Source organism: Streptococcus bovimastitidis (genome assembly GCF_001885095.1).
Taxonomy (GTDB): Bacteria; Bacillota; Bacilli; order Lactobacillales; family Streptococcaceae; genus Streptococcus; species Streptococcus bovimastitidis.
Genome location: NZ_LZDD01000003.1, coordinates 110,845 through 168,515 on the forward strand (window position 1 = coordinate 110,845; position 57,671 = coordinate 168,515).

At 37.7% G+C, this 57,671-nt stretch carries 54 protein-coding genes and 2 pseudogenes (2 of these 56 only partly in view); 44 read left to right on the forward strand and 12 right to left on the reverse strand.

What is annotated here, in order from left to right:
- A protein-coding gene (locus tag A9Q68_RS08965; protein WP_071794365.1) for a DUF4352 domain-containing protein crosses the window boundary here: on the reverse strand, nucleotides 1–896 show its 5' portion. The gene continues 280 nt to the left of window position 1, outside the view; only the first 896 of its 1,176 coding nucleotides appear in the window; the start codon lies at nucleotides 894–896; its stop codon lies beyond the left edge, outside the window.
- Nucleotides 897–1,423: 527 nt separating this feature from the next.
- Between A9Q68_RS08965 and A9Q68_RS08970 the strand changes: the two genes are divergently transcribed.
- The 6 genes from A9Q68_RS08970 (at nucleotide 1,424) to A9Q68_RS10980 (ending at nucleotide 7,428) form a co-directional block, all read left to right on the forward strand.
- Nucleotides 1,424–2,140 carry an ABC transporter ATP-binding protein gene (locus tag A9Q68_RS08970; RefSeq protein ID WP_071794366.1) on the forward strand — a complete coding sequence of 239 codons (717 nt, stop codon included), beginning with the start codon at nucleotides 1,424–1,426 and terminating at the stop codon, nucleotides 2,138–2,140.
- A gap of 1 nt (nucleotide 2,141) precedes the next feature.
- Nucleotides 2,142–3,248, forward strand: a complete 1,107-nt coding sequence (locus A9Q68_RS08975; protein ID WP_071794367.1) for an ABC transporter permease — start codon at nucleotides 2,142–2,144, stop codon at nucleotides 3,246–3,248.
- A gap of 12 nt (nucleotides 3,249–3,260) precedes the next feature.
- Nucleotides 3,261–3,896 carry a TetR/AcrR family transcriptional regulator gene (locus A9Q68_RS08980; RefSeq protein WP_071794368.1) on the forward strand — a complete coding sequence of 212 codons (636 nt, stop codon included), beginning with the start codon at nucleotides 3,261–3,263 and terminating at the stop codon, nucleotides 3,894–3,896.
- A gap of 375 nt (nucleotides 3,897–4,271) precedes the next feature.
- The gene (locus A9Q68_RS08985; protein WP_240494225.1) at nucleotides 4,272–5,993 is read left to right on the forward strand and encodes an alkaline phosphatase; all 1,722 of its coding nucleotides are present in this window, start codon (nucleotides 4,272–4,274) and stop codon (nucleotides 5,991–5,993) included.
- Nucleotides 5,994–6,111: 118 nt separating this feature from the next.
- Entirely contained in the window at nucleotides 6,112–6,996 is an 885-nt protein-coding gene (locus tag A9Q68_RS10975) for a histidine kinase dimerization/phospho-acceptor domain-containing protein (RefSeq protein WP_083426052.1), read from the forward strand.
- 54 nt (nucleotides 6,997–7,050) lie between these two features.
- The gene (locus tag A9Q68_RS10980) at nucleotides 7,051–7,428 is read left to right on the forward strand and encodes a sensor histidine kinase (protein ID WP_276204054.1); all 378 of its coding nucleotides are present in this window, start codon (nucleotides 7,051–7,053) and stop codon (nucleotides 7,426–7,428) included.
- 49 nt (nucleotides 7,429–7,477) lie between these two features.
- Here the strand turns inward: A9Q68_RS10980 and A9Q68_RS09005 are convergent, their stop codons facing one another.
- A complete protein-coding gene (locus A9Q68_RS09005; protein WP_071794371.1) occupies nucleotides 7,478–7,987 on the reverse strand; it encodes a phosphatidylglycerophosphatase A family protein in 510 nt (169 codons plus the stop codon).
- A gap of 318 nt (nucleotides 7,988–8,305) precedes the next feature.
- Here A9Q68_RS09005 and A9Q68_RS09010 point away from each other — a divergent pair, with 318 nt between their 5' ends.
- From A9Q68_RS09010 to A9Q68_RS09030, 5 genes are all read left to right on the forward strand, one after another.
- On the forward strand, nucleotides 8,306–8,647 hold the full coding sequence (locus tag A9Q68_RS09010) for a helix-turn-helix domain-containing protein (RefSeq protein ID WP_071794372.1): 342 nt from the start codon (nucleotides 8,306–8,308) through the stop codon (nucleotides 8,645–8,647).
- A 159-nt stretch (nucleotides 8,648–8,806) separates the two neighbouring features.
- A complete protein-coding gene (locus A9Q68_RS09015) occupies nucleotides 8,807–9,076 on the forward strand; it encodes a zinc ribbon domain-containing protein (protein ID WP_071794373.1) in 270 nt (89 codons plus the stop codon).
- A gap of 62 nt (nucleotides 9,077–9,138) precedes the next feature.
- Nucleotides 9,139–9,939: a MurR/RpiR family transcriptional regulator gene (locus A9Q68_RS09020; protein WP_071794374.1), complete on the forward strand. Its 801-nt coding sequence runs from the start codon at nucleotides 9,139–9,141 to the stop codon at nucleotides 9,937–9,939.
- A gap of 129 nt (nucleotides 9,940–10,068) precedes the next feature.
- The gene (locus A9Q68_RS09025) at nucleotides 10,069–11,055 is read left to right on the forward strand and encodes a Gfo/Idh/MocA family protein (RefSeq protein WP_071794375.1); all 987 of its coding nucleotides are present in this window, start codon (nucleotides 10,069–10,071) and stop codon (nucleotides 11,053–11,055) included.
- A 62-nt stretch (nucleotides 11,056–11,117) separates the two neighbouring features.
- A complete protein-coding gene (locus A9Q68_RS09030) occupies nucleotides 11,118–12,287 on the forward strand; it encodes an NADH-dependent flavin oxidoreductase (protein ID WP_071794376.1) in 1,170 nt (389 codons plus the stop codon).
- A gap of 151 nt (nucleotides 12,288–12,438) precedes the next feature.
- Here A9Q68_RS09030 and A9Q68_RS09035 read toward each other — a convergent pair whose 3' ends face one another.
- A complete protein-coding gene (locus A9Q68_RS09035; protein ID WP_071794377.1) occupies nucleotides 12,439–13,263 on the reverse strand; it encodes a methyltransferase domain-containing protein in 825 nt (274 codons plus the stop codon).
- 166 nt (nucleotides 13,264–13,429) lie between these two features.
- Between A9Q68_RS09035 and A9Q68_RS09040 the strand changes: the two genes are divergently transcribed.
- The 5 genes from A9Q68_RS09040 to A9Q68_RS09060 all read left to right on the forward strand — a co-directional run bounded on the left by A9Q68_RS09040 (nucleotide 13,430) and on the right by A9Q68_RS09060 (nucleotide 18,195).
- Nucleotides 13,430–14,083, forward strand: a complete 654-nt coding sequence (locus A9Q68_RS09040) for an MIP/aquaporin family protein (RefSeq protein WP_071794378.1) — start codon at nucleotides 13,430–13,432, stop codon at nucleotides 14,081–14,083.
- Nucleotides 14,084–14,240: 157 nt separating this feature from the next.
- Nucleotides 14,241–14,927: a response regulator transcription factor gene (locus A9Q68_RS09045; protein WP_071794379.1), complete on the forward strand. Its 687-nt coding sequence runs from the start codon at nucleotides 14,241–14,243 to the stop codon at nucleotides 14,925–14,927.
- A 17-nt stretch (nucleotides 14,928–14,944) separates the two neighbouring features.
- Nucleotides 14,945–16,294 carry a sensor histidine kinase gene (locus tag A9Q68_RS09050; RefSeq protein ID WP_240494226.1) on the forward strand — a complete coding sequence of 450 codons (1,350 nt, stop codon included), beginning with the start codon at nucleotides 14,945–14,947 and terminating at the stop codon, nucleotides 16,292–16,294.
- Nucleotides 16,295–16,398: 104 nt separating this feature from the next.
- Nucleotides 16,399–17,007: a hypothetical protein gene (locus tag A9Q68_RS09055; protein ID WP_071794381.1), complete on the forward strand. Its 609-nt coding sequence runs from the start codon at nucleotides 16,399–16,401 to the stop codon at nucleotides 17,005–17,007.
- A gap of 162 nt (nucleotides 17,008–17,169) precedes the next feature.
- Nucleotides 17,170–18,195 carry a S66 family peptidase gene (locus A9Q68_RS09060; protein WP_071794382.1) on the forward strand — a complete coding sequence of 342 codons (1,026 nt, stop codon included), beginning with the start codon at nucleotides 17,170–17,172 and terminating at the stop codon, nucleotides 18,193–18,195.
- Between the two features lie 69 nt (nucleotides 18,196–18,264).
- Here A9Q68_RS09060 and A9Q68_RS09065 read toward each other — a convergent pair whose 3' ends face one another.
- Both A9Q68_RS09065 and A9Q68_RS09070 read right to left on the reverse strand, forming a co-directional pair.
- A complete protein-coding gene (locus tag A9Q68_RS09065; protein ID WP_106404010.1) occupies nucleotides 18,265–19,206 on the reverse strand; it encodes a sigma factor regulator N-terminal domain-containing protein in 942 nt (313 codons plus the stop codon).
- Nucleotides 19,184–19,684: an RNA polymerase sigma factor gene (locus A9Q68_RS09070; RefSeq protein ID WP_071794384.1), complete on the reverse strand. Its 501-nt coding sequence runs from the start codon at nucleotides 19,682–19,684 to the stop codon at nucleotides 19,184–19,186. The genes A9Q68_RS09065 and A9Q68_RS09070 overlap by 23 nt, the downstream gene beginning before the upstream one ends.
- 160 nt (nucleotides 19,685–19,844) lie before the next feature.
- Between A9Q68_RS09070 and A9Q68_RS09075 the strand changes: the two genes are divergently transcribed.
- The 7 genes from A9Q68_RS09075 (at nucleotide 19,845) to A9Q68_RS09105 (ending at nucleotide 25,953) form a co-directional block, all read left to right on the forward strand.
- Nucleotides 19,845–20,795 carry a CPBP family intramembrane glutamic endopeptidase gene (locus A9Q68_RS09075; RefSeq protein ID WP_071794385.1) on the forward strand — a complete coding sequence of 317 codons (951 nt, stop codon included), beginning with the start codon at nucleotides 19,845–19,847 and terminating at the stop codon, nucleotides 20,793–20,795.
- Nucleotides 20,796–20,945: 150 nt separating this feature from the next.
- Nucleotides 20,946–21,506, forward strand: coding sequence for a hypothetical protein (locus A9Q68_RS09080; protein WP_071794386.1), 561 nt, complete (start codon nucleotides 20,946–20,948; stop codon nucleotides 21,504–21,506).
- Nucleotides 21,507–21,641: 135 nt separating this feature from the next.
- The gene (locus A9Q68_RS09085; protein ID WP_071794387.1) at nucleotides 21,642–22,520 is read left to right on the forward strand and encodes an ABC transporter ATP-binding protein; all 879 of its coding nucleotides are present in this window, start codon (nucleotides 21,642–21,644) and stop codon (nucleotides 22,518–22,520) included.
- Nucleotides 22,517–23,251: an ABC transporter permease gene (locus A9Q68_RS09090; protein WP_071794388.1), complete on the forward strand. Its 735-nt coding sequence runs from the start codon at nucleotides 22,517–22,519 to the stop codon at nucleotides 23,249–23,251. The genes A9Q68_RS09085 and A9Q68_RS09090 overlap by 4 nt, the downstream gene beginning before the upstream one ends.
- Nucleotides 23,252–23,439: 188 nt before the next feature.
- Complete coding sequence (locus tag A9Q68_RS09095) at nucleotides 23,440–24,333, forward strand: sensor histidine kinase (protein ID WP_240494227.1); 894 nt, start codon at nucleotides 23,440–23,442, stop codon at nucleotides 24,331–24,333.
- A 3-nt stretch (nucleotides 24,334–24,336) separates the two neighbouring features.
- Nucleotides 24,337–24,933, forward strand: a complete 597-nt coding sequence (locus A9Q68_RS09100; RefSeq protein ID WP_071794390.1) for a response regulator transcription factor — start codon at nucleotides 24,337–24,339, stop codon at nucleotides 24,931–24,933.
- Nucleotides 24,934–25,050: 117 nt separating this feature from the next.
- Nucleotides 25,051–25,953 (forward strand): DMT family transporter, encoded by a 903-nt coding sequence (locus tag A9Q68_RS09105; RefSeq protein ID WP_071794391.1) that lies wholly within the window; start codon nucleotides 25,051–25,053, stop codon nucleotides 25,951–25,953.
- 60 nt (nucleotides 25,954–26,013) lie between these two features.
- Here A9Q68_RS09105 and A9Q68_RS09110 read toward each other — a convergent pair whose 3' ends face one another.
- The 3 genes from A9Q68_RS09110 to A9Q68_RS09120 are packed head-to-tail and all read right to left on the reverse strand — an operon-like array spanning nucleotide 26,014 to nucleotide 28,061.
- Entirely contained in the window at nucleotides 26,014–27,357 is a 1,344-nt protein-coding gene (locus tag A9Q68_RS09110; RefSeq protein WP_071794392.1) for a DUF4153 domain-containing protein, read from the reverse strand.
- On the reverse strand, nucleotides 27,354–27,581 hold the full coding sequence (locus A9Q68_RS09115) for a helix-turn-helix domain-containing protein (protein ID WP_071794393.1): 228 nt from the start codon (nucleotides 27,579–27,581) through the stop codon (nucleotides 27,354–27,356). Before A9Q68_RS09115 ends, A9Q68_RS09110 begins: the two co-directional genes overlap by 4 nt.
- A 12-nt stretch (nucleotides 27,582–27,593) precedes the next feature.
- A complete protein-coding gene (locus tag A9Q68_RS09120) occupies nucleotides 27,594–28,061 on the reverse strand; it encodes a DUF2975 domain-containing protein (RefSeq protein WP_071794394.1) in 468 nt (155 codons plus the stop codon).
- A gap of 316 nt (nucleotides 28,062–28,377) precedes the next feature.
- On the opposite strand from A9Q68_RS09120, the gene A9Q68_RS09125 reads away from it, so the two are divergent.
- From A9Q68_RS09125 to A9Q68_RS09200, 16 genes are all read left to right on the forward strand, one after another.
- The gene (locus A9Q68_RS09125; RefSeq protein WP_071794395.1) at nucleotides 28,378–30,237 is read left to right on the forward strand and encodes a BglG family transcription antiterminator; all 1,860 of its coding nucleotides are present in this window, start codon (nucleotides 28,378–28,380) and stop codon (nucleotides 30,235–30,237) included.
- Nucleotides 30,238–30,363: 126 nt separating this feature from the next.
- Entirely contained in the window at nucleotides 30,364–30,684 is a 321-nt protein-coding gene (locus A9Q68_RS09130) for a PTS sugar transporter subunit IIB (protein WP_071794396.1), read from the forward strand.
- An 11-nt stretch (nucleotides 30,685–30,695) separates the two neighbouring features.
- Nucleotides 30,696–31,004 carry a PTS sugar transporter subunit IIA gene (locus A9Q68_RS09135; protein WP_071794397.1) on the forward strand — a complete coding sequence of 103 codons (309 nt, stop codon included), beginning with the start codon at nucleotides 30,696–30,698 and terminating at the stop codon, nucleotides 31,002–31,004.
- A gap of 9 nt (nucleotides 31,005–31,013) precedes the next feature.
- A complete protein-coding gene (locus A9Q68_RS09140) occupies nucleotides 31,014–32,324 on the forward strand; it encodes a PTS sugar transporter subunit IIC (RefSeq protein ID WP_071794398.1) in 1,311 nt (436 codons plus the stop codon).
- 10 nt (nucleotides 32,325–32,334) lie between these two features.
- Nucleotides 32,335–33,744: a glycoside hydrolase family 1 protein gene (locus A9Q68_RS09145; RefSeq protein WP_071794399.1), complete on the forward strand. Its 1,410-nt coding sequence runs from the start codon at nucleotides 32,335–32,337 to the stop codon at nucleotides 33,742–33,744.
- 116 nt (nucleotides 33,745–33,860) lie between these two features.
- Complete coding sequence (gene gnd, locus A9Q68_RS09150) at nucleotides 33,861–34,760, forward strand: phosphogluconate dehydrogenase (NAD(+)-dependent, decarboxylating) (protein WP_071794400.1); 900 nt, start codon at nucleotides 33,861–33,863, stop codon at nucleotides 34,758–34,760.
- Between the two features lie 8 nt (nucleotides 34,761–34,768).
- Nucleotides 34,769–36,196 (forward strand): 6-phospho-beta-glucosidase, encoded by a 1,428-nt coding sequence (gene ascB, locus A9Q68_RS09155; RefSeq protein WP_071794401.1) that lies wholly within the window; start codon nucleotides 34,769–34,771, stop codon nucleotides 36,194–36,196.
- A 12-nt stretch (nucleotides 36,197–36,208) separates the two neighbouring features.
- Nucleotides 36,209–37,636: a gluconokinase gene (locus A9Q68_RS09160; RefSeq protein ID WP_071794402.1), complete on the forward strand. Its 1,428-nt coding sequence runs from the start codon at nucleotides 36,209–36,211 to the stop codon at nucleotides 37,634–37,636.
- A gap of 373 nt (nucleotides 37,637–38,009) precedes the next feature.
- Nucleotides 38,010–40,067: a BglG family transcription antiterminator gene (locus A9Q68_RS09165; protein ID WP_071794403.1), complete on the forward strand. Its 2,058-nt coding sequence runs from the start codon at nucleotides 38,010–38,012 to the stop codon at nucleotides 40,065–40,067.
- Between the two features lie 19 nt (nucleotides 40,068–40,086).
- Nucleotides 40,087–40,539: a PTS sugar transporter subunit IIA gene (locus A9Q68_RS09170; protein WP_071794404.1), complete on the forward strand. Its 453-nt coding sequence runs from the start codon at nucleotides 40,087–40,089 to the stop codon at nucleotides 40,537–40,539.
- A gap of 16 nt (nucleotides 40,540–40,555) precedes the next feature.
- Nucleotides 40,556–40,834 carry a PTS galactitol transporter subunit IIB gene (gene gatB, locus A9Q68_RS09175; RefSeq protein WP_071794405.1) on the forward strand — a complete coding sequence of 93 codons (279 nt, stop codon included), beginning with the start codon at nucleotides 40,556–40,558 and terminating at the stop codon, nucleotides 40,832–40,834.
- Between the two features lie 33 nt (nucleotides 40,835–40,867).
- Nucleotides 40,868–42,214 carry a PTS galactitol transporter subunit IIC gene (locus A9Q68_RS09180; RefSeq protein WP_071794406.1) on the forward strand — a complete coding sequence of 449 codons (1,347 nt, stop codon included), beginning with the start codon at nucleotides 40,868–40,870 and terminating at the stop codon, nucleotides 42,212–42,214.
- A 17-nt stretch (nucleotides 42,215–42,231) separates the two neighbouring features.
- Nucleotides 42,232–43,272 carry a galactitol-1-phosphate 5-dehydrogenase gene (locus A9Q68_RS09185; protein WP_071794407.1) on the forward strand — a complete coding sequence of 347 codons (1,041 nt, stop codon included), beginning with the start codon at nucleotides 42,232–42,234 and terminating at the stop codon, nucleotides 43,270–43,272.
- Nucleotides 43,265–44,194 (forward strand): tagatose 1,6-diphosphate aldolase, encoded by a 930-nt coding sequence (locus tag A9Q68_RS09190; protein WP_071794408.1) that lies wholly within the window; start codon nucleotides 43,265–43,267, stop codon nucleotides 44,192–44,194. Before A9Q68_RS09185 ends, A9Q68_RS09190 begins: the two co-directional genes overlap by 8 nt.
- A gap of 57 nt (nucleotides 44,195–44,251) precedes the next feature.
- Entirely contained in the window at nucleotides 44,252–45,184 is a 933-nt protein-coding gene (pfkB, locus tag A9Q68_RS09195) for a 1-phosphofructokinase (protein ID WP_071794409.1), read from the forward strand.
- A gap of 10 nt (nucleotides 45,185–45,194) precedes the next feature.
- On the forward strand, nucleotides 45,195–46,076 hold the full coding sequence (locus A9Q68_RS09200; RefSeq protein ID WP_071794410.1) for an aldose 1-epimerase family protein: 882 nt from the start codon (nucleotides 45,195–45,197) through the stop codon (nucleotides 46,074–46,076).
- A 52-nt stretch (nucleotides 46,077–46,128) separates the two neighbouring features.
- On the opposite strand, the gene A9Q68_RS09205 is transcribed toward A9Q68_RS09200, so the two are convergent.
- The 3 genes from A9Q68_RS09205 to A9Q68_RS09215 form a co-directional block, all read right to left on the reverse strand.
- Nucleotides 46,129–47,559, reverse strand: coding sequence for an FAD/NAD(P)-binding protein (locus A9Q68_RS09205; RefSeq protein WP_083426062.1), 1,431 nt, complete (start codon nucleotides 47,557–47,559; stop codon nucleotides 46,129–46,131).
- 194 nt (nucleotides 47,560–47,753) lie between these two features.
- Entirely contained in the window at nucleotides 47,754–48,314 is a 561-nt protein-coding gene (locus tag A9Q68_RS09210; protein WP_071794411.1) for an LOG family protein, read from the reverse strand.
- Nucleotides 48,311–48,622: a MazG nucleotide pyrophosphohydrolase domain-containing protein gene (locus A9Q68_RS09215; RefSeq protein WP_071794412.1), complete on the reverse strand. Its 312-nt coding sequence runs from the start codon at nucleotides 48,620–48,622 to the stop codon at nucleotides 48,311–48,313. The genes A9Q68_RS09210 and A9Q68_RS09215 overlap by 4 nt, the downstream gene beginning before the upstream one ends.
- 175 nt (nucleotides 48,623–48,797) lie before the next feature.
- Here A9Q68_RS09215 and A9Q68_RS09220 point away from each other — a divergent pair, with 175 nt between their 5' ends.
- The 5 genes and pseudogenes from A9Q68_RS09220 to A9Q68_RS11160 form a co-directional block, all read left to right on the forward strand.
- A complete protein-coding gene (locus A9Q68_RS09220) occupies nucleotides 48,798–49,355 on the forward strand; it encodes a hypothetical protein (RefSeq protein ID WP_071794413.1) in 558 nt (185 codons plus the stop codon).
- A gap of 156 nt (nucleotides 49,356–49,511) precedes the next feature.
- On the forward strand, nucleotides 49,512–49,658 hold the full coding sequence (locus tag A9Q68_RS10845; RefSeq protein ID WP_165605240.1) for a hypothetical protein: 147 nt from the start codon (nucleotides 49,512–49,514) through the stop codon (nucleotides 49,656–49,658).
- Between the two features lie 71 nt (nucleotides 49,659–49,729).
- Nucleotides 49,730–50,017 carry a DUF4298 domain-containing protein gene (locus A9Q68_RS09225; protein WP_083426055.1) on the forward strand — a complete coding sequence of 96 codons (288 nt, stop codon included), beginning with the start codon at nucleotides 49,730–49,732 and terminating at the stop codon, nucleotides 50,015–50,017.
- An 812-nt stretch (nucleotides 50,018–50,829) separates the two neighbouring features.
- Nucleotides 50,830–51,196: pseudogene (locus A9Q68_RS10985) on the forward strand (transposase); the annotation flags it as partial.
- A gap of 99 nt (nucleotides 51,197–51,295) precedes the next feature.
- A pseudogene (locus tag A9Q68_RS11160) lies at nucleotides 51,296–51,433 on the forward strand (KxYKxGKxW signal peptide domain-containing protein); the annotation flags it as partial.
- Between the two features lie 1,643 nt (nucleotides 51,434–53,076).
- Here A9Q68_RS11160 and A9Q68_RS11085 read toward each other — a convergent pair.
- Nucleotides 53,077–57,671, reverse strand: the 3' portion of a protein-coding gene (locus A9Q68_RS11085; RefSeq protein ID WP_276204050.1) for a hypothetical protein. 61 nt of this gene lie beyond the right edge of the window; only the last 4,595 of its 4,656 coding nucleotides appear in the window; its start codon lies off the right edge, out of view — the gene reads right to left on this strand; its stop codon occupies nucleotides 53,077–53,079.

Consider the following 57,671-nt stretch of genomic DNA (forward strand, 5'->3'; position numbering starts at 1 on the left):
TCAAGGTCTTTAAAGTTGATGATTGATGGTTTGATAGCAATTTTTGCAGAAGTTGGTAAGTAGTCAATGATAGTTGTTTCAATTTGAGCACGTTTTGAGTTAGCAGTAATATATTGTTGGGCAAATTTTTCTGCTTCACTATCACTTGGTTGGTAATGTGACCAGCCACTTTTAGCTGATTCAATAAAGGCTTTCATGTATGCCGCCTTATCTTCTTCGGTATTGTTTGCTAATTTCCACTCATTGTCTTTTTTGCTAGATTTTTTCTTAGAAAGGAATTCTACTTGAGCACCACCAGTTGTGCTTGCTGCTTCAGCATCAGAACCATCAACAGTTGCACTACCATCTAAGAAAGTTTGAGTAATAAATGTCTTAGCAAGTTCTTTGATTTTTTCTGAGTTATCTGGATATTTTGCTGCATTGACAGGAATCTTAACTTCCTCAGTATCGTCGTCACCGTTAGTTGCTGTTTCTACTAAAAGATTGTATTTCTTTTCTTTTTTATCAACTTCATAAACGATATAGCCAGTTTTTGATCTGCCTTTTGATACTTTACCATAATCAAGTGTTTTAAAATGATCTAAACTGTCGTAAACATTTTCTGGCTCTATGTCTTCCTCGTCATCTTTTGATGCTAAAGTGAAGTTGGTTTGTCCATAAGTAATACTCTTGTCGCCTTTATTTGTTAATTTAACATGAAGGGCTAAGAATCCCTTAGATGAACTTGAAGCTGTTAAGTCTTTAGAAGTAACGTATTCACCATCAAGAACTTTTACTTCTAAACCATTTTTAGACGTAGAAGTGTCTTTACCATTTGTACTTGAACCTCCGCAAGCACCAAGTACTAAAACTGAAGTTAAAGTTAACAAGCCTAAACCAATTTTGTTTTTTTTCATAAATCTTTTTCCTAAACCTTTCTTAAAGTGTCTTTTAGTTTCTCTCATGAAAACTAAAGATAGGTCAACTCTGCAAAATTATAATTGCTTGATATTATGAATATTATTAAAGTCTATTATTCCATTTAGAAAAGTGAAAAATATAAATTTTTTAATACCATTCTTATTTATCTAAGCAAAAAAAGATTGCTTCTGCTTACTTGAAAAGAAAGCCAGATTTTCAAAAATATCATCAAATAATACCAAAACCCCCTCTAGATTATTGTATCAACAACATGTAAGGGGTGTCAATTAAATGGTTAAGTTTTACAAATCTTTTACATTAAATCCGAATATTTGACAAATGTTACTAAAAAATTGAATTAAAAATTTCGTACATTATGAAAAATAATGAAAGTTGATTGGAATCGCTATAAACAGGAAAATTTTAATCTTCTGAAAAATAATCATTGACAAGTGAGTGTTCACTCACTATAATAGGTATATCAAAAAAGTGAGTGTTTACTCACCAAACGAAAGAGGGTTTTATGGAAACTGTACTCAGTCTGACAAATGTTAGTAAAGACTATGATAAAGAGCGGATTCTTGACCAGATTAATTTCACCCTCAACAAGGGACAAATTGTTGGATTGATTGGACCTTCAGGTGCTGGTAAGTCGACCATGATTAAGGTTGCACTTGGTATGGAAAAGGCTGACCAAGGCAAAGTTCTGGTTTTTAAGCAAAAGATGCCTAACCGTCAGGTTTTAGGCCAGTTGGGTTATATGGCTCAATCGGATGCCCTTTACCTCAGTCTCTCTGGTTATGAAAATTTATGCTTTTTCGGCCAAATGTTGGGCATTCAAAAAGCTACGCTAGCAAAATCAATTGCCCATGTTGCGGAGATTGTCGACCTGACTGATCATTTAGGTAAATTGGTCAGTGGTTATTCTGGTGGGATGAAGAGACGACTTTCCCTGGCCATTGCTCTTTTAGGAGCACCCGACTTGTTAATCTTAGATGAGCCAACTGTTGGAATTGATCCTTCATTGCGTAAACAAATTTGGCGTGAATTGAAGCTCTTGAAAGAGAAAGGTGTTGCCATTTTGGTGACCACCCACGTTATGGATGAAGCGGAAAAAACGGACTTTGTAGGGCTATTGCGAGGCGGACGGATAATTGCTTTTGATAGTCCGGCCGAGCTCAAAAGGAGCTATCAGGTGGATAGTATTGAGGAAGTCTTTTTGAAGGCTGAGGGTGAATGAGATGAGAGTAGTAGCGATTGTAAAAAAGGTTATCTTGGAACTTCTTCGGGATAAGAGAACCCTAATGCTTATGTTTGTAGCTCCCATTTTTATCATGTTTTTGATGAACATCATGTTTTCGGCCGAATCTCAGGTTGATGTAAGACTCGGGGCAGTGGGCGTGGATAATCAGCTGGTTAGTACCTTAGATAAGGCAAAGCATATCGATGTGAGGGACTTTTCTTCAGAAGCAAAAGGCAAGGCGGCTTTAAAATATGGCCAGTTAGATACCTTAATTCTTTATTCTAAAGCTGATGGATTTGAGGTGACTTATGCCAACCAGGATGTCTCTAAAACTCAGGTTAGCCGTCGGGTTCTTAAATCATCCATCATGGTTAACAAGAGTCAAGACATGAAAAAGCTCTTGCAAAAATTACTTGCTGCCGACCCTAAACTGGTTATGGCGGTCAAATCTGGCAAGGACAAAACAACAATCAATGAAAGATTCCTCTATGGTGACAAGGATACAGGTTTCTTTGCTAAGATAATGCCTGTTTTGATTGGGTTTTTGACCTTCTTCTTTGTTTTCCTCATTTCAGGGATGGCCCTTTTAAAAGAACGAACTTCTGGCACCTTGGATCGACTTTTAGCAACACCTGTTAGAAGGTCACAAATTGTTTTAGGTTATATGATAGCTTATGGGCTACTTGCCATTATTCAGACCTCCATCATTGTGACCTCCGCAATCTACCTCTTGCATTTACAAGTTCTAGGTAGTATTTTCCATATTATTTTGGTTAGTGAAGTCTTAGCCTTAGTTGCCTTAGCTTTTGGTATTTTGATGTCGACCTTAGCTAAGTCAGAATTCCAAATGATGCAGTTTATCCCACTTGTTGTCCTTCCCCAACTCTTCTTTTCTGGCCTAATCCCTTTGGATTCCATGGCTAGCTGGGTGAGAACCTTAGGGAAATTCCTACCCCTTTCTTATTCAGGTCACGCTATTTCAGCTGTTGTTCTTGAAGGGAAGGGACTAGATGCCATTGCCAAAGATATTGGGATTTTACTGATTTTCTTAGCCGCTTTAACATTAGCTAACGTTATCGGCCTTAAACGCTACCGCAAAGTTTAAAAGGAGGTTTTTATGACGGAAACTAGTTTTCACCATTATTTTACTTTGCTGGATGATGCTAAAATGCCTGCTGGCAAGCGTAAGTTGATTCTTGCTAGTCTAGATCTTTTTTCTCGACAGGGATACCATGGCACAAGCACAGCCCAGATTGCCAATCAAGCAGGCGTCAGCCAGGCGACCCTTTTTAAATACTTTAAGACTAAGGAAAAATTACTGCTAGAGATGCTTGAACCAGTCATACCAGCCCTCTTTACAGATTTTTTCACAGTGATCAAAGACATTTTGGAATTTGAAGAATTAATCCCTGTCCTCGTCCAAGACCGAATCGCCTTCATCGAGCGAAATCAGAGCATCCTGACCATATTGTTCCAAGAGGTCCAAGTTAATTCGGAATTAAAAAAGACCATTTTGACCAGCATCCGCAAGCAAGAGATTGACCAGGTATTGATGCAGTGGCATCAAAAATTGCTCAAAGCCAATCATCAAATGGATGCTGACCTCCCATTTCCAATTTTTATCCGTAGATTAACAGGCCCCATCATGACCTATGTTGTGCAGGTCTTATTCTTAGGTAGTCCATCAGGAAACCGCGAGGATGAAATGGCACAAATCATCAAGCAAATCAGAGTTGGTCTGCTGAAAAACTAATCTTTACCAAACTTTTACATAAAGGACATTAAAGATTTACATTCAGGGTATATAATGAAGATGTAGAGGACCTTTCCTAATCCAAAAAGACTCCTCTGACTCCATAAGACAAAAAACGAATCTCTGTTTTCCTCCTAAAAAACAAAGATGAGACCAGCCCACTGATGCCTAATTCAAAATCAGTGGGCTTTTTATATGCTATTGAATAAATGTTATTCTTTCCATTTCCAGAGGTAAACTTAACTGGTTCTTTACTGGTTCATTAAATATTTTGAATTTTCACAGAACTTTTACAAAAATCCTAATGGTATTTTACAATTGAAGCCTAAAATAGAAATGTAGGTTATTTATTTAGGATTATCAAAGGAGATTATGATGAAAAAAGGAAAAACCTTCAAGAAATTAAGTATGCTATTGCTTGCCTCGACAATGGTTCTTGGTGCTTGTAGCAATCAAGCTAGTGGTAGCAGTCTGAAGTTAGACTTAAAGGCAGTTAATAGTAGCAGTGCTGCCAAGAAAACAGCTAATGGGAAATCTGTTCAAATGTACGATAGCAAACGTGCTAAAACAGAAGATTACTCAAAAGTTAATGACAAGCAAGCCAAATACGTCTTTTTATTTATTGGTGACGGGATGGGGGTAACGCCAGTCACTGCAGCTGAAGATTTTCTTGGCTATACTAAAACCAATAAAGATGAGGTTTACCCTACCAGAATGAATTTTACAGAGATGCCTGTTATCGGTTTGAAATCTCAGTATGATTGCCATTCTTTCATTCCAGACTCTGCCTCTACAGCAACAGCTTTTGCTTCAGGGATTAAAACGCAGACCAATACAGTTGGACTTTCTGGAGACTTTAAAAAATCCAGTGATACGATTGCAGAAAAAGCTAAACGGGCAGGTAAATCTGTAGGTATCTTAACAACAGTAACACTTAATCATGCAACACCGGCAGCCTTTTACGCTAATGAAGAGTCTCGCTCGTCATATTATGACATCGGTTTACAAATGGCTGATTCTAACTTTGATTTCTTTGCAGGTGGGTCTTTAAAAGACCGCACTGGGGAAAATGAGGATCAAAAAGACCTTTATGAAGTCATGAAAGAAAAAGGTTACAATATTGTTGACACAAAAGCTGATGCTGAAAAAGTAAACGCTAAATCTAAGAAGACCTATATTGTTTCTGAAGAACTCCAAGATGATGGGGCTATGCCTTATCAAATCGATAAGAAAAAAGATAGTCAAGGCCTTGATGACATGGTGAAAAAAGGGATTGAAGTCATGGAGGATGATCCTGAAGGTTTCTTCATGATGGCAGAATCTGGGAAGATTGACTGGGCTGAACATGCCAATGACGGTGCAACAACGGTTAATGAAGTCATTGGTTTCCAAAAATCAATCCAAACAGCTATCGATTTCTATAATGAGCATCCAGATGAAACTTTAATTGTTGTCACAGCAGACCATTCAACAGGTGGTTTTACCATTGGAAATGAGTCAACGGGTTATGAAACTTACTTTGATCAATTGACCAAGCAAAAAGGGTCACAAGTTGAATTTGATAAGATTGTTACCTCAGAATTAGAGAAAAATCCAGATATGACTTTCGAAGAATTTGCACCAAAAATTGAAGAATTCTTTGGTTTAAAACTCGATAAGAATGCCCCTTCAGAAAAAGTAAGTATTGAGAAAGAAGAGGACTATCTTAAAAAACAAGAAGAAAACAGATCGCTTTGTTCACAAGAAGAATACAAAGCTTTAGAAGATGCCTTTGAAGAATCTAAAAAAGCTCCAGAACAACAAAATACTAATTATGGCGAGTACATTCCTGTATCCATCACAGCAACTCGCATCTTAGATAAAAAAGCAGGACTTGCTTGGTCAACAACAGACCATTCTGGTGAAAAAGTTCCTGTCTATGCCATGGGTTCAGGTGCAATCATGTTTGATGGTGAATATGATGATACCGATGTCGCTATTCGTGTTGCGGAAGCCATGGGCTTTAATGGCAAGGATTCAAAAGCTAAGAAAAAAGTCGAAAAGAAAGCTCAAAAACCTAGTGGAGTTGGGCTAGAAGCACCAAAAGATAAAGAATAATTTTTAAAAGAGATTCCTTCATCAGGAGGAGTTTCTTTTTGTATGATATTTTTCTTTGGACATATTCAGGTCACATTTCTGTTTTATACTGGCTGTAAGAAATGCAGGAGGTATGTAGATGAAAGTTGCTTGGAAAGAGCTGACCTATCAGGCCAAGAAATATATATTGATTGAATTTTTAATTGTGTTGATGATTTTTATGGTGGTCTTTTTGACGGGTTTGACCAATGGTTTAGGGCGAGCTGTTAGTGCTCAGATTGAGAATTATGGCCAGGTTCACTACCTTTTATCCCAGGACGCAGAAGATATTATCAGTTTTTCTCATTTTTCCGATCAAAGCTTGCAGGAGATCCAAGACTTGCCTGAAAATCAATTGGCAGGCTTGACGATTCAAAGAGCTGGACTCAAAAAAACAGCAAAATCAGAGACCATTGATGTGACTTACTTTGTGGTCGAGGATAGTGCTTTGGTGAATCCTAAAGTGGTATCAGGCCACTCCCTGTTAACAGACTCAGGTCAGATAGTCCTAGATCAGTCCTTCAAGAGCCACGGTATCAAGCTTGGTGATAAAATCCTTGATAGCAACAGTAAGAAATCACTTACGGTGGTTGGCTTCGCCAAAGATGCCATGTACGGGCATAGCGCTATTGGGTTGATGCGCCCATCAACTTATCCAAAGGACACGACTACTTACCATGACGAGATCGATCAGTTGTCGCAAAACGTCAATCAAATGGCCCAAGATTTGAAGAATTTGGCCCAACTACGACAGGATTTTATTTCCAATATTTCCCATGAGTTGAAAACGCCAGTGGCTTCTCTGGTTGGCCTGACAGACCTCCTGTCTGATTCTGACTTAGACGGTAAGGAACAGGCAGAGCTACTAGAATTGATGCAGTCAGAAACCTTGAGACTGAGTCGCCTTTGTGATGATATCTTAAATCTATCATGGCTTGATCGCCAGACCCGTTTAAGGCTTGAAAAAGTTAGAATTGATGAATAAATCAGACATGTCCTCATCTTACTTAGTGAGAAATGGCGGGACAAAGAGATCAGTATTGACTTTGAAAGCCCTGCTACCTATTTAGAGACAGATGCTGACTTATGCATGCAAATATGGATTAATGTCATCGATAATGCCCTAAAATATTCTGGAGAAAAGGTTAAACTAGCCATTCACTTGGTTCAGCAATCAAAAGGAGCCGAAATAACCATTTCGGACAATGGCATAGGTATTGAAGAGAGCCAACAAAGTTACCTCTTCCAGCAATTCTACCAAGCTGACCAGTCTCATAACCGCGAGGGTAATGGGCTTGGGCTAGCCATTGTTAAACGGATTGTGACTTTATTAGAGGGTAAGATTTCACTGCAAAGTCAGGTTGGCAAGGGAACGACTGTTAAGCTATTCTTGCCAAATCAAAGCAAAAACCAATAAAAAAGAAAAGGAAGATTTGAATAAGATCTTCCTTTTGATATGATTGCTTTTATTTTTTATTTGCAATAGCGCTCTTGTCAGGGTCGTTATGTGCCAGGCGTGAGGCTGCTGCGGCAGCGATGGCACAGACGATGTCATCTAAGAAGGTGTGACAGGATTTGCCATCTTTGGCATTTAATCTGGCGATAATGCCGGGTTTTGTTTTGTCTAGGTAACCATAGTTGGTAAAGCCAATTGAGCCATAAAGATTGACGATCGAAAGAGCTAGAATTTCATCAATACCGTAGAGTCCTTCGTCAGTTTTTAGAATTTCTAAGAGAGGTTGGGACAATTTATTTTCTTCTGCCAGTTTGTCAAATTCGATACCGGTGATAATGGCATTTTGAACTTCTCTTTTTTTAAGAACCGCACGGATATTTTCCAGACATTCTTCTTTTGTTAAGTCGGGTATGTATTTATTCTGAAGGGACATAACTAAGTCTGCAATATCCTCATGTTGGACACCGCGTTCTAATAAGAGCTGAGTAGCGACTTCTTTTAATTGTACATCACTTTTCATAAATGACCTCCTTTATAGTGTCATTATATCATAGTAAGGGAAAGATTTTCATTTGTAAAAAAGGTTATTGAAAGGATAACAACATCCCGATTTCATTAAATTTTGGGCAAAATTAGGTTAAATGTCAAAAAAATTTTTAATATACGTTATAATAGGAAAATATAGATAATTTATTAAAAAAGTTCCATTTTTAGACACTTTATCCAATTAAATGATAACTTGACCTTTAAAAGTTGATTGGATGAAAAAATGAGATTTTAAAAACTTAAAAAATATTATATATCTGTGTAGAATTGATTTTATGAGGTGAAAATTTGTATGGAAAATAAGGTATTGCAGGAGTACATCTCAAAAAGAATACGACTGTTAAGGTTAAACAAGGGGTTAACTCAAGAACAACTGGAAGAAAAAGCTGATCTTGGTACCAATTATGTCTATAAGTTGGAAAACCAGTCGACAAATGTCAAAGTCAAAACGTTAGAAAAGGTTATGAAAGCCTTGGAAGTTGATTTTGAAGAATTTTTTGACATTAGTTTAGTCGAACAAAATGAAGACTTATCCGATTTGATGGACCAAATTAAAGAACTTTCTTCTGGACAACAAGATAGAGTCATTAAAGCTCTATCAACTTTAGTTGGAGAGATAAAAAGCGACAAATAAGTCGCTGATAAAAATACCATGAGCAATCATGGTTTTTTTGTCTTGAAAGGACTAGAAGAAGGAAAATCTTGGTGAATGCATCAGGTTGGAATTTAATTTTTTGAAAATGTCATTTTTAAAGCGCAGCTATGGTAAAATAGGGTAAACAAGGAGAATACTATGGAAAAATTTTGCCAATCTTGCGCTATGCCATTAATGCCAAAAGGTCAAGATCTAAGAGGTAACAATGCCGATGGCAGCAAATCAGATACTTATTGCTATATGTGCTATGTTAACGGCCGCTTTACAGAGCCAGATATTACTTTTGAGCAGATGGTTGCTAAGGGGCAGGCGGGTATTAAAGCTAGTCCCGGGAATGCTCTTGCTAAGTGGATGATGAAGAAAAGTTACCCGATGATGCTCAAGAAAACCTCAAGATGGAGTCGCTAAAAGCTATTTTTGAAGAGCGTTTTTTGCTAAAATAGAGAAAATCAGTATGTAAGGAGCAAGGGATGACAATTTTACAAGCTTTTGAGGAGCGGGATGCCTTCACAGAGACGGAAGTTGCGATTATTGACTACTTACAGGTTCATTTTCAGTCCATTGACAGTTTGACCATTAGTCAGCTGGCTAAGGATACTTTTACTTCTAATGCCAGTATTATTCGTCTTTGCCATAAGCTAGATTTTCAGGGTTTTCGCGATTTTCGTTTGGCTTTAGTAGCCGAGTTGACCTCTTCGCGTTATTTGGATAAAGAGGTGGATTTCACCCATGCATTTCAAGAGGAGTCCAGTCAGGCCATTGTTAATGGGCTTTTTTCCCTCTACAAAAACACCATGGATCAGGTCCAGTCCTTACTGTCTCTTGATCAATTGGAAAAAATGGCTGAGCAGATTAAAGTTGCTGACCGTCTATTTCTTTTTGGTTATGGGGATGTCAAATTGACCTTGAAAAGTTTCATTAATAAGCTGGTCAAGATTAATTATTTTCCTATTCTTGCGACGGAAAACGACGAAGAACACCGCATCATTACTCATCTAAAAGCTGGCGACGTTGCTCTATTTGTTTCTTATAGTGGCAACAATGAGGAAATGCTCTCCCAAGCCCAACAATTGCGCCGTCAAGGCGTGATCATCCAAGTCATTACGGCCAATCAAAAGAGTCCTTTGATTGCTTGGAGTTCTAGTCATCTTATGATTCCAGATATGGAGAAAGATGATAAAGTTGGCACTTTTTACTCACAGCTGGCTTTTGACTACCTCTTGAATGTCATTTACACAATCCTCTATCAGAGTCGTAAGTCTTTGAAATGAACTTTTTTTCCGAAAATGTCATCCAATCATCTACCAAGTTTGAACCTTTTTACCCAGATGGGTAAAAAGGCTTTTCTTTTGTTTTAAAAAGAGTAAGATGAGCTTATTAGAAGATTAAAGGAGCTTATTATGAAATTAGGTATTATTGGAACAGGTATGATTGTGCAAGAGTTTCTCCCAACTTTGGTGACTATACCAGGCATTGAAGTGCTAGGTTTACAAGGTATTCCCCAAGAAATGGAGCAAGTTAAAGTTTTAGCTGACACTAACGGTGTTGCCCATGCGGTTAGTGATTTTGAGGCTTTAGTTGCTTTGGGAATAGACGTTGTTTACGTAGCCGTGCCCAATTTCCTTCATGTTCATTACAGCAAATTGGCACTTCAAAAAGGCTTGCATGTGATTGTCGAAAAACCAGCTACAAGCAACGAGGCAGAGCTAATAGAATTAGCGACCTTAGCTGCAGAAAATCAGGTCTTCATTTTTGAAGCGGTCACCACAAGTTACCTTAAAGGCTTCGCTAAAATCAAAGAGTGGTTACCTGAAGTTGGTCAAATCAAACTTGTCCAAAGTCAATACAGTCAATACTCTAGCCGCTATGATGCTTTTAAAGAAGGCAAGATCTTACCAACTTTTGATCCGCAAAAATCAGGTGGGGCACTCATGGACTTAAACTTGTATAATCTCCATTTAGTTTTAGGTCTTTTTGGGCAACCAGAGGATAGTCATTATTTCCCAACCATTGAAAGAGGGATTGATACCAATGGTATTCTGACCCTTCATTATCCCGACTTCCAAGCTTTCTGTTTGGCAGCTAAAGACAGTAAGGGCATGATTGGAGCTATCATTCAAGGGGATAAAGGTGTCATCAGAACCAGTCTTTCGCCTAATGCCATTGGGAAAGTTATTCTTGAGAAAAATGATGGTACTAGTCTAGAGTTTGAGGAAGATAATTTCCAAAATCGCTTACTGCCAGAATTTACGGCCTTTATCAATGCGATTAACAGCAAGGATCAGAATTTTTACCAAGAAGCTATGGCTCGTAGTCTTATGGTCAGTCAGATTCAAACCAAAGCTCGTATAGAGAATGGCATTATTTTCCCTGCCGATCAGAAGTAAGAAAAGTTAAAAATAATGTGACTTCTGTTATAATAGGGAAAAGCGAGAAAAAGGAGAAACCTATGAAATTAGTGACTGATCAAATGATTCTACGTCATGGTGCAGTACTGGATGGTCGTATTGTGCAACCCCCAATGCTTTCTTACTCTGGTCTTAAAGATGGCTATGCTAGCCCAGAGACTTTAGCCTATTATGGTGCCCGTTCGCAGGCAGCTGCCATGGTCATTACGGAGTTTCACTATGTCTCTGAAAATGGTGGCCCGTGCTCAAAACCAGGTTTTCCAGAACAATTGGCCATTTATGATGATGAGTATACAGCTTCCATCAAAGCCATTGCGGATGCGATTAAAAAGGATGGCAACAAGGCTATTTTACAAATTCATCATGGTGGGCGTGAAGCTGGGGTTAGAGGTTTGGCTGGAAAAGAAGTTCTAGCACCAAGTGCACTAGACTTTGACTTTTTACCTTATCCTGTTCGCGAAATGACTAATGAAGAGATTGAAGAAATCATAAAAGATTTTGGACGTGCGACTAAACGGGCAATTGAGGCAGGTTTTGATGGTGTCGAAATTCATGGCGCCAATCATTACCTGATTCAACAATTTTTCTCTGCTCTCTCCAACAAGCGCCAAGACAAATGGGGTGGTAGTTTGGAAAAACGGATGACTTTTGCCCTTGAAGTTATTAAAGAGGTCAAAGCCGTCATTGCATCCGACGCTCCAAAAGACTTTATCCTTGGTTATCGGATTTCACCCGAAGAAATTCATGGTGATGCTGTTGGTTATACTTATAAAGAATCGTTGGCACTGATCAGAGAAGTTGCTAAAGAAGAGTTTGATTATATCAGTTTATCCATTTGGGGTGGCTACGCTGCCAAACCTGCAGGAAGTGAGCAGTCCTTTGGCCAACTCTTTAAAGAAGTGGTGGGACCAGAAACTCAAATCATGGTCGTTGGGTCGGTCTTTTCTGAAGACCAAGCTCGTGATGCCATAGACCAACATGCCGATTTAATTGGAGTTGGACGAGGGACCTTGATTGATCCTCAATTCTGGTTGAAAATTAAAGAAGGCCGTGGCCAGGATATTGTCCAAACCATCTCACCAGAACAACTTGAAAGAACCTTCTGGAGCAGGGGTCTTCAAGAAATCTTTACGAGTCAAGATTCAGGTGGCTTACCACCCTTACCTGGACATGACACAATAACTGCCTTACACCAAGGCATTTATGATTAAAACTATACTTCAGTTAAAAATCTTATAAGCTCAACACACTAATAAAAAAACAACCAAGTCCCCAAGGACTTGGTTGTTTGCTTTTTTATGTTAAAGTCTTAGCATTTTGGGTTGTCATTTTTAGACTTTTTCACTCTAATGATTGAACATCTTAATCTTTATGTTTAGCCACTAAAATATCAGCTGCCACAGTGATTTGGCTCAGCTTTTCGAGGTCAAGCTTGCTTTTGTCGACATGGAAAAAGAGGGGCGTCATTTCAATAAAATCAGTCAGGTCAGCTTGGTTGATGGTGTACGTTTGGCTGATGTGGCTGACGTGATAGTCTGGGTAGGCCTGGGCGAAATGATTGATGACACTGTCATTACTGTAGTCTTGATGCAGCAGTTGGTCAGCGGCAGCCTGACGTAATTCTTTGAGGTGGTCACTGGCTGTAACTGCTTTAATGATTTTTCCGCCTGGTTTGAGCACCCGCTTGAATTCCTGGTAATTGGCTGGTGAAAAAACATCAATAATGATATCAACAGACTGCTCTGCCAAGGGCAATTTAGCCAAATCGCCGACAAACCAAGTGACTAATCGTTGTGGATCTTTCTTGGCTGCCAAGAGAATGGAATCTTTGGACAAGTCGAAGGCTAAGACTTGGTTGGTCGGGTTTTGGGCGAGGGCGCGTGCGTAGTAGCCTTCGCCGCAAGCAACATCGAGGATAGTGACGGCCTGGTCCTGAGGAAGCTCTTGACTGATGGCTTTAAGGATATGTTGGTAGTAGCCGGCTTCCAGGATGTGGCTACGTCTGATAAAGGATTCTTTGTCGTAATGGGGGTCTTTTTTGGCATTGAGAATCAGGTTGGCATAGCCTTGTTTGGCCAAGTCGAAGGTATGATTTTTAGGGCAAATCAGGCTTTTACCTGTCAGTTTGAGCTGCTCTTGGCAGATGGGGCAGGTAAAGTACTTGGCGGTTTGACTAAAAGCTAACATGGTCTTTCCTTTTCTGTCTTTTGATAGTCCTATTATACACTTTTTTTACTTTAGATTAGTCTGACTTCTTCATTTTTAAGTTGCTGGCTAAAAAAGAAATCAGAAAAATTGTCATTTTTTTATAATCTTTTATACTAGAAGTAAGGAAAAAAAGGAGATTATAGGAATGAAAAAATACGTTTCAGAGTTTTTTGGTGCTTTTTTATTGGTCTTTATTGGATCATCTGCAGCTGTTATTACTAAAGGTAGCATTTTAACCATTGCTTTAGCTTTTGGTTTAGCTATCACTATTTCGGCTTATACTTTTGGTAGTATTTCCGGAGGTCATTTTAACCCTGCGGTGACAACTGCCATGTTGATTCAGAAGAAAATTTCAGCTAAGGATGCTGCTTTCTATATGCTGGCTCAATTTATTGGTGGGCTTGTTGCGGCGGCTCTACTTTTATTCTTCGTCAGCGCAGCTGGTTTGCCTACGGACGCTTTGGCTCAAAATGATTTCACGCAAATTAGCGCTGGGGTTGCTATTTTGGTCGAAATGCTAGCGACTTTCTTATTTGTCACTTTAATTCTACTTGTGACAGATGTGCGTTTAGGCAATGCTAACTTTGCGGGGCTTATTATTGGTCTCTCGCTTGTTTTGCTGATTTTAACAACGATTAGTTTAACAGGTGCTTCACTTAACCCTGCCCGTTCTTTTGGTCCGGCTCTATTAGCTGGTGGTAGCAGCTTGTCTCACCTTTGGGTTTACTTTGTTGGTCCTGAGCTGGGCGGTGTTTTGGCGGCTGTCTTTGCTAAATGGTTAACGGCTGAAGATAAATAAGATGCAAACGACTAAGTTTTTAGTCGTTTTTTCTTTCTCATTTTTGGAAAATTTCATTTGAAGGAGGGCTTTTGGTCGGCCAACGATTTTCGGTTGACTAAGGCCTTTTTCTGGTCTATGATGGTATCAGTAAAATTCACGAAAGATTGGAGACTTGATGGCTGAGCTTATCTATTTTGCGGATGATGAAAAGAATATTCGTGACCTCTTGTTGCCTTTTCTAATGCATGATGGTTTTTCGGTGCAAGCTTTTGAAAGGGGTGATCACTTATATGAGGCCTATTTGCGTCAGAAGCCGGATTTGATTATTTTGGATGTCATGCTGCCGGGTCCTGATGGCTTGGCCATTATGGAAAAAATTCGTCAGACTGACCAAGCAACGCCCATTATTCTTTTGACGGCGCGTGATTCGGATGCTGATTTTATTCGGGCTTTTCAGTTGGGGACGGATGATTACTTTACCAAACCTTTTTCACCTATTAAATTAAGTCTCCATGTTAAGGCCCTCTTGAAGAGGAGTCACCAGGAGCCGGCTCAGGTTGCCAAGACTTTTGAATTCTTAGATTTAGTGCTTGATTGTGATAAACGTCAGGCTGCTTTAAAGGGCACTGATTTCCTGCTAACTAAGACAGAATTTGATCTGCTTTTAGTGCTAATGGAAGAGGCAGGCTCTGCTTATTCCCGAGAAACCTTGCTCGATCGGGTTTGGGGTTTCGAGGATGTGGAAAGTCGCGCGGTAGATGATACGGTTAAACGGCTGCGCAAAAAACTAAGTGAACATCAGGCCAGAGTGGCTATTAAAACCGTCTGGGGTTATGGTTTCAAGTTGGGTGAGCAAGAATGAGGAAGAAGAAAAATTTAATGAATCGGCTTTTGCTGGTCAATTGCCTGACGCTTTTGCTGACTTTTGGGCTCATATACTTGTCGGTTAACCACGTGGTTAAGGACTATGTTTACCAACTGACCCAAACGTCCATGAAGGCTAATTTTTCGATTTTGGATAGTCTGAATCAGGGTCAAGAAATTCCTGATAATACAGATAAGGAGCAGGATAGTATCTTCGTCTGGTCCTATTATGCCACATATAGTGATTTAGGCCTGAGGATCTTCACCAATGAAGTTAAAAAGGGAGTTAGTGACCAACTTTATGCCTACTTGAGTACGAGGCATTTGTGGCAGAGGGCAGGCAAAAAAGATGGGATTTTGGTGACTTTAGGGGAAAAAACTTATTTTGTCATGACCAAAACTTATCTGGGGCATTTGCAGGATGGTGAAGTGGTTAAAAGTGCTTCAGGAGCCAATCAAAAATTCCGCGTTATTAATTTTTCAGATGTCACTAAGACGCAAAAGTTAGTTCATCGGATTCACTTATTCCTTCTATCGATTCTGATAGTGACTTTTAGCCTGATGATGTTGGTCGTCTTTAAGACTTTCCGTGATATTCGACAGTCCATTCACTCGGTCCAAGCTTATATTTCCAACCTTTGGCGTGACAGTCAAAGCCAAAAGGAGCAAGAAGAACTGGTTTTTTCTGACTTTGATCCTCTTTTGCGGGAAAGTCAGGAAATGGCTGACCGAATTCAGAAGGTCGAAGCCAGTCAGGCCCAATTTTTCCAAAATGCTTCACATGAGTTGCGGACGCCTTTAATGTCCCTTCAAGGTTATACGGAGGGCCTTCAAACCGGCATCATTCCGCCAGAAACGGCCTATCCGGTTCTGATGCAAGAAAGCCAAAAGATGCGTCAATTGGTTGATGACATCTTACTCCTATCTCGTATTGATAGTAGGACAGAGTTCAAGAAAGATAAGCTTTCTTTGACGGATTTACTGGCTGACATGATGGCCTATTTCGGCCCAATTGCCAAGCAGAATGACCTTATCTTGACTGGGGAAGTTGATCAGGAAGTTTATAGGATTGAGGGCAATGCTGAGCTACTAGAAAAAGCTTTGTCCAATATCGTAACTAATGCCCTGCGCTACGCTAAAAGTCAGATTGTCATTGAAGAAAAGCAAGGGACCATAACGATTCGTAATGATGGTCCGGCCATTAGTCAAGCTGATTTACCCTACATTTTTGAGCGTTTCTATAAGGGGCAAGGCGGGCAGACAGGGATTGGCCTTGCCATGGCTCAGGAAATTATTCTTCAGCACCGGGGTCAGATTTCTGTCGCTAGTGATGAAAAGTGGACTGTTTTTACCATTCAATTATAATTGCCACAAATTTGCCACATCTTTACCACAAAATTTCGAAGAATGATTGGAAGAATAGGTCTATACTTTATATAAATCAACGATAAAGAAGGAGAGACCTAGTCATGTTATCATCTACTCGTATTAAATCGTATGCCGTTATTAGCCTTTTTTCAATTCTTGCTTTAGCTGCTGGCTATCAAAGTCTTGCCTATGCGGAACAAGGGCAAGACCCTAGCCAGGTCAAGGTTAATGTCAAGAGTGTTGAGGATAAATTGGCCTTGGCAGACAAAGAAGCAGAACCAATCTATCAAACAATGGACAGTTTGCAGGCTTCTATTGCCAGTAAAAAAGCTCAAAACTTAACACCTGATGAAAATAGTCTTAATCAAGAATTGCAAAAGTTAAATGAGGACAATAGTGCGCTTCTGAGTTCTTTTCGCCAAGAAATGCCTGACAAAACTTGGTCCAATTTGGAAGAAGTCAAATCTTTGGTGGCTGCAAGTCATCTATCAGCTAACGATAAAAAGGCTTTGACTACTTACTTTGAACAAAGCATCAATATTCAAAATAAATTAGATGTGTTATACTCTGCTTTTGACCAATCCGTTGCCAGTGAAGATGCGCAATTAGTGAGCTTAACAGCTCAAGTAGATCGTATCTACGAAAAATTTGGCATCACCAAAGATGTTCTATCAGCCTACTATGCAACTACAGGAATGCCTGCTGACTAAACACTTTGTAGGCAAAACCATTTCGATACAGACAGGACAAAAGCCCGTAAGGGCTTTTTTTTGCTTTACATTTACATTTTGAAAATGACTCTAAGCTTGTATGCTTTCCCTTGCATTCTTCTTTTCATGTGCTAAAATATAAAAAAGCATGAGGAGGTATCTATGATTAAAACCGTTGGTATTGTGAGTCTTTCACGTGGTTTGTTGGGTGAAGCCTTTATTAAGCATGAATTAGATCTAGGTATTAAGCGACTTGAGGACTATGGCTTAGAAGTCAAATTCTTGCCCAATTCTCTGAAAGGGATTGAGTATTTAGAGGAACACCCAGAAGCGCGTGCATCGGATTTACTTGAAGCCATGGCTGATGACTCCCTTGATATGATTCTATGTGCTATTGGCGGTGATGATACCTATCGTCTTTTGCCTTATCTTTTTGAAAATAATCAACTGGAAAAAGTGGCAAAACAGAAGACTTTTCTGGGCTTTTCAGATACCACAATGAACCATTTGATGTTACATAAGGTTGGGGTAAAAACCTTTTATGGGCAGTCTTTTATCGCTGACATTTGTGAGTTAGATAAAGAGATGTTACCTTATTCTGAGCATTATTTCAGAGAATTAATTCAAACAGGCAGTATTTCTGAAATTCGGCCAAGTGATTTGTGGTATGAAGAGCGTCAAGATTTTAGTGAAAATGCCCTAGGGACGCAGAGGACAGCCCATCCAAATCAGGGCTTCGAATTATTAAGAGGACCAGCAACTTTTTCAGGACCAATTTTAGGGGGCTGTCTAGAGTCTATCTATGATATTTTTGACAATAGCCGCTATGAAGATACTGTTGAGCTCTGCGAAAAGTATCAGCTTTTCCCTAGCCTTGACGATTGGCATGGTAGAATACTTTTGTTAGAAACTAGTGAAGAAAAGCCTAGTGTCGAAGGTCATCGTAAAATGCTAGAGAGCCTAAAAACAAGTGGTATTTTTAATGTCATCAATGGTCTACTTGTTGGCAAACCTCAAGATGAGAGTCATTACCAAGCATACAAAGAGAATCTCTTAGAAGTTATTGATAATGATATTCCCATTCTTTACAATGTCAATGTCGGACATGCAACACCAAGAGCAATTGTTCCTTTTGGTCAAATGGCTCACGTCGATGCTGACGAGCAAGTCATTCGCTTTGAACAGTAAAAATATCAGTGACTCGAATCATTATATGAGACAATATTTCCACAAAAAAAGCCCGCAAGGGCTTTTTAGTTATTCAACATCTAACTGATAATAGGGTTGGTTGGGAATAGCAGTTCCAATGCTTGAGGCATAAACCCATTTTTCTTGATTTAAGGCTTGGAAGTTTTCGGCTTTGCCTGTGAGGATAATTCCCGAAAATTTGAGGTCATTGCTGTGCTGACTGCTCTTGGATTCTTTGATATAAGTTTTTAAATCGTCGTAAATATCAACATCATTAATGGTTACACTTGCTCCACTTTTCGAAACAACTTTCATGTTTTCAATCAATCTTGGCAGGTTTTCAGGAGCAGTTCCAAACTGATAGGAAGTTGACCATTGCGAGCTATCTAAAGTAGAATTTGTACCAATCCAAAGCCAGTTTTGTTTGAGATTTTTTGGCATCAAGCTCTTGATTTCTTTATAACTGTAGGGCTTGTCGAAGGTAATAGCAACTTCTATCAGTTGATTTGACATTTGCGATACTTTTTCTAAATCCTGACTGGGTTTTGTTTTGACCTCATGTTTGGTAAATTTAACGTTGGTATTATAAAATTGTGGGACTTTTTGTCGGCTTCCACGGTCATAGAGGAGATTATTGACTGAAAAGGCATCTCCAGCACCGGCACCATAATGACCGAGTAAGCTATAATTGGCTTCATAAGGGGAGTAGAATACAGGCACACCATCTATATCTTTATAGCGGTCAGCATGAACTTTACCTGTGAATTGTCCACTTGGGTAATAGTAGAGACTGTCATAAGAGATATTGGGGTAGGCAATTTCTGCCAATTGTTGGTAGTCATTATAAACTTTTTGCCCATTTTTAGCGGTCATATTGCTCAGCAATTTAAAACAAAGACCAAAGAGGAAAAGAGTAGCTAGGAGACTGAAAACTATGGTCATTAAAAAGGTTTTTCTTCTGCGTTTTTTGGCTAGAAGAGCTAAGGAATCATTTGATTTCATGATGAGTATATCCTTTCGATTGGAGTTCCTGTTTGAGCTGACGACGAGCGCGCATCAATGTGATTTTAATATTAGACTGAGATTTACCGGTAATTTCAGCGATTTCCTTAATGGAGAAATTTTGAAAATAGTAGAGATCCAGGAGAATTCGGAAATTTTCAGACATTTGACTCAAGGTCTCATAAAGAAAAACATATTCTTCGTTATCATAAGGATTTAGGCTTTCTTGGGAAAAGAAGTCTCGCTTAAGGATGTCGTAGTAGTGTTTATCTCGACGGTAAAGGTCAATATAGCGACGAATGGCTGTGCGATACATCCATGCCCGAAGTTTACTTAAGGGTAAGTTATAATTAGCTTCCAAAATCAGAATGAAGACGTCCTGGGTTACATCTTGTGCTCGGGGGGGAGAAATCCCAGATTTTATTAAATAAGCAATAATTTCATTGGCATAGGCCATTATTTCCTTTTCATATGCATCTATATTAATATGGACGTCCTCCTTTCAATCATTTCCTATCTTCACTAGTATAACGAATGACAGGATCAAATGGTTACATGAATAAGCGTTTTTTATTTTTAATTATCATTGCTATCTCCTTTTAATTAACTTATAATGAAAGTGATTAAAGATCAAGGAGATGCTTGTCATGGAAAAACGTATTTTAAAAGTTGAGACAGAGCGTTATCAGAAATTTCCAGGATGGGTCATGACCCTTTTAGCCTGTGGGATGGTGGAGCTTTTCTTCATTGTCGGTAGCTTACTGGCCGGTCTCATTCTGGGAATGGGGATTGTCATTTCGGTCTTGGCTAAAGGTAGCTCTGACTTTGTTTTAGAGATTCAAGCAATTTCTGAAAGTATTTTCGTAGAATTGGGTATTTTTCCCTTTGTTGTCCTGGTTTTATTTGCTTGGGTTAAGTGGTTCGAAAAGCGCCCTTTTACTAGCTTAGGCTTTTTCAAGGGACAAGTGGCTTGGCAGTTAGTGAAAGGCTGGTTGCTTGGAACTCTGCTCTTTGCAGTGACTCTTGGTCTGAGTTATCTCCTTGGTGGTTTGGAATTTAAGTCCTTTGATTTCTCATTGAAAACCCTGGCTTACTTACTCCTCATTATTCCCCTCTGGTTGGTCCAAGGTGGGACAGAAGAACTCTTAACTCGGGGTTGGTTATTACCCATTATTGCTAAGAGAACCAATTTGATTATTGCTATTACCGTTTCCAGCAGTCTCTTCGGCATTATGCATTTAGGCAATGACAATGTTACCTTCTTTTCTGTCCTAAGCATTATTATGGTTGGTATCTTTCTAGCTCTTTACATGCTCAAAACGGATAATATCTGGGGTGTGGCTGGTATCCACGGAGCCTGGAATTTCACCCAAGGCAACATCTTTGGCATTTCCGTTTCTGGTACCCAGGCGGGCCCATCCCTCATGCATTTTGGCCAAAAAATGGGAGCACCTGATTGGATTTCGGGCGGAGCTTTTGGGACTGAAGGCAGCTTACTGGCAAGTCTTGTTTTGTTAGTAGGGAGCATCTATCTGGCTTGGCAATTAAGCCAAGAGAATAAGACCTCAAACTTTGAGATTTCTCTTGAAAATAGCTGAGCATTTAAGTCAAGCCCGCAAGGGCTTTTTCTTTGTGGAAATATCTGATAATTGACTGTAAATGAGTGATTTCAAGGGCTTTGGCGGGTAAAATGAAAGTGTAAGAATTTATTAACTTTTGCCCTTGTTCAGACCTACGGAGGTAGAGAGATGGATTTTCAAACAACAGACACTTTTTTAACAGAAGAGGTTTTTGCTAAGCGAGCTGAAAATAGCCAAATTGTGACGACTGGTGGCTATTATTACAAAAAACTTTTGATTGATCCCGCCCCAGCCATTATCTTATGGACGCAAGATAATCAGATTGAAGCTTATCACATGATGAATGACCAGTACAACCTCATTCGTTCAGTACCGGTAGCCAGTGTATTAAAAGCAACTCTAGGGCAAGGAACGCTGACCATGAAGGTTGATGGACAACCTCTCTTTAACCTCCTGTTAGATGAAGAATTTCGCAAAGAAACCTTGGATGGCATGAAGAAAAATATTATCCGTGATGCGACTGGTGTCGCCGTCAGCAATCCTGGTCTCGATGCTGCTTTAGATACCGCCAATCTTAAAACAGATCTTGATTACTTCAAAAATGCTAAAAAAGCAACAACTATGGATTGGGCAGAACTCTTTAAAGCTCACCAGGTTAAAACATCAAACTCAGAAGCTATGGAAATGCCTGATCTCTTTGGTTCTATTAAGAAACTCTTTAAAAAATAAGCGACAGCCGCCTTTTAGTAGGTGGCTTTTTTTTATGACATTTGTCATATGACATCATGACTTTTTGTACTATTTGTCATGAAAGCATTCTACTATACTTAAACTATCAAAAGGTTTAATGAAAGAAGGGCTAGTATGATTAGTGTCGAAAAAATCACTAAAGTGATTAAAGGAAAAGAGATTTTAAAGGATGTTTCATTTAAGCTTGAGGAAGGCGAATGTGTCGCTTTGATTGGTCCTAATGGGGCAGGTAAGTCAACCCTTATTGGTGCTATGTTGGGTGATAAGAAAATTAATCAAGGCAAGATTAGTATTCAATCCAAGAATCCTAAAGACCAAGCTTTGAAAGAAAAAATAGCTGTCTTGCAACAAGACAACACCATTCCTAATAATCTGAAAGTTAAAGAGTTGATTGCTTTCTTTAGAGATATTGCGACCAACCCCCTTTCCCTTCAAGAAATTGATGCCTTACTTGGCTTTGATCAGCAACAAAAAAATCTACTTGCAGAAAAGTTATCAGGTGGACAGAGAAGATTGCTCTCATTTGTCCTCATTTTGATAGGCCAAGCCGATATTCTCTTCTTAGACGAACCAACAGCAGGTATGGATACGTCAACCCGCAAACGTTTTTGGGAAATCATTGCGGACTTAAAGGGGCAAGGAAAGACTATTTTTTACACCAGTCACTACATTGAAGAAGTGGAACATACGGCTGAACGGATCTTAATTTTACATCAGGGGAAACTATTGAAAGATACCAGTCCTTATCTTTTGGGTAATGAGGAAATGGAAAAAGAAATTACCTTGCCACGCAAATATGAGGATTTATTAGAGCCTTCACCATTGGTTGATCAACTTATCCTGAAAAAAGAAAGTTTGCAGTTTAGAACTAAGGATCTGGCTCAGCTATGGGCTCAATTAGAAGCTGCAGGTGTTAGCATTCAAGAGATTCAAATTCAAAACAAGTCGCTTTTAGATAGCTTATTTGAACAAACACAAGGAGAAAGAGAATGAAAGCATTATTAAAAATTGAGTGGATTAAATTATGGCGTGAGTGGCCCATTTTCATTCTGGCTATTGGCATGCCGGTTGGTTTCTTCCTTTTCTACTCAGGCATGACCATGTCACCAGATCCTAAGCTTCAAAAAGAATTTATCCAATCTTATATGTTGACCATGACCGCCTTTTCCATGTCAAGTTTCGGTTTCTTCTCTTTTCCTTCGATGTTATTTGAGGATCAAAAGAATCACTGGCTACTCTATTTGGAACATGCCAATGTTAGTATTTTCCACTATTATGTATCAAAAATTGCTAGAGTTTATATTAGTTTTACCTGCTCTATCCTAGCCACTTTTGCCATTGCCAAAGCCTTTCGTGGTGTTGAGATGTCATTGGAACAGTGGATTGGTTCAGTACTCTTACTTCTGGTTTCAGGCTTAGTCTTTTTAGCCATGGGGCTTTTAATTGCTCAGATACCTTCTCCCCAATTAATGTCCATTGTTGGGAATGTGGCCTTTCTCTTATTAGCCATTGTTGGGGGTTCTTGGATGCCTATTACCATCTTCCCGAAATGGATGCAGCATATCTCAAAATTAACACCAACCTATCATGTTAACGAATTGGTGACAAAGTTTGCTGATAAAACGCAAATCCAATGGCAGTCCTTGATTATTGTCTTTGCCTATGCCATAATAATGATGATAATAGCGCTTGCAATTAAACAAAGGAAAGAAGTTACGGTATGACATTCAAATGGCACTGGCAGCATCCTCTCTATTATATCCCCTTAGTCTTTATGGTTTTTCCTTTTGGGGGAATCTACTTTTTCGGATATCCTGTGTGGACGTTGCCTTTTAGCCTCTTATTTTTACTGGCATACCTAATTATAGTACATGAAGAAATCAGCTGGCTGACCAACTTTCTTTGGATCTATATGCTGCTCTATATTACCTTTATGACCTTAACGGTCAATAGCGGTATGATATGGTTCTACTTTTACCTCAATAACCTCTCTGTCTATCGTTTACAGGATGAATTTAAGAGTTTCCGTTTCATCTCCTATGTGTTAAGCACCATATTCGTCATTCTATATGTCTTTATCAGGGTTCATGATATCACGGTCCAAACTTTTACATTACTCATTCCCGTCCTCAACTTTGCCATGTTGATTTTTTGGACGCTGGATCGTAAAAGGGATGAAGCCAAAGAACTCTTGATGGAAAAAAACAAGTCCATTAATCTCCTTTTGGCAGAAAATGAACGCAATCGTATCGGACAAGACTTACACGATACCCTGGGGCACGTCTTTGTCATGCTGACGGTAAAGGCTGATTTAATCCAAACCCTTTTGGATCATGGTGAAATCGCCAAAGCTCAAAAGGAAGTAGCTGACTTGCAAAAAATAACCAAAAATGCGACGAGTGATGTCAGACAAATGGTCGAAAGTCTCAAGGACCATAACATTAGTGAGGAACTGGTAGTCATATCAAATATGTTAGAATTAGCTGGTGTTGATCTCCAAGTAAAAGGTGCAGAAGTGGCAGCAGCTTTTCCACTGCCTATTCAAAGTAAATTGAGTATGATTATCCGAGAGTTGATTAATAATCTTATGAAACATAGCCAGGCCAAAACATGTCAACTTGCCTTTGGTCAAACAAAATTGGATTATTTGCTCAATTATCAAGATGATGGCATTGGTTTTTCAAATCTTACTGGCCAAGAATTACATAGCATTAAAGACCGTTTGGTACCATTGAGGGGAGAGCTTGTTATTAGCTCAGCTAAAAATCCTACTCAAATATGCATTCGGATCCCTGTAAAGGAGTAAAAAATGAAATTATTAGTTGCTGATGATCAATCCATGTTACGAGACGCCCTTTGCCAGCTCCTTACTTATCAATCAGGTGTTGAGGCTGTCTTTCAAGCCGAAAATGGTCAAAAGGCTATTGATTTACTGAAACAAGAAACTGTTGATGTGGCTATACTCGACATCGAAATGCCAGAAAAATCAGGCCTTGATGTTTTAGAGTGGGTTCGGGAAAATCAAGATCTTAAAGTCATTATCGTGACCACTTTCAAGAGGAAGGGCTACTTTCAACGTGCTTTAGCCGCTCATGTTGATGGTTATGTATTGAAAGACCGCTCCATTTCCGAATTGATGCAGACTATTCATAATGTCCTCGAGGGGCGTAAAGAGTATTCACCAGAGCTGATTGAGGAAGTTACTTTTTCAAGCAACCCTTTAAGTTCCCGAGAACAAGAGGTTTTGACCTTGGTGGCGCAAGGGGACTCCAACCAAGAAATAGCCCAAAAACTCTATTTATCAAATGGTACCGTCCGTAATTACCTCACTTGTATTTTCACCAAACTCCAGGCCAGTAACCGCACTGAAGCAGCAAAAATCGCCCAGGAAAAAGGTTGGGTATAGTAAGAAGAAAGAAGCCCATTTTTAATAATAGGTTTCTTTTTGTGTCTAGATTGAACTCGTTTGTAAAAATGTTTAAACACAATTCCTGAAAGGATGTCTTCATGCTATAATATTCCTATGAACAATCATTCTCAAAAAAATATATTATTGGGTTGCCTGAGTGCCTTTTCGTGTGAGGTACTTTTTGGGCTCTCTTATCTTTTTACCAAGGAGGCTGCTAGTCAAGCGTCAGCCATGGCTCTATTGGGTTGGCGTTTTGCTCTTGCTTTGGCAGTCATGCTTGTCATGTGGGCCTTTGGTCTCATTTCCCTAAACCTTAAGAAAAAGGGGTTGGGGCAAGCTATTTTATTGGGTCTCTTTAGTCCGGTTCTCTATTTTGTTGGTGAAACTTTTGGCATAAAGAGTACGACAGCTTCGGAAAGTGGGGTCTTCTTGGCCACCATTCCAGTTGTGACTTTGCTGATGGCTATTTTGGTGCTCAAGGATAAACCGACCAAGGGCCAAATGATGGGGATTAGTCTAACGGTTTTAGGCGTTTTGATTAGTGTCTTTGCGGTTGGTGTCCAGGCTAGTTTTTCCTTCTTTGGCTATGCCATGCTGCTCTTAGCAGTCCTATCCTATGCTTTTTACTGTGTCTTGGTTGAGAAATCCCAGGCTTTCTCGGGAGTAGAGCTAACCTTTGTCATGATTTTGGTGGGATTCTGCGTCTTTAGCACATTGGCCATTATAGAGGGACTGACTGCAGGTAAACTAGCAGAGCTCTGGGCTCTGCCATTGCAGCAATCTTCCTTTGGCATGGCGGTTCTTTACCAAGGAATTGCCTGTTCTGTTCTAGCTTTCTTCTTATCTAATTATGCTATTAGCCAATTAGGGGTCAATCGGACAGCTTCATTTATAGGTGTCTCAACAGCAGTAGCAATCTTATCAGGTGTTCTCCTTTTAGGTGAATCCTTCACATTTATTCAGATACTTGGTGTCCTACTTATTATGCTTGGGGTTTATATTTCCAATCGGGGATGATATTTAGAAGAGTAAGGCAAAATAAAATATAGTCTTCCAGAATTCTGGGAGACTATTTGATTAGTTAATAAAGATACCAAATAGGTAAGGTAGGCAGCTAAAGGAAATCAGAGTATAGAAGATAGCTAAGCGAACACTGTCGAAAGATTTGCAGAGTCTGGCTAAGGTTAGACAAGTCCAGAAAATCAGAACGGTGATAAACCAACCGGAAATGAGTCTAAGGGGCGTTAAACCATAAAGGTTAATATAGATACCAAAGAGTTTCCAAGCTGCTAGGAGGGCAAAGGCCAAGGTATATGCAAATAGCAAAGTTAGAAAGATTTTACCTATTTTTTTGTCCCAGATAAAGACACTGGAGAAAAAGTAGCAGAGGGCCAAGATGGTAAAGTTTAATAATGCAATCCGAACCAGCTGCCAAAAGCCAGCGACGGCTGTTGAGGAAGCATCTTGTGGGCTGATATGATTCAACTGTAAAAGTGATTGCAAATCAAAGATACTTGTGACTAGGAAAAGACTATAAATCAAGCATAAACTACCGATGATGATGTAAGTACTATAGTAAGGAAGTACACGGTAATTACTGAGTTTGCCTTGAATGCTAGCATAGTCTGCTTTGCTTGCTTTTTGATGAATGACTGGCGCAATGATTAATCCGTAGAGATAAGCTCCTAATGGTAGGGATAGGGGTCCATAAATGAAAAGGTCACAAAGGTAATCCAACCAAGTTAGATTACTAAAAAGGGAGCCAAGGAAATGAGCTATTCCTTGTGTGACATCTTTAAAATTTTCTGAGACCACTTGTAGCTGGCTAATGGCAAAAGAGCCTAAAATGCTGGCTACTATCAGGCTGACTAAGACAGTCACTAAAACTCCTGGGTCAATGGTTGGTTTTGTGTCTTCTGTTGCCATTTTTATTTTTCGCATGCGTGAACGAAAGCGAAAATGGCCAAAAGGGATAGTCCAAAAACCCCGAAAGGCATCGATAAAGCTGAGAACTCCGAAGCGTCCTTGAATTAGTAAGTTGTTGCGGGAAAGAACGTAATAGATGAAAGTGATGTGTAGACCAAGCAATTGTAAAATAGCTAATTCTTCTGGCAAGCCCCAAAGTCCGATAGCTAGGAGTTGGGCCAATACGCTAAGGAGAAGCAAGATATCTTCGAGTTTCTTTTCTTTAAAGTTGTTCTGAAAGTCAAAATGGGCCAAGTTCCATTCGGTTAAAGCAACTGCCGCTAAGGCAGCTAGAATCAAATGGCTAGGATTGTCCGAAAAGATATTGACAATGTAGAGGTAGGCTGGAATATAGGAGAGGTAGGCACCAATTTTATAGTGTCTCAGCTCCCTTGGGCTCAATTTTTTGATAAAAAGAGGCGTCAACAGGCGGGATCTTCTTTGAGGCAGGATCATTCTTCCATGGCCTCGCTTTCTGAGTCGGGCACATATTCCAAAATATCACCAGGCTGACAATCCAGCTCACGGCAGAGGGCATTTAAGGTGGAGAAGCGAATGGCTTTGGCCTTATTATTTTTTAAAATGGACAGATTGGCTGGCGTCAGTTCAATCAATTCGGCTAGGCGACCGGCGCTGATGTGTTTCTGAGCCATGACCAGGTCTAAATTTATACGAATCATATGTCCCCTTTCCTATATAGTGAAATCGACTTCGTCTTGTAATTGGATAGCCTTCCCGAAGGCATTGCGAATGACGCGGATCACCAGGGTTAGAGCTAGGCCAGAGGCTGTAATAAGGAGCATGGGAATGTAGCAAGTGACCCCCATAAGAAATGATAAGAGGGTAATAGTAGCAGCTTCCCAGCCAAGGATTTGCAGGTAACGGACATTTTTCTCAATGAAAATTTGTTCCTTACCGATACGGCTGACTAAGCTGTATAGGTGATAGAGGAAAACGAGTGACATCAAGCCAATACTATAGCCAATAATCAACATGGTCATATAACGGGCTGAACCATGCAGAAATGGTGATGGGTAAATAATGGCTAAATCCACTACCCAAGTCCCAGTTGACAATAAACCGACTGCTCCAATGAAAAGGGAAATCAAGCAAATTTTGGTTAAAAGAATTGAAAAATCTTCATAATTTTGGGGTTTCATAAATATATCTCCTCTATTTCTTGAACCCATTATAGCAAAATTTTATCGAATATCAATAAAAAAATATCGTTTTTTAACAAAAAATTATTGAGGAACGATAAATATGATGGAATTTAAATTTAAATTTTTGAAGTTTTATAGCTCTTTTTTGACTTTCTTTTCTCATGAAATGCGAAAACGCTTTATTGCTTATTCAAAGAAAGACGGTTATAATTAATTGAAACTTTAATTTTCCATGCATGTTTATGCATGGTTTTGTCTATTCATCAGGTAGCCACTTATTAATGGTCTATCCCCTAGAAGAGGAAAGCGTGATATGGAAGAAAAATATTTTGAAATCGTAGAGCTTTTATCCGAGGATAGTTATTGTTCATCGGTGCAACTATCTGAAAAGCTTGGCATCAGTGAGAAAACGGTTAGAACTAGAATCAAAGAATTAAATGCTATATTATCTGATTTTGGGGCCACTATTTCTTCAAAAAGAGGAAAAGGTTATACTATCCAAATTTCGGATAAGAAGCTCTTTTTGGAAAAGGTCAACCGTTCTAGTAAAATCCAGTCTAATCAGAAACGTGAGATTTATGAAGAAGTGGTCCATTTGCTTTTAGATGCGGAAGATTATGTGACTATCGATGAGATTGCTGGTCAATTGTATGTGTCTCGCGGGATTGTCTCCAGCCACATCAAGAAGTTGGAAACCTTGCTTGACTTGTACGATTTAAAGATTGATCGCAAACCACATTATGGGATTAAGATTTTGGGCAATGAGTTTGATATTCGAACCTTTATTGTTACCAATAATTTTGCTGCTATTGAAAACAGCCAGCTCACTAGAAACTTGATGGAATATATTATTGCTGGTAACCAAGTTTATCAAGTTCATATGTCTGAAGTGGCACTCGAGGCTTTTATTCATTATGTTTTCGTTGCTATTCAAAGGATAAAAAAGAATTTTAGTATTGAAAAACCTTTGGCTGGTCGTAAAGAAATTAGTCCTGCTTCGCAAAAAATTATTTCTGATTATCTCAACTATCTCAATAAGGTAAATGGGGTCTACTTCAATAAATATGAGCGCGACTATATTGCTTTGCAATTTACATCAAAGTTGTCTTCAAATTCATTAAGTAAATTTGGTCCTAACTTTATTATTAGTAGTCACATTGATCAGTTAGCCTTTTCCATGCTTGAACAAGTTAATAAGGCCTTAAACCTTGATTTTCGCAATAATTTAGATTTGCGCATGTCCCTTAGCCAGCATCTTGTTCCTATGGATATTCGCTTGCGTTATAATATGTTGCTTGAAAACCCTTTGACTGAGCAAATTCTTAAGGAGTACCCATTCCCTTATACGATTGCTAATACGGCAGTGACTGTTCTCAGTGAATATTATCAAAAAGAGATTCCCTTGGCTGAGGTTGCCTACATTGCTTTAATTTTTGCTTTGGCCACTGAGAAGCGCGACCGTGCTTTAGCCAGAAAAAATATCCTTTTAGTCTGTATTTCAGGAACCAGCAGCTCACAACTCTTTAAATACAAATATTTGCAAGCCTTTGGGGAATACATTGACCATGTTTATGAATCTTCTGTTTCAGATTTAGATTTCTTTGATTTTGAAGGTCGCCAGATTGACTATATCTTTACGACTGTTTCTCTGAATAAGAAATATCCTGTCCCAATCTATGAGATTAACTTATTTATTGATACTAATGATATCCTGACTTATAAGCAGTTCTTTGAAGAAGGGGAAAAGAATTACCTTCTAGACTATTACTCCACTAATCTTTTTATACCTCAATTAAAGGCAGGTTCTAAAGAAGAAGCACTAAAACAAATGTGCCAACATATTAGTCATTATGGCTTAGCACCGGATGATTTTTATGAGGCGGTAATGAAACGTGAAGCTCTTGGTCAAACAGATTTCGGTTATATTGCCTTACCTCACCCCTATAAGGTGATGACGACTAAGAGTTTTGTTTGTGTAGCAATTTTGGAGAAACCTATGTTATGGGAAAGTAATGAGATTCAAGTTATTTTCTTGATGTCTATAAGTAAAGAAAAGGATAAAGAGCTGGAAAATTTCTATAAAAGTACCAGTAATGTGATGTTCGATAAGGAAAAAGTACAAGCTCTTATTGACCAACCGCGTTTTGAAACCTTAGTTGAAATACTGAAATAAAGCCATTTCTACGGATTTGGTTTTTTTCTTTTGTCCATTTACCGTTAGTCTACGGTAAAAAGAGTTATGGTAGTCCAATAAAGATAGCGCTATCATTAAACTATAAAAAGTGAAAGGACTTTTACCATGAGTCAAGAAAAAATCCTATTAGTTTGCTCTGCTGGAATGAGCACAAGTTTATTAGTGACAAAAATGAAAGACTACATTAATGCATCTGGTTTAGACTATGATGTTAATGCTGTCGCATCTTCCGAAGCTTTAGATTATGCTGTGGAAAATAAGGTTAACGTTATTCTCCTCGGCCCCCAAGTACGCTTTATGGAAGGACAATTTAAAAAAGCACTTGCTGAATACAATATTCCAATTGATTTGATTTCACCTCAAAACTACGGAACAATGAATGGGCCAAATGTTGTTAAACAAGCGCAAGACTTGATGGCAAAATAAGTGGAGGCAATATGGAACAGAAAGATTTAGAAAGCTCAATAAATCTCATAATCCATGCTGGAAATGCTAAATCGTCAGCCATGGAAGCCATTGCCTTGGTTAAAGACGGCAAACATGATGAGGCGGACTTGAAAATGAAGGAAGCAGATCAAGAGATTGCTGAGGCTCACAAAGCGCAAACAGCACTGCTCACCAAAGAAGCCAACGGTGAGATGACACCTTTTTCATTGCTTTTAGTTCATAGTCAAGACCATTTAATGACTGCAATTACCTTCCTTGATTTAGCAAGAGAAGTTATTGATATTTATAAAATGTTTTAGGAGAAAAAAATGGGAAATTCATTTTTAGACAAAATGACAACAGTCTTGGGGGGCTTTGCCAACTGGGTAAACTCTCTAAGATATATCATTGTAATTAAGAATGCTTTTGCAGCCTTGATTCCAGTAATCATCACAGGTGCTTTCGGTACCTTGTTCTCAGCAATGGTTTTCAATGCTGAAACTGGTTTAGCAAAATTTGCACCGTTACGTTTTTTAGCAGATTTACAACCAATTTCTTCAGGTATTTCATATGTTACCTTAAGTTTCTTAACCATCTACGTTGTTTTCTTAATGGGTATTGAATTGTCAAAACTGAATAACCAAAACAATGTATTTGCAGGTATTGTAGCTGTTATGAGTTACCTATCTGTTAACCCAACTATCTTTGAATTTATCACTGAAGATCAAAAATCAGTAATGGTTTCTAATGCTTTGGCAAAACAATACACTGATACTAAAGGTCTTTTCTTAGGGATGATCGTGGCTGTTCTAGCAATTGAATTATACAGCTGGTTAAACCGTCAAGATAAATTACAAATTAAAATGCCTGACACTGTACCACCAAGTGTTGCTAAGAGCTTCTCAGCTTTATTCCCAACTGTTATTACAGTTTCAGTCATTGCGACTGGTGGATTTATTATTAAAGCCCTCACTGGTCTTTATGCTTACGATATTATCTATAACATTGTTCAAAAACCTTTAGAAGGTGTTGTTCAAGGTTTACCAGGTATTTTATTACTTGTCTTTGTAGCTCAAGTCTTCTGGGTAATCGGTATCCACGGTAACCAAATGGTTAAACCAATCCGCGAACCATTATTACTTGCTGCAATTGCTGTTAATACTGAAGCTTTCCAAGCTGGTAAAGAACTTCCAAACATCATCACTATGCCTTTCTGGGATATGTATATGAGTATGGGTGGTTCAGGAGTAACGATTGGTCTTTTAGTATCAATCTTCTTAGTTGGTAAACGTGATGACATGAAAGAAATCACTAAACTATCAATCGGACCAAGTATCTTTAATATCAACGAACCAGTTATTTTTGGTATGCCAATCATGCTTAATCCAATCTTAGCTATTCCATTTATTATCACGCCATTAGTGACTGGTACAATTGGTTACTTTGCAACTGCAATGGGATTTGCAGCAAGAGCTGTCGTAATGGTTCCATGGCCAACACCACCATTAATAAATGGTTATCTTGCAACTGCAGGTAACTGGGGAGCTGTTGCGACCCAAGCAATCTGTATTGTTGTTTCAATTCTTCTCTACTTACCATTTGTTAAAATTGCAAATAGAGAACAACTTGTAAAAGACTAATTATTTAATTATGAAAATAAAGATTCCAGAAAATTTCATTCTGGGAGCCGCCACTTCAGCATGGCAAACAGAGGGTTGGGTTGGAAAAAAACCTGGTCAAGATTCTTTCTTAGACAAATGGTTCCAAGAAGAGCCCTTTGTTTGGCATCAGGGGCAGGGCCCAAAAGAAGCCACCAATTTTATGGAAATGTATCAGGACGATTTAGACTTAATGTCGCAAATTGGTATTAGTCATTATAGGACGTCCATTAATTGGTCTCGTTTCTTTGTAGACTATGAAAATCTCATCGTTGATGAAGATTATGCCAGTCATATTGATGCTCTTATCGATGGCTTGTTAGCAATCGGAGTTCAACCGATTATCTGTTTGGAACATTATGAAGTTCCTTATCAGTTAATGGAAAAATACGATGCCTGGTCTAGCAAAAAAGTTGTTGATTTATTTGCTCAATATGCTCAACTTGTTTTTCAGCGATACGGTGACCGGGTTCAGCAATGGGTAACCTTTAATGAACCAATTGTCAGTCAAACCCGCTGCTATCTGGATGCTATTAGATGGCCACATGAAAGAAATTCTAAAAAATGGATGCTTTGGAACTACCATAAGGTTTTAGCCACTGCTAAAGTTGTTAAGATTTTCCATGAAGGCGGTTATTCAGGACGGATTGGCTGTATCATTAATCCGGAAATGGTTTATCCTAGATCAAGTTCTCAAGAAGACCTTGATGCGGCTAGACGCTATGACTTATTTTACAATCGGGTCTTCTTAGACCCAATGATTAAAGGGTCTTATCCTGAGGAATTGATTGAGCTCTGCAAAGAAAATGATATTTATTTTGATCCAACGGAAGAAGAGCTTGCGCTAATCTCCACAAACAGGCTTGATTTTGTTGGTTTAAATCAATATTATCCAAAGCGTGTGAAATCACAACGATTTGCTTGGAGAGAAGGTGAACACTTCCATCCAGAAAAATACTATGAGGATTTTCAGTTACCTGGTCGCCAGATGAATCAATCACGCGGTTGGGAAATTTATCCTCAAATTATGTATGACTTATCACTTTATATGAATCGTAACTATCCTGATATTCCTTGGTTTATTGCTGAAAATGGCATGGGTCAGGAAAATGAGGAAAATTTCAAAGATCAGTCAGGTATGATTGATGACCAGTACCGCATTGACTACATTAGTCAACATCTTTACCATCTTCTTCGAGGGGTTGAAGAAGGTTCTAAATGTGAGGGCTATATGCTCTGGGCCTTTACTGACTGTGTCTCACCGATGAATGCTTTTAAAAATCGATATGGTTTGGTTTCGATTGATCTTGAAAATGATAAGAAAAGAAGTTTAAAAAAATCAGCTTACTGGTTTAAATCAGTAATTGAAAATCAGTCATTTGAGTTAGAGAACAAAATGTGAAGGATTTTGATTGACTGTTAGCCAGTCAGATGAAAAAGCTGACCAGTCAAATAGTAATCAAATTGCGCACATCCTGTTGGGCGCAATTTGTTTTTTTTTAAAGGAAAGAGGATTATATGTTTGGAATTATTGGATTAGGGAAAATGGGTTTAAATTTATCATTTAATGCTGTTGACCATGGTCAAGAACTAGCAGTGTATGATATTAACCAAGAAGCTGTTAAAACAGCAGCTGACTATTCAGAAAAAATTTTACCTGTAGCAAGTATTGATGACATGATTGCTACTTTGCCGACTCCACGTATTGTTTGGGTCATGCTACCTTCTGGACAAATTACAAATGAAACCATTGATTATTTAATTGAACATTTAGATGCCAAAGATATTATTATCGATGGTGGCAATTCTAATTATAAAGATAATTTAAAACAAGCAGAAGTAGCACATCAAGCAGGTCTTTATTACTTCGATGCGGGAACTTCAGGTGGCATGTCTGGTGCCCGCAATGGTGCTAACTTTATGATTGGTGGCGACCAAGAGGCTTGGCCTTTAGTAGAGCCAATTATTGCTGCTTTGGCTCAAGAAGATGGCTACCTCTATACTGGACGCGTTGGTAGCGGCCATTACTTGAAAATGATTCATAACGGGATTGAATATGGCATGATGCAGGCTATTGCTGAAGGCTTTGAAATATTAGATGCTAGTCCTTTTGACTATGACTTTGAAAAAGTGGCTAAACTTTGGAATCACGGTTCAGTTATTCGCGGATGGCTAATGGAATTAGCTGAACAAGAATTTGCTAAAGATCCACATTTAGAAAATATCATCGGCCGGGTTCAAGCATCTGGCGAAGGCAAATGGACTGTTGAGGAAAGTCTTGATTTAGAGGTTCCTGCACCAGTTATCGCCCTTTCATTGATGATGCGTAACCGCTCATTGCAAGATGACACAGTAACCGGAAAAGTTTTGGCAGCCTTACGAAATGGCTTTGGCGGTCATGATGTGACTAGAAAATAGGTAGTGGTATGACAGAAACAAGTCAATTTCCTAAATCATTTCTTTTTGGAGGTGCTATTGCAGCAAACCAGGCCGAGGGTGCTTGGCAAGAAGGGGGACGAGGACTGTCAAATATCGACATGATTCCTCATGGACCCGATCGGATGCCTGTCAAATTAGGCTATGTCAGCGATCCTCAACTTGATGCTCAACACTATTATCCTAGCCATTCCGGTATTGACTTCTACCATCATTACCAAGAAGACTTGGACATGTTGGCTGACATGGGCTTAGAAATTTTTAGAACCTCCATCTCATGGAGTCGTCTCTTTCCAAATGGTGATGAGAGTCAGCCGAATCCAGAAGGTTTGGCATTTTACCAAAATCTCTTTGAAGCTTGCCGTCAGAGAAAGATGAAAATTCTGGTGACCTTGGCCCACTTTGATATTCCAATGGGCTTGGTCCGCGATTATGGTTCTTGGCGCAACCGTCAGGTTATCGATTTCTATCTAAACTTTGCCGAAACTTGTTTTAAAGCCTTTGGCCAGCTTGTGGATTACTGGATTACCTTTAACGAGATCAACATCGTCTTGCATAGTCCTTTCTCAGGTGCTGGCTTGACTATTTCGGAAAATGAATACAGAGACCAAGTGCTCTTCCAAGCTGCGCATCATATGTTATTGGCTAGTTCCAAGGCAGTTAAGAGCTTCAAGAATCTATGCCCTCAGGGACAAATTGGCTGCATGATTGCAGGAGGCAGTTTTTACCCTTATTCCTGTAACCCAGATGACGTCTGGAAAGCCATGATGGACGACCGCCTCAATACCTTCTTTGTTGATGTCCAAGTTCATGGGGAGTATCCCTTCTACATGGATAATATCCTCAAAGACAAAAATGTCAGCCTAGATATCACTGAAGAAGACCGGCAAACTCTTAAATCTAGTGTTGATTTTGTGGCATTTAGTTATTATTCATCCCGAACATCAATTGCTGATATGAGTCGTGTCGAAATTAATAGTGGCAATGTGGTCAAATCAGCCAAAAATCCTTACCTTCAAGTTAGTGATTGGGGCTGGGCTATTGATCCAAAAGGCTTGCGTATCACCATTAATAGCCTTTATGAAAAATACAGAAAACCTTTATTTATCGTCGAAAATGGCCTAGGTGCTCAAGACATTCTGGAAGCAGACAAGACTGTCCACGACCCTTATCGGATTGCCTACATGGAAGAACATCTGAAAGAGGTGGCAAAAGCTCTTGAAGACAACATTCCGCTTATTGGATATATTTCTTGGGGGATTTTAGACTTGGTTTCGGCTTCGACGGGTGAAATGTCCAAACGCTACGGGGTCATCTACGTAGATAAGGACGATCAGGGCCAAGGCACCTTAGCAAGATATAAAAAGGATTCCTATTATTGGTATCAAAAATTAATTACAGACAGAAACCTAGATTAGAAAGAGCACGCTATGCATTACATTTTGGGCATTGATATTGGGACAACAGCGACAAAAGGAATTCTCTACCAAACTGATGGTCAAGTTTTTTCTACTCACAGCCGTGCAAATCAGTTAATCCGAGGTGCTCAAGGGCAAGCCGAGCAAAATCCTGAGGCTATTTATCAAGGTTTGATTGAACTCATTCAGGAAGTCAGTCAGGGTCTGAATGCAGAAGATATGATTGATGCGGTGGCTTTATCTTGTCAGATGCATTCATTAATTCTTTTAGACCAAGCTTATTCCCTTTTAACACCTTCTATAACCTGGGCCGATACTCGAGCTAAATCTGCTGCGGAAGCGATTAAGGACTCAGAAGTGGGCCAACGATTTATGGCCACTTCAGGGACGCCTATCCACCCCATGAGTTGGTTGGCTAAGGTCACCTATTTTCAAAAAAAAGAGCCGCAAGTGATGGCGCAAACAGCTCACTTGATGGGAATTAAAGACTATCTTTTTTACCGACTCTTTGACGTCAATGCCATTGATATTTCATCTGCAACAGGAACTGGTTTAGTGAATCTTCAGAAAGGAACCTGGGATCAGGACATTCTTGACTATTTGGCTATTTCGCCATCTCTTCTGCCGGAAATCAAAGATTCTTTGGACTACATTGAGGGGATTCCAGACCTTTTCCAAGGCTTAAATGGTTTGACAGCAGAGACTCGCTTCCTTTTCGGTGCGGGAGATGGCCCCATGGCTAATCTGGGCATTGGAAAGATGGCTGACAAGGCCGCCGTTATTACTATTGGAACCTCATCAGCTGTTCGTCTCTTATCTCAGGATTTGCAAGTGGAAGAAAGTGGTAGTCTCTTTACCTACGCTGTCAAAAAAGGTCTTTGGGTCATTGGTGGACCAAGCAACTCAGGTGGTAATATTCTGGAGTGGCTACACAAAACCTTCTATCAAGGTCAAGCACTTGAGACTATTTTCCAAGATATCCAAGCAACTCCAATCGGAGCAGATAAGCTTTGCTTCCTGCCTTATCTGGGTGGTGAAAGAGCACCCCTCTGGGATTCTGAAATCAGAGGATCTTTCCATAATCTATCCTTTACCCATCAGAAAGCTCACTTTGCGCGTGCTTGTATGGAGGGACTCTTTTATAACATCCGCATGATTTTGGAAAGTATCGAAGAACACTACCCTGTGGACACACTTTATGTCAGTGGCGGTCTCTTCCAAACGCAATTATTTAGTGAACTCTTAGCTGATATTACTGGTAAAACCATTATTCAATCAGATGAAAAAGAAGTAGGCTGCCGAGCAGCTTTCATCCTTTCTAAAGAAGCCTTAGGGCAAAGTTATACAAGCCAAAGGCAAGACCAAGCATACTATCCAAATGCTGAAAACCATCGACTTTACACAGAAGCCTATGAAGAGCATTTTAAAGTTTTGATTTAAAAAAGAAACATCCTAGCTAGGATGTTTCTTTACTTTTTATGGAAAATTGCTCGCTCCGCCATTTTTTGAGGAGGAAAAAATATTTAAGTTATACAACAAAAGGATTACTCCATTTGTTGTTTTTTTTTATAAATAAGTCTACCTGTTTGAGTTTAACCAGTGTAAATTGTTAAAAATGTAGTTATTCTAATATACTAAATATGTTTTTATAAAAACAATAGTGAGTAATGAATACAATTTTTTTCCTGATTTTTTTTTATTTGGAAATGAATTGATTTATATATAAAATTTCCATGGAGGTGAAGAAGATTGCTATTTTGTTTATTACGAATTAACCATACAATAGATTTACAAAGAAAGGAGGCGCTTACAATTGAATCAGAGAAGTAAAGAAATTTTACATTTTATTCTTGAAAGAAACAGATCATCTCTTTTTGAGTTATCGGAATTACATGAAGTTTCAGAAAGAACAATTAGAAATGATATTTCATCATTAAATGATTATCTTCAAAATTTAAATTTTGGTCATATTTTAATAAAGAATAAAAAGGTTGAATTGAATCTTAAAGTTTCAAAAAAAGAAGTCGTTAAGGAACTAAATCAATTTAATGTTTATGAATATAAGTTTAGTAGCGAAGAAAGAAGCTTGATCTGTTTATTAATTCTTATTTCCTCTAAAGGCTATGTCACTCTGAATCAGTTGTCTGAGCGTCTATTGGCTAGCCGTTCCACAATTGTAAATGATGTTAAATCCATGAGAAAATTAGCTTTACAGCACAAGATAAAAATTATATCCAAAGCAAATAAAGGGTTTACTGTTGAAGCAAAAGAAGAGTATATAAGAGAGTTTATTTTCAAAATAATTAGTCAAGAAAATTTTTCTATATTAGAGTCAATTATTTTTGAGGAAGACAAGAAAAAGAGAATAGAATTTGAAAAATATCAAAAGTTACTATATAAAAGTAATTTTTTTCAAAATTTAACAGAAAATCAGTTGAATGAATTTCTTAATTACTTAATAATTTCATCCTATCGAAATTTGAATGGTTATCAACTCAAAACAAATTTGGATTGTCCTAATGAATTGATATCATTTATAGAAAATGAAAATATCATTGAGAATATTAAATATTTATCTTTAAAAGATTTTTCATTTATCTATGAAAAAGTTATTTCAAACAAAGCCTCTTTTTCTTTAAGTACTGATATTAATAAAGAAACACTTAGAATTCAAGTAACGACAATGGAGTTTATCGGAAAAATTTCTCAAGAACTTCAGATAGACTTCAAAGATGACTACATGTTTTACGAAAATTTTTCTGCTCATTTATTAAGAATGATGAGGAAGGAGAATGTCTACAATGAATTAGTTTTAGATATCAGCAATATTGTTGAGTCAAACTTAAAAATAAAAAGGGCTATATTAAATAATCTTTATATCATTGAAAATAATATCGGAAGAAAAGCATCACTAATTGAAATTGATTATATTGTTATCCACGTTTATGCGGCAATGGAACGAAAAAAAAGGATTGGTGCTAATTTTAGAGTTGCTGTTCTTACAGAGAAAAAAGCTACTGAAGTCTTTTTCTTAGAAAGTAAATTATTAAATAATTTTTCTTTCAATTTAGATATCTACTCAATAAACGACTCAATTCGAGGAGAGTATGATTTAATCCTAACAACTACAAAAATTCCTAATAAAAATTATATACAGATATCACCATTTGTATCTGATGAAGATTATATTTTAATTGCAAATCATCTTAATAAAATTTATCGAGACAGAGAGTTACACAATCTAAATCTTGGTAGAGACACCATTTCCAAATTATATGAAATGATTGAAGAGGAAATTGATCTCCATTCAGATAATATTATTAATTTGAAAAAAAGCATTAAAACCCGATTGTTTTCGAGTGTAAATTCAGAAGACAATACTTGTGAAACATTATTACATGAATTTTTGACTCCTAATAGAATAAGCCTGGATATTGAAGTATCAGATTGGCGAGAATCTATTTATTATGCAGGTGAATTGTTAGTTGAACAAGGAGATATTGATAAAAAGTATTTAGATGTAGTGGTTGAAAATATTCGAAAAAATGGACCCTATGTGGTTATTTCAAAAGGCTTTGCTTTTCCACATGCGCAAATAGGTGAATACAACTTTAATACTGCGATGAGGTTGATCAGATTGAAAAGTCCAATTTATTATTCTGATAATCAGAAAGATGTCATGAATGATATTACTACGCAGCCAGTAAAATATGTATGTATTTTATCAGCAACAGAAGAGCAAAAGCATTTAAAAGCTATCTTTAATTTATTTAATTTATTGAAAGAAAATACATTTAAAGAGAAATTGGACAGTTGTAAAACAAGTCAAGAGGTTTATGAATTAATAAAAATGAAAGAACACTTAATGTAATGGTGAATGAGGTTGATCGATGTTCAAAGAAGAGTTAATTTTTTTAGATCATAATTTTGATTCCAGTGATGAAGTTATAAAATATAGTTTTAAACAGTTGAGAAGATTGGATTATGTTAAGGAAGAATATCTTGACTCAATTTTAGCCAGAGAAAGTGAATTTCCAACTGGACTAATGACTCATGTAGGTATTAATATAGCAATACCACATACTGATTCAGACTTAGCAATAAAAGAAGCGATAGTTTTTATTAGAAATAAAAAAGATGTTGTTTTTCAACATATGATTGATCCCGAAGAAGAGGTACCAACAAAACTAATTTTTAATATTGTAGTAAAGGATCCGAAAAATCAAGTATCTTTTTTGACTAAACTAATGAAAATGTTTCAAAATGAAATCTTATTAGAATTCTTACTTACAGAAACTGATAAAGAAAAAATCATTCAAACGTTAAAAAATTTTTTAATATGAATAAAAGGAGAAATTTATGAAAAAAGTAATTGTAGCTTGTGGTGGTGCAGTAGCAACTTCTACTGTAGCGGCAAACAGAATTAAGGACTTATGCAAAGAGAATGGGATTGATTTAGATTTAGTACAATGCCGAATTAGTGAAATTGATTCATATATTTCAGGTACTGATTTAATTTGTACAACTATGAAAATAAAAAAATCATACGGCGACATTCCAATTTTAACTGTAATGGGATTTATTTCTGGCATAAATGAGGAAAAATTAGAGAAAGATATTTTATCAATCTTAAATTAAAATGTAAACGCTTAAAGTTTTAAGGAGGAGAACATGGCATTTTTACAATATATCATTGACTTAGGAGCAGCTGTTATGCTCCCACTAGTGATTTTTATCATTGCTGTAGCATTTGGAATAAAAGTTGGGAAAGCCTTTTATTCAGCAGTTTCAATTGGTATTGGTTTTGTTGGTATTGGTATCATTGTTGGATTTATGCAAGAAAGTATTGGTCCGGCAGCAAAGGCAATGGCCGAAAATTTTGGTCTAGGATTATCGGTTGTGGATGTTGGATGGCCTGGAATGTCTCCAATCACTTGGGCAAGTAGCATTGCCTTGATCGCTATTCCAATCGCCATTTTAGTTAATATCGTAATGCTCTTATTAAAGATGACTCGCGTTGTCAATGTGGACATTTGGAATGTATGGCATATGACTTTTACTGGTGCTATTGCATACGTTGCTACAGGAAATTATTGGATTGGTATTTTAGGTGTTATTATTCATGCGGTCCTATCCTATAAATTCGGAGATTGGTTCCAATATGACACAGAAGAATACTTTGGTCTAGAAGGAATTGCTGTTCCTCACGGGACATCAGCATATATGGCTCCATTTGCTGTAATGATTGACGCAATCATTGATCGTATCCCAGGATTAAATAAAATTAATATCGATAGTGAAAAAGTTGAAAAACGTTTAGGAATTTTTGGTCAACCAGTCATTGTTGCATTTTTCTTGGGAATCATAATTGGATTATTAGCAAAATATAATTTGAAGGATACTTTGCAGCTAGCAATAAAAGTTGCTGCGGTTATCTCGCTTATGCCAAAAGTGATTAAACCAATTATGGAAGGGTTAATGCCTATCTCTGAAATGGTTAAATCAAAACTAGCTAAAAAATTTAGTGGAAGTGAATTTTTAATTGGATTGGATCCAGCAGTTCTTTTAGGTGATCCTTCAGTTGTATCAGCAGGACTAATCTTTATTCCTTTAAGTATTTTAATTGCATTAATTGTTCCAGGAAATCAGGTATTACCATTTGGTGATCTGGCAACAATTGGTTTCTTTATCGCCATGGCTGTAGCAGTTCATAAAGGAAATATCTTCAGAACATTTATCTCTGGGTCTGTGATTATGTTTATTACGATTTGGATTGCAAACCAATCAATCGGTCTCACAACACAACTAGCTAAAACAACAGGTACTTTGAAAGAAGCAGGTGGTAAAGTTGCTGCTTTGGACCAAGGTGGTTCTCCAATTACATATATCTTTACTCAATTAGTACACAATACAAATATGATTGGATTAGTGATAATTGCTATTATCTATTTGATTGGATTATATATGACTTGGGCAAGATTCAAAAAGCTCCAACGTTTACATCAACAAGCTGATTAAGTTGAAGGAGAAATATGATGAAGGCACTAGCTTTAGTTGAAAATAATAAAATTGAAATTCAAGAACGAGAAATACCTACCTTAGAAAATCCAGGTGATGTCTTAGTAAAAGTGGCATATACAGGTATTTGTGGTTCGGATTACGTTAGATTTTTTGAGAATCAGGCTAAGTATTATCCTATTATATTAACTCATGAGTTTTCAGGAGTAGTCGTAAAAAGTAACTCTAGTCATTATATAAAAGGAGATAAAGTAGCTGTAATTCCGCTAAAACCTAATTTTGATGATGACCAAAGTCAAAAAGGTAACTATTCTTTAAGTGAAAATTATAGTTTTATTGGTTCACGAGAAGATGGTGGTTTGCAAGAGTTTATTGTTATTAATGAACAAAATTTAGTTAAAATTCCAGAAAATATAGACTTAAGAACGGCTGCTTTTATTGAGCCTTTAACAGTAAATCTTCATGGGTTTAGAGTTGCACAACTTAAGGAATTAACAATAAAAAAAATAGCCTTAATTGGTATGGGTACAATTGGATTATTAGCACTTCAAATTCTGGTCCATTACGGATATGATGTCACCTGTTTTGATATAAGTAAAGAAAAATTAGAATTGTCAAAAAAATTAGGTGCAACTCGGACGGTTAATACAAAAATAATATCTGATTTAGAAAATTCATATAATCAATTTGATTTTGTTGTGGAAACATCAGGTGCTAACCAAAGCTATTATATTGTCAACAAATTGGCTGCAAAAAAAGGGCATATTTTATATATTGGTACACCTCACAAAGATCTACAAATTGATTTCCAAACATTTGAATTAATTAATAGAAAAGAACTGACTGCTCGAGGTTCTTGGATGAATTACTCTGCTCCTTGGCCAGGGGAAGAGTGGCAAGAAGCAATTGAATTATTTAAAAAAGGGGCTATAAGTATTGACCCATTAATTGCATCTGATATTTCAATGAGTGATTTTAGAACCATATTTGATGATTATCGCGAACGAAAAATTGACGGAAAAATATTTATTACTGTATGCGGAGGTGAACATGACTAATCTCAATAAATTAACAACTAAATCAGGAATTATTTCAGCCTTAGCAATTGACCAACGTGGAGCTCTTAGGAGAATGCTTGGCGAGGACGCTAAAACTAATGAACTTGAAAATTTTAAGGTTTTAGTATCAGAAACACTTACCTCATATTCAAGTTCAATCCTTCTTGATCCGGAATTTGGTTTAAAAGCATCTCGTCAGAAAGATGCTAACTGTGGCTTACTTATGGCATATGAAAAGACAGGTTATGATGTGAATACCCCAGGACGTTTACCTGATTTGATTGATAATCAAAGCGTGAAACGACTTAAAGAAGAGGGCGCTGATGCTGTCAAACTTTTAATTTATGTTGACGTGGACGAGGATGATGCGATTAACAATGTGAAAAGGGCGTTTGTTGAAAGAGTTGGCTCAGAATGTTTAGCTGAAGATATCCCTCTATTTCTGGAAATTGTGAGTTATGATGCTAACATTTCAGATAAAAAAGAATATGCAAAAATTAAACCAAGAAAAGTTATTGAAGCAATGAAGGATTATTCAGATTCACGATATAATGTTTCAGTTTTAAAAGTAGAAGTACCTGTTGATATGAATTTTGTTGAAGGATTTGGTGCTGAGCCAATTATGACAGTTGAAGAAGCGTCAAACTACTTTAAAAAACAAAGTGATGCATCTAACTTACCATTTATATTTTTAAGTGCGGGTGTCAGTGCAGAATTATTTAGAGATACTTTAAAGTTTGCTAAAGAAAGTGGTTCAACTTTTAATGGAGTACTATGTGGCCGTGCAACTTGGGCTGGTGGAACAACAGTTTTTAAAGAGCAAGGTTATGAAGAAGCGAAAGAATGGTTTAATACCAAAGGAAAAGAAAATATTATTGAATTGAATGCTCTAGTAGAACAACTAGCTACTCCAATATATTAAACTAAATTCAACTCAATAGTACTATTGAGTTGATATTTTTGTTAGTCAGGAGAAATTATGATTACAACTGTTACTTTAAATGCTTCGATAGATAAAGCTTATTATTTAGAACATCAATTATCTGTTGGAAAAGTTATGCGGGTGAAAAAAGTAATAAATTCAGCCGGTGGTAAAGGTTTAAATGTTGCAAGGATTATTAATCTATTAGGAGAAAAAGTTATTGCTACTGGATTTGTTGGTGGTAATAATGGAAATTATTTACTTGAACTCTTAAATAATGACGGAATTACCTCAAGTTTTACAACTGTTCAAAGTGAAACGAGAAGTTGTATAAATGTCATTGAAGAAAATTTTAGATCGACAGAATTTTTAGAAAGTGGAGAGAAAATTACGGATGATGAGATTTCACAATTTCTAGAAAACTTCCAACATCAAATTGAGGGTAGTGAAGTTGTTACAATTTCAGGTAGCATTCCAAAAGGCATAAAGAATGAGTTTTATAAGGACTTGATTGAAATGTGCAACAAAATGGGAAAGAAAGTTATTTTAGATAGCAGTGGTATTAGTTTTCAAAAAGGACTCCTTGGAAAGCCAACACTTGTTAAACCCAATAAGGAAGAATTAGAAGCTGTATTTGAATGTGACATTAATTCATTAACGGAAGTTATAAAGGTAGGAAAAAAAATTAGTGATCAAGGTGTCCCATATGTAGTTGTTTCTCTTGGAAAAAATGGAGCAATAATGATTCATGATAATCGTGTATACCATGCAAGACCGCCATTGGTAAAAGCAATAAATACAGTAGGCTGTGGAGATTCAATGGTTGCAGGACTTGCAATTGGTCTTGAAAAAAATACTGATCCTAAAGATTGTTTAATTTATGCGGTTGCAGTAGGAACTGCCAACGCTATGTCAACTAGGACAGGATATTTTGATATTAGGGAATTTGAGAAAATATTGAAAAACATTGAAGTAACAGAAATTGTTTGAGGAAAATATTATGGATTACATTTTAAAAAATGAAAAATTAGTCGTTTCTTTTACGTCAAAAGGTGGGTCAATTACTTCAATAAAAAATCAAAATAATCTAGAATATCTCTGGCAGGGAGATGAGCAATATTGGTCAGGTCAGTCACCCATTTTATTTCCGATTTGTGGCAGTTTGAGGAATAATGAAGCTGTAACTCTTGATAATGACATCATAAAAATGCCTAGACATGGTATCGTTCGGAAAAAAGAATTTATCTGTGAAAAAATCTCGAGGAATGAAATCATTTTTTCAATTCAATCAACAGAAGAGCTTTTAGAACAGTACCCTTTTGAGTTTAAATTATTTGTTCATTATCTTTTGGTTGAAAATCAAGTCATCATACAATATATTGTTCAGAATTTTTCTCATAAAAAAATGCCATTTTTTATTGGTGCTCATCCAGGCTTCAATTGTCCAATAAATCCTGAATTAGATTTTAACGATTACAAAGTAAGATTTGAAAAAAAAGAAGACTTGGAGCTATACGATAATGAGCTTGAGAGTGGTCTAGTGAACAGAAATAACTTACGCAAATGTAACTTTTCAGGAAATGAAGTACCTCTTAGTCATAACTTATTTAAAAATGATACACTTATTTTTTATAATTCTAATTCTCATAAAGTAAGACTTTGTTCTGAAAAGGACCCGCATAGTATAGAAGTTTTGTACGATGACTTTAGAAATTTATTAATATGGTCTAGTGCAAATAATGGGAAGTTTGTTGCCTTAGAGCCGATGAACGGAATATCAACGTTTACAGATGAAAGTAATATTTTTGAAGAAAAAGAACAAGTACTTTGGCTAAATTCAAATGATACACAATTCTTTAGTTATAAAATAATCATTAATTAGGTTAAAAAGCAAAAACCACTTATTCAAAATCTCCTGAATAGTGGTTTTTTCATTATTGTATTTGATGTCCACTCATCACCCCCCGCTCCGCCATTTTTTGGATTTTAATGGTGGAGTTGTTTTGGTAAATGGGGCCATTGATGAGGGCTCCGTGTGCGTAGAGATTTTCGAGGACGCCATAGCGGGCTGAAAGGACTTGTGAAGTCTCTGGCAGAATAGACAATCCGCCAAAAGGATCAAGTTGGCAAATCTCGTCAGCAATCAGTGATTGCAGGAGCGGGGTGGCATTCTTTAGAGACTTGTCAGACAGGTGATAGCCGGTGGCGTTGATGACAACGTCCATGTTTAGGACTTGCTCATCTTGTCTTTTGAGAACAAACTGGCCATTTTGTGATTGGATGCTTTCAACGGCGTCAATGATAGTTAGTCTTCCTTCTTTGGCAGCAGCTATGAGGACCCGCGCTGATTCTTCAGGCATGGGATTGCGTAAGTTGAGGATGGCCTTGCCATAGATTCGTTGAAAAGCTCTGCGATCATTATGTGTCATTAGTGGCCACAAGTCTGTAAAAAGGTCGGCGACTCGGCTAGCCAATTGCTGCAAGGCAAAGAGCTGCGCTGGGTTAGCCAGTGATAGCTCAAGCCCCTTGATGCCGTCTGCCAAGAATTGTTTTTGGACCTGTTCCCAATCAGCAAAACCCAAGGCTGCAAGTTCCGCAAAGAATAAGTTTTCAAAGTTTTTTAATGTAAAGCTAGGTTTGTCCTGACCTAGGATGGAAGCCAGTTTCTGGTCAGTCAAATACTGCCAGCTGATTGGGTCTCCCTCGATGATTCTGATCGTTGGCAGATAGTTGCTGCGGGAAAAAGCTGCTATCGAAGCGGAGCTCTCTGCCAGTAAAAACTTGATGACATCGACGGCTGCTAAACCCGTGCCGATGACTGCTATCTCTGGCTTGTCCCATTCCCCCAAAAAACGTAAATCATGTAAGGGATAAGGATCGTCAATGTAGTTGGGGTGACCCTGCAAGGCGAAGGGGTCAAGAACCGGAAGTTGACCACAGGCAAGGTGGACCTCATCAAAATTAGACGGCAATGGCTGGCCTTGGGTAAGAAGCTGCCATTTTTGGTTTTCAGGAAGGTAGATTAAGTGATCAACCCGTTGCTCAAGACGCTGAATGGGCAGCTTAGTCATTAACTCTTGGCCTCTTTGGGACATATAGTGACCGTAAAGGGCGCGGGAGACATAAGGGCTCGACGTGTCCTGATTATTGTCATGCATCCACTGGACGAAGTCCCCCATCTGACGGTAATCAAAGGAGATATCATGGATGGGAGAATTAATCAGTGCTGAAGCATGGTCCTCCTGAAAGGGTAGTCCTCGGCCAAAGTGCAGAACATCATCAAAACAGTAAATTTCTAATTTAGCCAATTCCTCATCAGATAAACGAGAAAAAGCCAAAAGTACTGCCAAACCACTAACTCCCATCCCAACAATTGCAATTTTTTTCACAAATGAACCCCCTTTTAAGGCTAAATAATATGATAGCATAAAAATAGTTTTATTAGTGGTTGGCAGACAAAATAAGCCTATTGTTTTTAGGTCAAAACAGAAGTTGTTCTTTGTATTTATAGGTAACATATTTCCTGCACAAGAAAAAGCCTTCATTCGAAGGCTTTTTCTTAGTATTTTCGCAGATTTGGTGCTTGGTAATGAAGAATAAAGTTTTCAATCTCTGAAATGTCATCTGAGAATAGAATATTATCGCGATCCTGCTGGCTTAAAAATCCTTCAGAAACCATATGGTCAAACATATCTCTTAAATGATTAAAATAACCATTGATGTTAAAAAGAACGCAGGGTTTATCATTTTGACCAATCCGAGACCAGGAGATTACCTCAGAAATTTCTTCCAGAGTTCCAGGACCCCCTGGTAACGCAATAAAGGCTTGACCTAAAGCCATTAATTTGGATTTCCGCTTAGGCATATCATCAACGATAATGAGTTGGGAAAGATTGGTATGGGCGATTTCTCTTTCAGCTAGGAATGTCGGCATAACACCAGTGGTATGACCTCCATTTTCTATAAGTGTGTCTGCTATAACACCCATTAAACCAACATTACCACCGCCATATACGAGATCGTGCTTATTTTGGGCCATCCATAGGCCTAGTTCACTTGTCTTTTCTCTATAAATTGGATTCTTACCGTCACTTGCTCCGCAAAAAATGGTTAATTTCATTCTTCAAACCGTCTTTCTAATTTATTTTTATGTGCCTCGATAATCTCTTCTAAAGAAATCTGATATTGGTCAGCTATGATAAAGATATTATCTAGAACATCTCCTAATTCTTCCTTAATATCTTCTAAATTTTCAGCCATCGATTTTTCTATCTCATCAGGCCTATCTCTCCGAATTTCATATTTTCGAATAGCTTGCGCGAGTTCACCGACCTCTTCACATAAAAAGTTAGCTCGGATGAAAGAATGATATTGGTACCAATTCCTTTTCTGATAAAAATCACTAACCCATTTTTGATATGCTTTAATATCCTTTACTACCTCTTATGTTCTACTTCATATGATATCAAAAAATGATTTGTCATTATAGTTCGAGCTTATCTTTAAAATCTAATATTCGGATATCCTTAGAGAGGTAGTAATCGTTTCAAATATGGTAATATAAGCTTGATATATCCTGAAAGTTTTAGGGAGTGGAGAATTTATGATGAGGAAAAAGGTGTTGTTATGTGCTATTCTAAGCTTACTGATTCTGTCAGCATCGCCTCTGTCTGTCAGTGCAATGAGTAAGACCGAATATAAAGAACTGGGACTCCTGCCTTACAAAGGAGAACCTTATTTCACCCTAGGAAAGTTAGATAAATATGCTTGTCCAACGTGGGCTCATATTCAATTAAATGATTTTATTGGTGCGGAAGCTGCTAAACACTATCAAAATCCCAAGAAGACCATCAATGGCAATAGTGGTGCTTTGACGGATTATCTGACTGGCTTTCATTCAAATGAGGAAAGCTACCTAGTATCTAAAGACTCTAGCAGCAAGGTCAATGCACATGTTTGGAAACCGCGTTATTTACTGAATGTCATGTGGGTTAATGGCGTTAATAGCAGTGTTATCCAAAATTTTGGTCTCATCACAACTTATGCTAATGAAGGTTACACAGATGCTGACAAAGATACCTTAGTTTCCCTTGAGGATTATGATAAAGCTTTGTCAGACTGGACCAGTAGTTTTAGCAGTGATTGGGACAGTAAGAATTGAAGAAATTACGGATAGACCATCTTCGTACCAGTAAGTGACTAAATTCTTTGTTACATATTTTTTCCGAACATTTTAATTTATTTTCATATAAAAATTTGAAGTTTAAAACTTGCTATGCTATAGTCTGTCTATTATTTCTTAATAGGAGTAGAAAAAATGCATTGGGAAGTATTAAAAACAGAAAAATGTAGTCGTTGGCAATATAAAAAAATAGTTAAAAAATTTATTACCGAGGAAGAAGCAAAAAATTACAAAAATTCTTTGCAAGGATACAGCGAACTTTATTTAGTTAGCAACAAATAGATTGTCATTATTATGGATTCTATAACAAAAAGTTAGCGTGATAATATTTACAAAACTTGTGAGGTAAAATAATGGATCAACCAAATTTAATTACACTTGAAGAAAACTACAAAAAATTTCAAAAAACTCAGGATAATCTATTTCAAGCGTTAATGGAATATAAAAATAGCTATTCTGATTTTAAAGAAATAACTAAATTTTATGGTAGTGATGAGTGGTTTAACCTACATGAAAATAAAATTAATAATCCTGATTTAGAAATTCTTGGAGAAGATACCATCTATGATTTAATTATCAGCCATAGTGACTTGCTAGGAGAAATGCTAGAACTATCTACACAAATGTATAAAACAATTTAATTACTATGACTGAAATCTGGATAAGCTTGTGTACCTTTTTTACTCATGTTGCTGTTTATGTAATATATCATTTCCTATGGATTGTACTAATTGTGAAATTGATATTAATCTATTTTGGAATAAAATATTTATATCATCTTTTAATTTGTAAGTAACACCTAACAAGAAGTGGAATATAATATTGCTTTCTAACAATCTTTGAGGTTTAATCATCTCAGCTAAACAAAGTGATATTTTCTGGTAATTTAAAATTATTGGAAATTTAAATATTGTTCGAAAATGTTTTTTTTGTACACAGATGTTAGATATTATACAGTGCTTATAAACTGCTGTCGCTCATTATTACTTTACTTAGTAATCTATAGTTAGCTAATTGTTATAGTTTTCTGTCTATAAATTTAAAAACTTTTATTCATTTTAAAAGATATCGTATTTCAAGATGATGTGAATTAAAGTTAAAGGGTTCCTAAAAACCTCAAGTAGGACAATTTGATCTGTATTCTATTTAAGTATTGAAAACTTTTGGGCAAACTGATTCTTTGCTATGTGTTCACCATTTTGATGTAGATTATTTAAACAAATAGTATCTTTCTGTGCATTATCACATTGTAAAACCTTAAAGATAGATAGGATAGACAACCGCTATATTCTAATCAAGAGAGTATACCAAAAAGTTAGTCAAATTGTAATTATAAACCACGTAGTTTTGTGAGAGCATTTTGTCCTCCTCATAATAGTTCTTTGTGAATCGTTTACACTAAGCTAGACATATTTTATTAAATTTTCTACACTAAAGAAAAAAGGGGAAGCAAATGTCTAGAAAAATACGTCGCTACTTCACTAATAACTTTAAGAAACAAATTATTGGCTTTTTCAATGCAGGTATGAAACGAAGTGAGCTTATCAAAGAATATGAGTTATCCCTTTCAATCTTCGGTAGTGGGTCAGGCAAGCAAATATAACTGGTTCCTTCAAATCTGTTGATAACCATACCAATAAGCAGCATGAGCTGATTGAACTCAGAATATGAAAGCAAGAAATCGGATTGCAATTAGATATATTAAAGCAAGCGTCAGTGATTACGTTACGTAAAAAGAAATAATCACTGCTAATAGGGATAAACAAAGTATTTCAGCTCGATGTCGTTGGCTGACTAATTCGCGCTATATCAATTACTATTAACCTATGTTATAATTAATTACTATTAACCTATGTTATAATTAATTACTATTATTTTAAAATGGGGATAGTAGTATGGTTTGAGAGAGAGAATAATTTATGTTACAAAAATTTAATAAGGGTAGTTTTATTGAGACTGAATCTAAGTCTCGTGTAAAGTTACATAAATCCGGCAAGAGTTGGGTGAAAACAACTTTGGCTTCTTTGGGGTTGATTCAACTGTTTAAGGGGGGACAAGCAGAAGAACACATTATCAATGATAGTGTGGCTTTTATTGTTCCTCGAAAACAATTTATAAAGAGTGCCTTAGGTTTGGGCGCTATTTTAGGTGGTGTATCATTAGGTCATACAGCATTTGCAGAAGAGACAACAACTAGTTTACCGGTAGCATCTGAAACTGGAACAACAACTTTAGCAGGAGCTGATTCAACCGTTGTTGCCGAGTCTTCTACCAGTGGAAGCGTGTCGGTCTTGGATACTACGATTGTCTCAGAAAGTATAAGTGATAGTAATTTAAAAATTGAGACTCAATCAGTTTCTGAACTTGTGCAAAAATCGGAGAGTGCAAGTACAAGTGCTTCATTATCTGCTAGTTCTTTTGACTCATTATCTCAGTCTAATAGTTTATCAATTTCTCAATCATCGTCTAGTTCAAGTTCACAATTAGACACTAGTTTATCAACTGTGTCGAAAAATTCTGAAATTAGTAATTCGAGTGTTTCTACTTTAACTTCAGCAAGTCTATCAACCGTTAATACTATATCAACGAGTTCAGATAGTAGCATTGAATCACTTGATAAAAGTACGTCTTTATCAACCAGTGCCTCATTATCTTTTGAAAAGAGTCAATTAATAAAGTCTAAACAAGCCCTTTTTGAAAACATCACCCTTGCTGCAGTGACTACTACCACAACCACTACCACATATACAGGTGTGGGTTTTGATAAATATAGTAATACGAATATATACTATAAACTCATAGTAACTAATATCGGTGGTGCCCTAAAGTTTACTTATATTGTTGGCTATGATAATCCAGATACTAGTACTGTTGAAAAACCAAATGTAGCTGGTCCAATACAGAACTCACCAGAAACATCAGGTCAACTAATTGATTTAGGTTCTGGCTTTGGTTCAGTTACGTCTGCAACTTCTTATTTTGTTGATTCGAGTGGGAACAAAGTGGCTACACCAGGACAAGCTAGTATGGCAGTATATGATTTAGGAAATGGTCAATATACCTTTCAGAAGCGAGATATAACTGGAACACAAACTACTGCTGGATTAAGCATGGTTACAGAATGGACGGCACCTATAACTTCTCCAACGGGAGATTTAAGTTATGTTGTAACACCATACGCGACACAGGACAATACTGCAACGGGAAGGGTCAATTACTTCTCGGATAAAATTACAGGAACTGACCCAGTCCAGTCAACTTCAACAAGTACGAGCCAAAGCACTTCTACACAACAGTCAACAAGCATTTCAAGAAGTACTTCTATAAGTAATTCAATCGACACTTCAATGAGTGTTAGTCGCTCGGTAAGTTCATCATTAAGTATGTCCACAAGTACATCTTCTAGTGTCTCAAGCTCAACGAGTTTGAGTACATCGAAAAGTGGAAGTCAAAGTGCATCTACCAGCTTAAGTACATCATTAAGTGGAAGTCAAAGTGCATCTACCAGCTTAAGTACATCGAAAAGTGGAAGTCAAAGTGCATCTACCAGCTTAAGTACATCGAAAAGTGGAAGTCAAAGTGCATCTACCAGCTTAAGTACATCATTAAGTGGAAGTCAGAGTACATCTACTAGCTTGAGTACATCATTAAGTGGAAGTCAAAGTACATCTACTAGCTTGAGTACATCATTAAGTGGAAGTCAAAGTACATCTACTAGCTTGAGTACATCATTAAGCGCCAGCACGTCGATTTCAGATTCAACGTCAGCATCTGATTCAGTAAGTACAAGCACATCAATCTCAGACTCGACATCCGTCTCAGACTCAACATCAGTGTCAGATTCAACATCAGCATCTGATTCAACAAGTGTAAGTACATCAGTCTCAGACTCAACATCAGCATCTGATTCAACAAGTGTAAGTACATCGATCTCAGATTCAACAAGTGTAAGTACATCAGTATCAGACTCTACATCAGCATCTGATTCAGTAAGTACAAGCACATCAATCTCAGACTCTACATCAGTAAGTACATCAACAAGTGTATCAGATTCAACGTCAGTCTCAGACTCGACATCCGTCTCAGACTCAACATCAGTGTCAGATTCAACATCAGCATCTGATTCAACAAGTGTAAGTACATCAGTATCAGACTCTACATCAGCATCTGATTCAGTAAGTACAAGTACATCGATCTCAGATTCGACATCAACATCTGATTCAACGTCAGTCTCTGATTCGACATCTGTATCAGATTCAACATCAATAAGTACATCAACAAGTGTTTCAGATTCAACTTCCGTATCAGACTCAACATCAGTGTCAGATTCAACATCAGTAAGTACATCGTTGTCAGATTCAACATCCGTATCAGATTCAACATCAGTCTCTGATTCGACATCCGTATCAGACTCAACATCCGTCTCTGATTCAACATCAGCATCTGATTCAGTAAGTACAAGTACATCGATCTCAGATTCAACATCAACATCTGATTCAACGTCAGTCTCAGATTCGACATCTGTATCAGATTCAACATCAGCATCTGATTCAGTAAGTACAAGCACATCGATCTCAGATTCTACATCCGTATCAGATTCTACATCTGTATCAGATTCAACATCAGCATCTGATTCAGTAAGTACAAGCACATCGATCTCAGATTCAACATCCGTATCAGACTCTACATCCGTATCAGACTCAACATCAGCATCTGATTCAACAAGTGTAAGTACATCGATCTCAGATTCAACATCAGCATCTGATTCAGTAAGTACAAGCACATCGATCTCAGATTCAACATCCGTATCAGACTCAACATCAGCATCTGATTCAGTAAGTACAAGCACATCGATCTCAGATTCTACATCCGTATCAGATTCAACATCCGTATCAGATTCTACATCTGTATCAGATTCAACGTCCGTATCAGACTCTACATCCGTATCAGACTCAACATCAGTGTCAGATTCAACAAGTGTAAGTACATCGATCTCAGATTCGACATCAACATCTGATTCAACGTCAGTCTCAGATTCGACATCGGTCTCAGATTCAACGTCCGTATCAGATTCGACATCCGTATCAGACTCAACATCAGTGTCAGATTCAACATCAGCATCTGATTCAGTAAGTACAAGTACATCGATCTCAGATTCAACATCAGCATCTGATTCAGTAAGTACAAGCACATCGATCTCAGATTCTACATCCGTATCAGATTCAACGTCCGTATCAGACTCAACATCAGTGTCAGATTCAACAAGTGTAAGTACATCGATCTCAGATTCGACATCAACATCTGATTCAACGTCAGTCTCAGATTCGACATCGGTCTCAGATTCAACGTCAGTCTCAGATTCGACATCCGTATCAGACTCGACATCCGTATCAGACTCAACATCCGTCTCTGATTCAACATCAGCATCTGATTCAGTAAGTACAAGTACATCGATCTCAGATTCAACATCAACATCTGATTCAACGTCAGTCTCAGATTCGACATCTGTATCAGATTCAACATCAGCATCTGATTCAGTAAGTACAAGCACATCGATCTCAGATTCTACATCCGTATCAGATTCTACATCCGTATCAGACTCAACATCAGCATCTGATTCAGTAAGTACAAGCACATCGATCTCAGATTCTACATCCGTCTCTGGTTCTACATCCGTCTCTGGTTCTACATCAGTCTCAGACTCAACATCAGTCTCAGACTCAACATCCGTCTCTGATTCAACATCCGTATCAGACTCAACGTCAGTATCAGATTCGATATCTGTCTCAGATTCAACGTCAGTATCAGATTCTACATCCATCTCAGATTCAACATCAGTAAGTACATCGTTGTCAGATTCAACATCCGTATCAGATTCAACATCAGTCTCTGATTCGACATCCGTATCAGACTCAACATCCGTCTCTGATTCAACATCAGCATCTGATTCAGTAAGTACAAGTACATCGATCTCAGATTCAACATCAACATCTGATTCAACGTCAGTCTCAGATTCGACATCTGTATCAGATTCAACATCAGCATCTGATTCAGTAAGTACAAGCACATCGATCTCAGATTCTACATCCGTATCAGACTCTACATCCGTATCAGACTCAACATCAGCATCTGATTCAACAAGTGTAAGTACATCGATCTCAGATTCAACATCAGCATCTGATTCAGTAAGTACAAGCACATCGATCTCAGATTCTACATCCGTATCAGATTCTACATCTGTATCAGATTCAACGTCCGTATCAGACTCAACATCAGTGTCAGATTCAACGTCCGTATCAGACTCAACATCAGTGTCAGATTCAACAAGTGTAAGTACATCGATCTCAGATTCGACATCAACATCTGATTCAACGTCAGTCTCAGATTCGACATCGGTCTCAGATTCAACGTCCGTATCAGATTCGACATCCGTATCAGACTCGACATCCGTATCAGACTCAACATCAGTGTCAGATTCAACATCAGCATCTGATTCAGTAAGTACAAGTACATCGATCTCAGATTCAACATCAGCATCTGATTCAGTAAGTACAAGCACATCGATCTCAGATTCTACATCCGTATCAGATTCTACATTTGTATCAGATTCAACGTCCGTATCAGACTCAACATCAGTGTCAGATTCAACAAGTGTAAGTACATCGATCTCAGATTCGACATCAACATCTGATTCAACGTCAGTCTCAGATTCGACATCGGTCTCAGATTCAACGTCCGTATCAGATTCGACATCCGTATCAGACTCTACATCCGTATCAGACTCAACATCCGTATCAGACTCAACATCAGTGTCAGATTCAACATCAGCATCTGATTCAGTAAGTACAAGTACATCGATCTCAGATTCAACATCAGTAAGTACATCGTTCTCAGATTCAACGTCCGTATCAGATTCGACATCTGTATCAGATTCAACATCAGCATCTGATTCAGTAAGTACAAGCACATCGATCTCAGATTCTACATCCGTATCAGATTCAACGTCCGTATCAGACTCTACATCCGTATCAGACTCAACATCAGTGTCAGATTCAACAAGTGTAAGTACATCGATCTCAGATTCGACATCAACATCTGATTCAACGTCAGTCTCAGATTCGACATCGGTCTCAGATTCAACGTCCGTATCAGATTCGACATCCGTATCAGACTCGACATCCGTATCAGATTCAACATCCGTATCAGACTCAACATCAGCATCTGATTCAGTAAGTACAAGCACATCGATCTCAGATTCTACATCCGTATCAGATTCTACATCTGTATCAGATTCAACATCAGCATCTGATTCAGTAAGTACAAGCACATCGATCTCAGATTCTACATCCGTCTCTGGTTCTACATCCGTCTCTGGTTCTACATCCGTCTCTGGTTCTACATCCGTCTCAGACTCAACATCAGTCTCAGACTCAACATCCGTATCAGACTCAACGTCAGTATCAGATTCGATATCTGTCTCAGATTCAACGTCAGTATCAGATTCTACATCCATCTCAGACTCAACGTCAGTATCAGATTCGATATCTGTCTCAGATTCAACGTCAGTATCAGATTCGATATCAGTATCAGATTCAACATCCATCTCTGACTCAACATCCGTCTCTGATTCTACATCCGTATCAGACTTAATGTCAGTATCAGATTCAACGTCAGTATCATTGAGTACATCAACAAGTGTTTCTGATTCAACGTCAGTCTCTGATTCTACATCCGTATCAGACTCAACGTCAGTATCAGATTCGATATCAGTTTCTGATTCAACGTCAGTCTCTGATTCAACATCAGTCTCTGACTCAACGTCAGTAAGTACATCGTTGTCAGATTCTACATCAGTTTCATTGAGTACATCAACAAGTGTTTCTGATTCTACATCCGTCTCTGATTCTACATCCGTCTCAGACTCAACATCCGTCTCAGACTCAACGTCAGTCTCAGACTCAACATCAGTTTCATTGAGTACATCAACAAGTGTTTCTGATTCAACGTCAGTCTCAGACTCAACATCCGTCTCTGATTCTACATCCGTATCAGACTCAACATCCGTCTCTGATTCAACATCCGTATCAGATTCGATATCTGTCTCAGATTCAACGTCAGTATCAGATTCTACATCCATCTCAGACTCAACGTCAGTATCAGATTCGATATCTGTCTCAGATTCAACGTCAGTATCAGATTCGATATCCGTATCAGATTCAACATCCGTCTCTGATTCAACGTCAGTATCAGATTCAACATCAGTTTCATTGAGTACATCAACAAGAGTTTCTGACT

What these genes read in the sequence shown, in the direction of transcription:
- gatB (WP_071794405.1), top strand. Translation starts at nt 40,556, where the DNA reads ATGAAAAAAGTAATTGTAGCTTGTGGTGGTGCAGTAGCAACTTCTACT.
- A9Q68_RS09075 (WP_071794385.1), top strand. Translation starts at nt 19,845, where the DNA reads ATGGAAAAACGTATTTTAAAAGTTGAGACAGAGCGTTATCAGAAATTT.
- A9Q68_RS09135 (WP_071794397.1), top strand. Translation starts at nt 30,696, where the DNA reads ATGGAACAGAAAGATTTAGAAAGCTCAATAAATCTCATAATCCATGCT.
- A9Q68_RS09125 (WP_071794395.1), top strand. Translation starts at nt 28,378, where the DNA reads ATGGAAGAAAAATATTTTGAAATCGTAGAGCTTTTATCCGAGGATAGT.
- A9Q68_RS09015 (WP_071794373.1), top strand. Translation starts at nt 8,807, where the DNA reads ATGGAAAAATTTTGCCAATCTTGCGCTATGCCATTAATGCCAAAAGGT.
- A9Q68_RS09095 (WP_240494227.1), top strand. Translation starts at nt 23,440, where the DNA reads ATGCTGCTCTATATTACCTTTATGACCTTAACGGTCAATAGCGGTATG.
- A9Q68_RS10845 (WP_165605240.1), top strand. Translation starts at nt 49,512, where the DNA reads ATGCATTGGGAAGTATTAAAAACAGAAAAATGTAGTCGTTGGCAATAT.
- A9Q68_RS09225 (WP_083426055.1), top strand. Translation starts at nt 49,730, where the DNA reads ATGGATCAACCAAATTTAATTACACTTGAAGAAAACTACAAAAAATTT.
- A9Q68_RS09080 (WP_071794386.1), top strand. Translation starts at nt 20,946, where the DNA reads ATGGATTTTCAAACAACAGACACTTTTTTAACAGAAGAGGTTTTTGCT.
- A9Q68_RS08985 (WP_240494225.1), top strand. Translation starts at nt 4,272, where the DNA reads ATGAAAAAAGGAAAAACCTTCAAGAAATTAAGTATGCTATTGCTTGCC.
- A9Q68_RS09210 (WP_071794411.1), bottom strand. Translation starts at nt 48,314, where the DNA reads ATGAAATTAACCATTTTTTGCGGAGCAAGTGACGGTAAGAATCCAATT.
- A9Q68_RS09145 (WP_071794399.1), top strand. Translation starts at nt 32,335, where the DNA reads ATGAAAATAAAGATTCCAGAAAATTTCATTCTGGGAGCCGCCACTTCA.
- A9Q68_RS09060 (WP_071794382.1), top strand. Translation starts at nt 17,170, where the DNA reads ATGATTAAAACCGTTGGTATTGTGAGTCTTTCACGTGGTTTGTTGGGT.
- A9Q68_RS09205 (WP_083426062.1), bottom strand. Translation starts at nt 47,559, where the DNA reads ATGGGAGTTAGTGGTTTGGCAGTACTTTTGGCTTTTTCTCGTTTATCT.
- A9Q68_RS09120 (WP_071794394.1), bottom strand. Translation starts at nt 28,061, where the DNA reads ATGAAACCCCAAAATTATGAAGATTTTTCAATTCTTTTAACCAAAATT.
- A9Q68_RS09030 (WP_071794376.1), top strand. Translation starts at nt 11,118, where the DNA reads ATGAAATTAGTGACTGATCAAATGATTCTACGTCATGGTGCAGTACTG.
- gnd (WP_071794400.1), top strand. Translation starts at nt 33,861, where the DNA reads ATGTTTGGAATTATTGGATTAGGGAAAATGGGTTTAAATTTATCATTT.
- A9Q68_RS09110 (WP_071794392.1), bottom strand. Translation starts at nt 27,357, where the DNA reads ATGATCCTGCCTCAAAGAAGATCCCGCCTGTTGACGCCTCTTTTTATC.
- A9Q68_RS09200 (WP_071794410.1), top strand. Translation starts at nt 45,195, where the DNA reads ATGGATTACATTTTAAAAAATGAAAAATTAGTCGTTTCTTTTACGTCA.
- A9Q68_RS09185 (WP_071794407.1), top strand. Translation starts at nt 42,232, where the DNA reads ATGAAGGCACTAGCTTTAGTTGAAAATAATAAAATTGAAATTCAAGAA.
- A9Q68_RS09050 (WP_240494226.1), top strand. Translation starts at nt 14,945, where the DNA reads ATGAATCGGCTTTTGCTGGTCAATTGCCTGACGCTTTTGCTGACTTTT.
- A9Q68_RS09010 (WP_071794372.1), top strand. Translation starts at nt 8,306, where the DNA reads ATGGAAAATAAGGTATTGCAGGAGTACATCTCAAAAAGAATACGACTG.
- A9Q68_RS09045 (WP_071794379.1), top strand. Translation starts at nt 14,241, where the DNA reads ATGGCTGAGCTTATCTATTTTGCGGATGATGAAAAGAATATTCGTGAC.
- A9Q68_RS09170 (WP_071794404.1), top strand. Translation starts at nt 40,087, where the DNA reads ATGTTCAAAGAAGAGTTAATTTTTTTAGATCATAATTTTGATTCCAGT.
- A9Q68_RS09115 (WP_071794393.1), bottom strand. Translation starts at nt 27,581, where the DNA reads ATGATTCGTATAAATTTAGACCTGGTCATGGCTCAGAAACACATCAGC.
- ascB (WP_071794401.1), top strand. Translation starts at nt 34,769, where the DNA reads ATGACAGAAACAAGTCAATTTCCTAAATCATTTCTTTTTGGAGGTGCT.
- A9Q68_RS09035 (WP_071794377.1), bottom strand. Translation starts at nt 13,263, where the DNA reads ATGTTAGCTTTTAGTCAAACCGCCAAGTACTTTACCTGCCCCATCTGC.
- A9Q68_RS08975 (WP_071794367.1), top strand. Translation starts at nt 2,142, where the DNA reads ATGAGAGTAGTAGCGATTGTAAAAAAGGTTATCTTGGAACTTCTTCGG.
- A9Q68_RS09100 (WP_071794390.1), top strand. Translation starts at nt 24,337, where the DNA reads ATGAAATTATTAGTTGCTGATGATCAATCCATGTTACGAGACGCCCTT.
- A9Q68_RS09220 (WP_071794413.1), top strand. Translation starts at nt 48,798, where the DNA reads ATGATGAGGAAAAAGGTGTTGTTATGTGCTATTCTAAGCTTACTGATT.
- A9Q68_RS09025 (WP_071794375.1), top strand. Translation starts at nt 10,069, where the DNA reads ATGAAATTAGGTATTATTGGAACAGGTATGATTGTGCAAGAGTTTCTC.
- A9Q68_RS09090 (WP_071794388.1), top strand. Translation starts at nt 22,517, where the DNA reads ATGAAAGCATTATTAAAAATTGAGTGGATTAAATTATGGCGTGAGTGG.
- A9Q68_RS09040 (WP_071794378.1), top strand. Translation starts at nt 13,430, where the DNA reads ATGAAAAAATACGTTTCAGAGTTTTTTGGTGCTTTTTTATTGGTCTTT.
- A9Q68_RS09140 (WP_071794398.1), top strand. Translation starts at nt 31,014, where the DNA reads ATGGGAAATTCATTTTTAGACAAAATGACAACAGTCTTGGGGGGCTTT.
- A9Q68_RS09160 (WP_071794402.1), top strand. Translation starts at nt 36,209, where the DNA reads ATGCATTACATTTTGGGCATTGATATTGGGACAACAGCGACAAAAGGA.
- A9Q68_RS09085 (WP_071794387.1), top strand. Translation starts at nt 21,642, where the DNA reads ATGATTAGTGTCGAAAAAATCACTAAAGTGATTAAAGGAAAAGAGATT.
- A9Q68_RS09190 (WP_071794408.1), top strand. Translation starts at nt 43,265, where the DNA reads ATGACTAATCTCAATAAATTAACAACTAAATCAGGAATTATTTCAGCC.
- A9Q68_RS09005 (WP_071794371.1), bottom strand. Translation starts at nt 7,987, where the DNA reads ATGAAAAGTGATGTACAATTAAAAGAAGTCGCTACTCAGCTCTTATTA.
- A9Q68_RS09105 (WP_071794391.1), top strand. Translation starts at nt 25,051, where the DNA reads ATGAACAATCATTCTCAAAAAAATATATTATTGGGTTGCCTGAGTGCC.
- A9Q68_RS10975 (WP_083426052.1), top strand. Translation starts at nt 6,112, where the DNA reads ATGAAAGTTGCTTGGAAAGAGCTGACCTATCAGGCCAAGAAATATATA.
- A9Q68_RS09055 (WP_071794381.1), top strand. Translation starts at nt 16,399, where the DNA reads ATGTTATCATCTACTCGTATTAAATCGTATGCCGTTATTAGCCTTTTT.
- A9Q68_RS08980 (WP_071794368.1), top strand. Translation starts at nt 3,261, where the DNA reads ATGACGGAAACTAGTTTTCACCATTATTTTACTTTGCTGGATGATGCT.
- A9Q68_RS08970 (WP_071794366.1), top strand. Translation starts at nt 1,424, where the DNA reads ATGGAAACTGTACTCAGTCTGACAAATGTTAGTAAAGACTATGATAAA.
- A9Q68_RS09130 (WP_071794396.1), top strand. Translation starts at nt 30,364, where the DNA reads ATGAGTCAAGAAAAAATCCTATTAGTTTGCTCTGCTGGAATGAGCACA.
- A9Q68_RS09020 (WP_071794374.1), top strand. Translation starts at nt 9,139, where the DNA reads ATGACAATTTTACAAGCTTTTGAGGAGCGGGATGCCTTCACAGAGACG.
- pfkB (WP_071794409.1), top strand. Translation starts at nt 44,252, where the DNA reads ATGATTACAACTGTTACTTTAAATGCTTCGATAGATAAAGCTTATTAT.
- A9Q68_RS09180 (WP_071794406.1), top strand. Translation starts at nt 40,868, where the DNA reads ATGGCATTTTTACAATATATCATTGACTTAGGAGCAGCTGTTATGCTC.